At 71.9% G+C, this 57,671-nt stretch carries 46 protein-coding genes (1 of these 46 running past the window's edge); 20 read left to right on the plus strand and 26 right to left on the minus strand.

From position 1 onward, the window contains the following. The 8 genes from E1269_RS33795 to E1269_RS12830 form a co-directional block, all read right to left on the minus strand. A partial coding sequence (locus E1269_RS33795) for an HNH endonuclease signature motif containing protein (RefSeq protein WP_275264481.1) occupies positions 1-875 on the minus strand: 875 nt, incomplete at its 3' end. After that, positions 851-1,519 carry a DUF222 domain-containing protein gene (locus tag E1269_RS33800; protein ID WP_131895020.1) on the minus strand — a complete coding sequence of 223 codons (669 nt, stop codon included), beginning with the start codon at positions 1,517-1,519 and terminating at the stop codon, positions 851-853. The genes E1269_RS33795 and E1269_RS33800, both read right to left, overlap by 25 nt. A gap of 189 nt (positions 1,520-1,708) precedes the next feature. Beyond that, positions 1,709-2,899, minus strand: a complete 1,191-nt coding sequence (locus tag E1269_RS12805) for an amylo-alpha-1,6-glucosidase (protein ID WP_131895022.1) — start codon at positions 2,897-2,899, stop codon at positions 1,709-1,711. Continuing rightward, positions 2,896-4,305: a sulfatase family protein gene (locus E1269_RS12810; RefSeq protein ID WP_131895024.1), complete on the minus strand. Its 1,410-nt coding sequence runs from the start codon at positions 4,303-4,305 to the stop codon at positions 2,896-2,898. Before E1269_RS12810 ends, E1269_RS12805 begins: the two co-directional genes overlap by 4 nt. After that, on the minus strand, positions 4,298-5,803 hold the full coding sequence (locus tag E1269_RS12815) for a sulfatase family protein (RefSeq protein WP_131895026.1): 1,506 nt from the start codon (positions 5,801-5,803) through the stop codon (positions 4,298-4,300). The genes E1269_RS12810 and E1269_RS12815 overlap by 8 nt, the downstream gene beginning before the upstream one ends. Then, positions 5,800-7,356 carry a glycosyl hydrolase gene (locus tag E1269_RS12820; RefSeq protein ID WP_131895028.1) on the minus strand — a complete coding sequence of 519 codons (1,557 nt, stop codon included), beginning with the start codon at positions 7,354-7,356 and terminating at the stop codon, positions 5,800-5,802. Before E1269_RS12820 ends, E1269_RS12815 begins: the two co-directional genes overlap by 4 nt. A gap of 50 nt (positions 7,357-7,406) precedes the next feature. Next, complete coding sequence (locus E1269_RS12825; RefSeq protein ID WP_131895030.1) at positions 7,407-8,420, minus strand: LamG domain-containing protein; 1,014 nt, start codon at positions 8,418-8,420, stop codon at positions 7,407-7,409. A 12-nt stretch (positions 8,421-8,432) separates the two neighbouring features. Beyond that, a complete protein-coding gene (locus E1269_RS12830; RefSeq protein WP_131895032.1) occupies positions 8,433-9,365 on the minus strand; it encodes a hypothetical protein in 933 nt (310 codons plus the stop codon). A 375-nt stretch (positions 9,366-9,740) separates the two neighbouring features. Between E1269_RS12830 and E1269_RS12835 the strand changes: the two genes are divergently transcribed. From E1269_RS12835 to E1269_RS12845, 3 genes are read left to right on the plus strand one after another with little or no spacing between them, the layout of a single operon-like run. Further along, positions 9,741-10,757: an alpha-ketoacid dehydrogenase subunit beta gene (locus tag E1269_RS12835; RefSeq protein ID WP_203433463.1), complete on the plus strand. Its 1,017-nt coding sequence runs from the start codon at positions 9,741-9,743 to the stop codon at positions 10,755-10,757. After that, on the plus strand, positions 10,754-11,731 hold the full coding sequence (locus E1269_RS12840) for a thiamine pyrophosphate-dependent dehydrogenase E1 component subunit alpha (protein WP_131895034.1): 978 nt from the start codon (positions 10,754-10,756) through the stop codon (positions 11,729-11,731). Before E1269_RS12835 ends, E1269_RS12840 begins: the two co-directional genes overlap by 4 nt. Before the next feature lie 13 nt (positions 11,732-11,744). Next, entirely contained in the window at positions 11,745-11,987 is a 243-nt protein-coding gene (locus E1269_RS12845; protein WP_131895036.1) for a biotin/lipoyl-containing protein, read from the plus strand. Positions 11,988-11,993: 6 nt separating this feature from the next. Here E1269_RS12845 and E1269_RS12850 read toward each other — a convergent pair whose 3' ends face one another. Genes E1269_RS12850 through E1269_RS12865 form a run of 4 tightly spaced genes read right to left on the minus strand, consistent with a single transcriptional unit; the run spans position 11,994 to position 15,976 of the window. Continuing rightward, positions 11,994-13,016 carry a LacI family DNA-binding transcriptional regulator gene (locus tag E1269_RS12850; RefSeq protein WP_131895038.1) on the minus strand — a complete coding sequence of 341 codons (1,023 nt, stop codon included), beginning with the start codon at positions 13,014-13,016 and terminating at the stop codon, positions 11,994-11,996. 45 nt (positions 13,017-13,061) lie between these two features. Next, positions 13,062-14,027, minus strand: a complete 966-nt coding sequence (locus tag E1269_RS12855; RefSeq protein WP_131895040.1) for an MBL fold metallo-hydrolase — start codon at positions 14,025-14,027, stop codon at positions 13,062-13,064. A gap of 18 nt (positions 14,028-14,045) precedes the next feature. Then, a complete protein-coding gene (locus tag E1269_RS12860; protein ID WP_131895042.1) occupies positions 14,046-14,825 on the minus strand; it encodes a glucose 1-dehydrogenase in 780 nt (259 codons plus the stop codon). An 11-nt stretch (positions 14,826-14,836) separates the two neighbouring features. Continuing rightward, positions 14,837-15,976 carry a mandelate racemase/muconate lactonizing enzyme family protein gene (locus tag E1269_RS12865; protein WP_203433465.1) on the minus strand — a complete coding sequence of 380 codons (1,140 nt, stop codon included), beginning with the start codon at positions 15,974-15,976 and terminating at the stop codon, positions 14,837-14,839. Positions 15,977-16,166: 190 nt separating this feature from the next. Between E1269_RS12865 and E1269_RS12870 the strand changes: the two genes are divergently transcribed. The 8 genes from E1269_RS12870 to E1269_RS12905 all read left to right on the plus strand — a co-directional run bounded on the left by E1269_RS12870 (position 16,167) and on the right by E1269_RS12905 (position 25,393). After that, entirely contained in the window at positions 16,167-17,195 is a 1,029-nt protein-coding gene (locus E1269_RS12870; RefSeq protein WP_131895044.1) for a DUF4432 family protein, read from the plus strand. 22 nt (positions 17,196-17,217) lie between these two features. Then, complete coding sequence (locus E1269_RS12875; RefSeq protein ID WP_131895046.1) at positions 17,218-18,240, plus strand: substrate-binding domain-containing protein; 1,023 nt, start codon at positions 17,218-17,220, stop codon at positions 18,238-18,240. Next, the gene (locus E1269_RS12880) at positions 18,233-19,774 is read left to right on the plus strand and encodes a sugar ABC transporter ATP-binding protein (RefSeq protein WP_203433467.1); all 1,542 of its coding nucleotides are present in this window, start codon (positions 18,233-18,235) and stop codon (positions 19,772-19,774) included. The genes E1269_RS12875 and E1269_RS12880 overlap by 8 nt, the downstream gene beginning before the upstream one ends. After that, positions 19,771-20,832 (plus strand): ABC transporter permease, encoded by a 1,062-nt coding sequence (locus E1269_RS12885; protein WP_203433469.1) that lies wholly within the window; start codon positions 19,771-19,773, stop codon positions 20,830-20,832. Before E1269_RS12880 ends, E1269_RS12885 begins: the two co-directional genes overlap by 4 nt. 4 nt (positions 20,833-20,836) lie before the next feature. Further along, positions 20,837-21,997, plus strand: coding sequence for a mandelate racemase/muconate lactonizing enzyme family protein (locus E1269_RS12890; protein ID WP_131895048.1), 1,161 nt, complete (start codon positions 20,837-20,839; stop codon positions 21,995-21,997). Between the two features lie 27 nt (positions 21,998-22,024). Beyond that, positions 22,025-22,744, plus strand: coding sequence for an SDR family NAD(P)-dependent oxidoreductase (locus tag E1269_RS12895; protein WP_131895050.1), 720 nt, complete (start codon positions 22,025-22,027; stop codon positions 22,742-22,744). Then, complete coding sequence (locus tag E1269_RS12900; protein ID WP_131895052.1) at positions 22,732-24,891, plus strand: NPCBM/NEW2 domain-containing protein; 2,160 nt, start codon at positions 22,732-22,734, stop codon at positions 24,889-24,891. Before E1269_RS12895 ends, E1269_RS12900 begins: the two co-directional genes overlap by 13 nt. 313 nt (positions 24,892-25,204) lie before the next feature. Beyond that, positions 25,205-25,393 carry a hypothetical protein gene (locus E1269_RS12905; protein WP_131895054.1) on the plus strand — a complete coding sequence of 63 codons (189 nt, stop codon included), beginning with the start codon at positions 25,205-25,207 and terminating at the stop codon, positions 25,391-25,393. 5 nt (positions 25,394-25,398) lie between these two features. Here the strand turns inward: E1269_RS12905 and E1269_RS12910 are convergent, their stop codons facing one another. Genes E1269_RS12910 through E1269_RS12920 form a run of 3 tightly spaced genes read right to left on the minus strand, consistent with a single transcriptional unit; the run spans position 25,399 to position 27,706 of the window. Continuing rightward, a complete protein-coding gene (locus tag E1269_RS12910; protein WP_131895056.1) occupies positions 25,399-26,508 on the minus strand; it encodes an SPFH domain-containing protein in 1,110 nt (369 codons plus the stop codon). 32 nt (positions 26,509-26,540) lie between these two features. Next, complete coding sequence (locus E1269_RS12915; RefSeq protein WP_131895058.1) at positions 26,541-26,978, minus strand: NfeD family protein; 438 nt, start codon at positions 26,976-26,978, stop codon at positions 26,541-26,543. 35 nt (positions 26,979-27,013) lie between these two features. After that, positions 27,014-27,706 (minus strand): GntR family transcriptional regulator, encoded by a 693-nt coding sequence (locus E1269_RS12920; RefSeq protein WP_131895060.1) that lies wholly within the window; start codon positions 27,704-27,706, stop codon positions 27,014-27,016. Positions 27,707-28,023: 317 nt separating this feature from the next. Here E1269_RS12920 and E1269_RS12925 point away from each other — a divergent pair, with 317 nt between their 5' ends. Genes E1269_RS12925 through E1269_RS12950 form a run of 6 tightly spaced genes read left to right on the plus strand, consistent with a single transcriptional unit; the run spans position 28,024 to position 34,011 of the window. Continuing rightward, complete coding sequence (locus E1269_RS12925) at positions 28,024-28,665, plus strand: ABC transporter permease (RefSeq protein ID WP_203433471.1); 642 nt, start codon at positions 28,024-28,026, stop codon at positions 28,663-28,665. Then, complete coding sequence (locus E1269_RS12930) at positions 28,662-29,486, plus strand: ABC transporter ATP-binding protein (RefSeq protein WP_131895062.1); 825 nt, start codon at positions 28,662-28,664, stop codon at positions 29,484-29,486. Before E1269_RS12925 ends, E1269_RS12930 begins: the two co-directional genes overlap by 4 nt. Positions 29,487-29,497: 11 nt before the next feature. Next, entirely contained in the window at positions 29,498-30,538 is a 1,041-nt protein-coding gene (locus tag E1269_RS12935) for an ABC transporter substrate-binding protein (RefSeq protein WP_162606385.1), read from the plus strand. After that, complete coding sequence (locus E1269_RS12940; protein ID WP_338033572.1) at positions 30,535-31,425, plus strand: NAD(P)-dependent oxidoreductase; 891 nt, start codon at positions 30,535-30,537, stop codon at positions 31,423-31,425. The genes E1269_RS12935 and E1269_RS12940 overlap by 4 nt, the downstream gene beginning before the upstream one ends. Beyond that, entirely contained in the window at positions 31,422-32,582 is a 1,161-nt protein-coding gene (locus E1269_RS12945; RefSeq protein WP_131895068.1) for a mandelate racemase/muconate lactonizing enzyme family protein, read from the plus strand. Before E1269_RS12940 ends, E1269_RS12945 begins: the two co-directional genes overlap by 4 nt. Then, positions 32,572-34,011, plus strand: a complete 1,440-nt coding sequence (locus E1269_RS12950) for an aldehyde dehydrogenase family protein (protein ID WP_162606387.1) — start codon at positions 32,572-32,574, stop codon at positions 34,009-34,011. The genes E1269_RS12945 and E1269_RS12950 overlap by 11 nt, the downstream gene beginning before the upstream one ends. A gap of 214 nt (positions 34,012-34,225) precedes the next feature. Here the strand turns inward: E1269_RS12950 and E1269_RS12955 are convergent, their stop codons facing one another. From E1269_RS12955 to E1269_RS12990, 8 genes are all read right to left on the minus strand, one after another. Continuing rightward, positions 34,226-35,614, minus strand: coding sequence for a S41 family peptidase (locus E1269_RS12955; RefSeq protein ID WP_162606388.1), 1,389 nt, complete (start codon positions 35,612-35,614; stop codon positions 34,226-34,228). Positions 35,615-35,711: 97 nt separating this feature from the next. Then, entirely contained in the window at positions 35,712-36,401 is a 690-nt protein-coding gene (locus E1269_RS12960; RefSeq protein ID WP_131895078.1) for a response regulator, read from the minus strand. Next, positions 36,398-37,699 (minus strand): sensor histidine kinase, encoded by a 1,302-nt coding sequence (locus tag E1269_RS12965; protein WP_131895080.1) that lies wholly within the window; start codon positions 37,697-37,699, stop codon positions 36,398-36,400. Before E1269_RS12965 ends, E1269_RS12960 begins: the two co-directional genes overlap by 4 nt. Positions 37,700-37,773: 74 nt before the next feature. Beyond that, the gene (locus tag E1269_RS12970; RefSeq protein ID WP_162606389.1) at positions 37,774-38,916 is read right to left on the minus strand and encodes a glycoside hydrolase family 99-like domain-containing protein; all 1,143 of its coding nucleotides are present in this window, start codon (positions 38,914-38,916) and stop codon (positions 37,774-37,776) included. A gap of 60 nt (positions 38,917-38,976) precedes the next feature. Next, complete coding sequence (locus tag E1269_RS12975) at positions 38,977-39,765, minus strand: carbohydrate ABC transporter permease (protein ID WP_131895084.1); 789 nt, start codon at positions 39,763-39,765, stop codon at positions 38,977-38,979. A 3-nt stretch (positions 39,766-39,768) separates the two neighbouring features. Further along, positions 39,769-40,653 carry a carbohydrate ABC transporter permease gene (locus E1269_RS12980; protein ID WP_131895086.1) on the minus strand — a complete coding sequence of 295 codons (885 nt, stop codon included), beginning with the start codon at positions 40,651-40,653 and terminating at the stop codon, positions 39,769-39,771. Beyond that, complete coding sequence (locus E1269_RS12985) at positions 40,650-41,981, minus strand: ABC transporter substrate-binding protein (RefSeq protein ID WP_131895088.1); 1,332 nt, start codon at positions 41,979-41,981, stop codon at positions 40,650-40,652. Before E1269_RS12985 ends, E1269_RS12980 begins: the two co-directional genes overlap by 4 nt. Further along, positions 41,978-46,069 (minus strand): discoidin domain-containing protein, encoded by a 4,092-nt coding sequence (locus tag E1269_RS12990; RefSeq protein ID WP_131895090.1) that lies wholly within the window; start codon positions 46,067-46,069, stop codon positions 41,978-41,980. Before E1269_RS12990 ends, E1269_RS12985 begins: the two co-directional genes overlap by 4 nt. Positions 46,070-46,194: 125 nt before the next feature. Here E1269_RS12990 and E1269_RS12995 point away from each other — a divergent pair, with 125 nt between their 5' ends. Beyond that, on the plus strand, positions 46,195-47,073 hold the full coding sequence (locus tag E1269_RS12995) for a helix-turn-helix transcriptional regulator (RefSeq protein WP_131895092.1): 879 nt from the start codon (positions 46,195-46,197) through the stop codon (positions 47,071-47,073). 240 nt (positions 47,074-47,313) lie between these two features. Here the strand turns inward: E1269_RS12995 and E1269_RS13000 are convergent, their stop codons facing one another. From E1269_RS13000 to E1269_RS13010, 3 genes are read right to left on the minus strand one after another with little or no spacing between them, the layout of a single operon-like run. After that, positions 47,314-49,857 (minus strand): glycoside hydrolase family 172 protein, encoded by a 2,544-nt coding sequence (locus E1269_RS13000; RefSeq protein WP_131895094.1) that lies wholly within the window; start codon positions 49,855-49,857, stop codon positions 47,314-47,316. A 5-nt stretch (positions 49,858-49,862) separates the two neighbouring features. Beyond that, positions 49,863-53,576: an alpha-glucuronidase family glycosyl hydrolase gene (locus E1269_RS13005; protein WP_203433473.1), complete on the minus strand. Its 3,714-nt coding sequence runs from the start codon at positions 53,574-53,576 to the stop codon at positions 49,863-49,865. Between the two features lie 10 nt (positions 53,577-53,586). Then, entirely contained in the window at positions 53,587-56,235 is a 2,649-nt protein-coding gene (locus E1269_RS13010) for an outer membrane protein assembly factor BamB family protein (RefSeq protein WP_162606390.1), read from the minus strand. A gap of 214 nt (positions 56,236-56,449) precedes the next feature. Between E1269_RS13010 and E1269_RS13015 the strand changes: the two genes are divergently transcribed. Together E1269_RS13015 and E1269_RS13020 are read left to right on the plus strand one after the other, a co-directional pair. Next, complete coding sequence (locus E1269_RS13015; RefSeq protein ID WP_131895098.1) at positions 56,450-57,559, plus strand: Gfo/Idh/MocA family protein; 1,110 nt, start codon at positions 56,450-56,452, stop codon at positions 57,557-57,559. Between the two features lie 33 nt (positions 57,560-57,592). Continuing rightward, positions 57,593-57,671: the start of a glycoside hydrolase family 16 protein gene (locus E1269_RS13020; protein WP_131895100.1), read on the plus strand. The gene runs 944 nt beyond the window's last position; only the first 79 of its 1,023 coding nucleotides appear in the window; the start codon lies at positions 57,593-57,595; its stop codon lies off the right edge, out of view.

A 57,671-nucleotide genomic window follows, 5' to 3' on the forward strand; every position in this document is an offset into this window, starting at 1 on the left:
GGTTTGTCGTAGGTGTGGCCGGTGGGGCTGGTCCATCGGGTGGTGGCGGTGGGCAGTCGGGTGATCGCATAACCGGTGTGGTGTTTGAGTAGGTGGTGGTGGCGGCACAGGGGTTGGCAGTTGCAGGCGCTGGTGGGCCCGCCCGCACCGTGAGCGACGCGGTGGTCGATGTCACAGCCGATGGCGCTTCGGTGGCAGCCGGGGGTGCGGCAGGTCCGGTCCCGGAGGACGACGTGGTCGATAAGTGACTGCGTCGGTCGGTATCTCATGCGGCCGTGATCGAGGACCTGGCCGGTGGCGGGGTGGGTGCGGACCCATTGCCAGATCCCGGCGGCGGCGAGGTGGCCGGCGGTGTGTGCGGGGATGGGGCCGTAGCCGTCCAGGTGGCCCGGCTCGTCGGTGAGCCCGATCAGGGAACGCAGCGGGAAGGTGACGTGCACGGTGACCGGGCGGCCCTGCGCCGAGGCGAGCGGGATCGGTGCCGCACCCCCGCGACCCGCACCGGCGCCGGTGCCGGTGTCGGCGGCGTGGTCGCTGCCGGCGGGGGCGATGGTCTGGGTGTGCAGGGTTGTCCAGGCCAGCGCGGCCAGGGCGTCGGCGCGGCGCTGGGCTGCCGTGCGCGGCTGGTGCCCGGCCGCGATGTCGTGGCGTTTGAGGCCGTGGGCGGCGGCATCGAGCACGGTTTTGACCGCGATGGCGTCCTCGGCGGGCAGGTGCGCCTCCAGGTAGGCCATGGCGTCCGGGGCCGCGGTGATGGTGACATCGCGGCGCTCCCGCGCGGCCTGGCAGCGCTGCTGGGTGCTCACCGGGGCGAGCTCGTGCAGCAGTTGGGTGATCCTCCGGCGCAGCATCACCGAATCCAGGCCCGGCGCCACCGGCAGCACCGCGGCCTCGACCCGCCGGCGGACCTGCCGGTCCTCCCACCCAGCTCACCGGTGATCACTTTCGCGCGCCGCTCATCGATCACCCCGGCCGCCAGTGCCAGATGGGTGGCCGGGAAGTCGGTCACGAGTTGCACCGCATGCCCGACCAGGTTCTCCGCCTGCCGGGTGGTCGTGACCGTGCGGGCGGCCACCTCCACCGCGGTGATGGTGACCGGGTTCACCGACCGATACCCACACCGACCGGGCCGCAGCTGCGGGCGGGTACTCAGCTCGGCCAGCACCCGGGCCTGCCCGGCCTGCGCCCACGAGATCAGCCGCGCCCACCCAGCAGCGGCCTCCACCACGTCGTACGTGCAGGTCACCGACAGGTCCACCGCGGCCAGACGCACCGCCAGCTCCGGCCCCGGCGCCACCGCCTCGAACGATCCGTCCGCGGCCGGGTCGTCGCGCAGGCCGGCGTCGAGCAAGGCGGTCAGCTCGGCGCCAAGGAATCCGTCGGGAACCAGCCCATGCGCGGCCGGCAGGTCGTCGGGAAGCTCCCAGGGTTCGTAACTGACCCACACACCGGTCCGCGGGTCACGACCGACCAGCAAACCAGCGGACAAACCAGCAGCCAGACCCTCTTTCTCGAACATGTGAACCACCCTACCCCGACCCACCGACAAACGTCAGACCAGAGGCCTCACGGCGGGAACGCCCGTACGGGGCGCTTCAAGCGTCGCCAAACACCGTCATCGACCCCGAGCGTGCCGATCGACTGGCCCTCCAGCTGGCGTGGCCGTCATGGTGATGCCCGCGTCGTCATCGGCGATGACGGCCGATGGTCAGCCGGGCGCGCGCTCCACGTAGGCCTGGTACATCGTCGTGGCGAGGAAGTTCCAGTTGAGGAACCCGGCGCCCTGGATGCCGCGGCCCGTGTCGGGGTCGTAGTACTCGTGCAGCGTCCCGGTGTGCTCCAGGTCGTCGGCCAGCATCACGAGCGTGCCGGTCAGGATGCGTCGCGCCTGGGCGACGTAGCCGTAGTCCAGCAACCCGGCGAAGGCGATGTAGTTGGCGACCACCCAGACCGGCCCCTGCCAGTTCGACGGGTTGCCGCTGGCGGCCAGGTTGTACAGCGGCTCACGGGGCGACAGGGTGCGGATGCCGGCATCGCAGAAGAGATCGCTGGCATCGACCATCGCGGCCGCCTGCTCCGGAGTGGCCACACCGGACCACAACGCGTAGAAGCCGACCCACGACCGATAGCGCAGCGGAACGAACCAATCGGCGTTCTGCCTGGTCCCGGGCGGGGTGGTGGTCAGCGTGTCGGCGTGGCAGAAATCCGACATCACCGGGTCCCAGAGCAGGCGTCGCACCCGCGCCGCGAGCTCGGCCCGCCGCTCGGCGTAGTGGCGGGCACCGTCCAGGTCGCCGACGGCGGCGTGCAGCTCTGCGAGCGCTCCGTACTCGGCGACGAACAGGCAGTTGAGGTCGACGCCGGCGGTCGAGTCCCGCGGGCGACCGTAGACCCCGGGGTGGTTGTCCGCGCCGCTCCCCCGGTGGCTGCGCCAGCAGAAGAGGCCGGAGTCGTGCAGCTGGGTCTTCTGCCAGTGCGCGACGTGCCGCCGCAGCCCGGGCAGCGCCGGCCCGGCCCAGCCCGCCGGGTCCTCCGTCAGCAGGGCAAGCTGGGCCAGTACCGGCTTGGCCGAGTTCATCGGCGACTCGCGTGCCCGGTGATCGGGGCCGTCGGCGTCGTGGGCCCCGATGACGTACGGGATCGAGCCGTCGTCGCGCTGGTGGTCCAGGAAGTTCAGCACGCAGTCGCGCGCCAGCGTCGTGTCGCCCAGGTGCGGTGTCAGGGCGAGCAGCGTGAAGTAGGCATCCCAGTCCCACAACTGCCCGCGGTACACCGAGGCGGGGTCCACGTACGGTCGGGCCAGCACACCCTCGGGCGGGCGCGCCGTGCGCGGGCGCTCGCCGGCCAGGTACGTCTCGACGACCCGGTATGCGGCTTCGGTTCTCGCGTCGAGCCTCACCCCTGGCTCCGGTGCGGAGTGTCGCCGACCGCCGCCTGCTCGCGTGCCAGCACCGCCGTCAGCTCGTCCCGGACCTGCCGGTAGGACGGGTCGTTCCAGACGTTGGCCAGTTCATCCGGGTCGTCGGCCAGGTCGTAGAGCTCCCAGCACGGCGCCGGCGAGCTGGTGCCGGTGCCCGGCAGCGCCATGCCGTCGTTGTAGAAGTAGACGAGCTTGTAGCGATCGGTGCGCACGCCGTAGTGCGCCCAGACGCCGTGGGTCGGGTCGTCGTGCTGCCAGTACCGGTAGTAGACGGCGTCCCGGGGCGGGTTTGAGTCGCGTCCGGACACCAGCGGACGAAGGCTGACCCCCTGCATGCGCGCCGGCGCGTCGACGCCGGCCCAGTCGAGGAACGTCTGCGCGAAGTCGACGTTCGCGACCAGGTCCTGGCAGACCGATCCCGGCCGAATCTCCCGCGGGTAGCGGATCAGCAGCGGCATCCGCAGGGAGTGCTCGTAGATGAACCGCTTGTCGAACCAGCCGTGGTCGCCGAGGAAGAACCCCTGGTCGGAGGTGTAGACGACGATCGTGTCGTCGGCGAGGCCGGCCTGGTCGAGGTGATCGAGCACGCGCCCCACGCTCTCGTCGATCGCGGCGACGCAGCGCAGGTAGTCGGTGATGAACCGCTGGTACTCCCACGACCTGCGGCCCGCGTCGTCGAGCCCGGGCGGGACGTCCTCCTTGAGGTCGCGCGGCTTGAGGTGCTCTCCGACGCGCATCCGCGCGGCTTGCGCCGCACCGCACCGGGTGGCGTAGTCGTCCCGGAACGTCGCCGGCTCCACGAAGACCTCGCCCTGGTAGAGGTCGCGGTGCCGCTCGGCCGGCAGCCACGACCGGTGCGGCGCCTTGTGGTGCAGCAGCAGGCAGAACGGGCGATCGCGATCGACCGAGCCCAGCCAGTCCACGCTCAGGTCGGTCAGGATGTCGGTCACGTACCCATCGTGCTGCTCGTCGCCGCGGGGCGTGCGGAGCACGGGATCGTAGTACTGGCCCTGGCCGTAGAGCACCCGCCACTCGTCGAACCCCTGCGGGTCGTGGCCGGAGCCCTCGCCGAGATGCCACTTCCCGAACAGCGCCGTCTGGTAGCCGGCGTCACGCATCAGCGCCGGGAACGTCGGCTGCGCCGAGTCGAACGGGCTCGCCATCGCCATCACGCCGTTGACGTGGTTGTGGGTGCCGGTGAGGATGACCGCCCGGCTCGGCGCGCAGATCGCGTTCGTGCAGAAGCAGTTGTCGAACCGCATCCCCTCCTCGGCGACGCGATCCAGCTGGGGCGTGTGGTTCAGGGCGCTGCCGTAGGCGCTGATCGCGTGTGCCGCGTGGTCGTCGGACATGATGAAGACGATGTTCGGCCTGTTCTCAAGCAACGGCGATCCGTTCGTACTTGCTCGCCTCGCGGCGGATCTCGGCGTTGAGGAAGCGGTGGCTGACCTCGGCCCGCAGCTCGGCGTGCGACGGGTCGTCGAACAGGTTGCGCAGCTCGCCCGGGTCGCGCTGAAGATCGAAGAGCTCGCCGGCGGGCTGGTCGCGATAGAGGGTCATCTTGTAGCGCTCGTCGACGTACGTGCGGATGTGCACGGCCGTCGGCTGGTGGCGGTTCTCCACCAGCACGTGCTCGCGTGCTGGCTCCCGCGTGCCGCACCAGACGTCGAGCTGATCGACCCCCTGCATGTCGCCCGGCACCGGGAGCCCTGCCGCCCGCAGGAACGTGGGCGCGAGGTCGATCAGGCTCTGTAGGGCCGTCACCTGGCTACCGGCGGGGATCCGGCCGGGATAGCGGGCCAGCATGGGGATCCGGATGAGGTCCTCGTAGTGGAACGGGCCCTTGGCGGTCAGCCCGTGCTGGCCGAGGAAGTGGCCGTGGTCGGTGGTGAAGACGACCAGCGTCTCCCCCGCCAGTCCCTGACGCTCCAGATGGTCGAGCAGGCGGCCGATCCCGGCGTCGACCAGGCTGATCATGCCGTAGTAGACCGCCAGGTCCCGGCGCAGCCGGTCCGGCTCCACGCGATGGCCGACGAAGCCGTGGTTGGCGTGCTCGGTCTCCTGCCAGGCCGAGAAGTCCGGGTCGTCCTCCTGAGTCAGGCCGAACCATTCCGGCATCGCCTCGAGCTCGCCGTCGGCGAGGGTGCCCGGCTGGACGTCGTCCGGGCTGTACATCGACGCCCACGGCTCGGGGACGAGGTATGGCGGGTGAGGATCTTGGAAGCTCGCCCAGGTGAAGAACGGCCGGCCCGCGCCCACCGCGCTGTCCATCGCGGCGATCGTGCGCTCGGCCACGAAGTGCGTGTAGTGGCTCTCCTCCGGCAGGTCCCAGACGTGCTCGCGCGGTGTGTAGTGGGATCCGCCGCGGAAGAACTCGCGCCAGTTCGCCAACCCGTGGCTCTCCATCCACAGCGCGTAGTGCTGGCCGGCCCACCGCTCGTCGGCGTGGTTGCGGGCGAGCTCGATGTGGTCGAAGCCGTAGTACGGACCGTGGAACCCGGCCCAGAACGCCAGGTCACGCAGCAGCTCGGCGCGTTCGAGCGACGGCTGGTCCGGCGTCGCCGCCAGCGGCTCGAAGTGGGCCTTGCCGATGAGCGACGTCGCATACCCGGCTGCCCCGAGCAGGTGGCCGACCGTGCGCGACTCGCGGTCGAGGCTGGTGCCGATCGTCCAGCAGCCGTGTGCGGACGGGTACCTGCCGGTGATCAGGGATGACCGCGACGGCGAGCACAGCGGGTTGGGGCAGTAGGCGCGGTCGAACCTGGCTCCCTCGTTCGCGATCCGGTCGAGGTGAGGCGTCCTCAGCACCGGGGTGTGGTGCCCGAGGGCCCGGTGGTGGTGCTGGTCGGTCGTGATCAGCAGGATGTTGGGAGTATCGGTCACGTGGTGCTCCGTGGACGCAGGACCGCCTTGACGTCACCGCGTACGTACAGTGGGTCGCCGGTCAGGGTCAACGACACCGAGCCTCGGTACGGAGTGATGGTGCGGGTCACGCCCATCGTGTCGGTCACCTGGATCGGCTTGTTGGTCATCAGCCTGACCGGCGTGTCGGCGTCCGGCGCCCACATGGTCCGCACGGTCGTCGTGCCGTCGCCGAAGCGGTGACTGCGCACACCGTCCGGAGCCCGCTCCGGACCTTCGTAGGACAGCCCGGACAGCTGCGCGGTCATGACGCCGTAGGCGACGTAGGACGGCTTCGGCGTGTAGTCGCCCCGCGGGTCGCCAGGGCGCCGGAGCAGGCCGAACGGGCCGCTGTTGTGGTCCATGAAGTTGTACCAGTAGAACCGCTCCACTCCCGCGGAGAACGCCAGGACGTACGACCGTGGCAGGTACTGCGCCTGCGCCCGTTCGGTCGTGTGCTCGGACTTGTCGTTCGTCGGCCAGCCGAGCTCGCTGAACCAGATCGGCGCGTCGGCCGCGCCGTTCTCATCCATCAGGCGGCGGACGTCGGCGATGTCGTCGGGCAGCGTCTCCGGCGTGCAGCAGGCCCGGTAGGGATGCAGAGAGACGACGTCGAGCGCGTCGGCGCCGCCGGCGCGAAGGTATTCCTCCAGCCACGGCAGGCCGTCGGCGAAGTCCTGCGTCTTCGCCAGCAGCTCGGGCGCGACGACATTGACGTCAGGCCGCACCTCCTGGACGGCTTCGTACACCGCTTGGGCGAGGTCGGCGTGATAGTCCGGACGGGCGTCGGCCGGGCCGTCGCCGCGGTCGCCGAACTTCAGGCTGTTGGGTTCGTTGTAGACGCCGACCTGGCCGATCTGGTCGCCGTAGTGGGCCAAGACCTCCTGGACGAACCTGGCGAAGGCCTGCCGTCCCTCTTCGGTGTAGGGGGTGGCACCGCCGTCGTGGTTCGGGTTGTACAGGCCGAAGTTGATCAGCGGCTCGACGGAGTGCTCGGCGAGCGCCTCCATGTACTCCTCGAACCGGCCGTCCTCGACGCCGAAGTCGTAGCCTCCCGGTGACGTCTCGATGAGCTGCCACTGCTGTGCGTCCCGGACCGTCTGCACCCCGATGTTCGTCAGCAGCGGGACGATGATCCCGGGATCCCAGCCATGGGCGAAGTGGGTCTGCACCCCGAACCGAACGGGGTCGGTCGCGGATCGGCTGGCGGGCGCCAACACCGCGAACGACGTCTCGACGGCCTCGGCGGCCTCGGTGTCCGCCGCCTCCACCCGCAGCTCGAAGTAGCCGGGGACGTCGACCTCCACCCGCAGGTGCGCGTGACCGTCGACCGTGGGCGTGGTGCCGGTCGCGACCTCCTGTCCCCAGTAGTCGTGTGCGGTCCAGGACACCTGCGGCGCTGCTGTCGACACGTCGAAGCTCGGCACGGCGTCCGAGGCGAAGACGTTGCCGGGCGTCGTGTGCCCGATGGTCACCGTGACCGGTTCCGCGGCCGCTCCGGGCGCCGCCATCGCGGTGGTGGCCAGCGCTAGCACGAGGGCAAACTGGCTCCGGGCGCGCGTCGAGGACCTCGTCGTCCGCTGCATCAGTTGTACGTCCGGACCCAGTCGTGCTCGGCCACCTTCGGGAAGTCCAGGCCGGGACCGCCCGGCGGGTTGCCCTGGGTGCTGAGGATGAGGTGACGCGCCTGCGTGATCAGCGGCGAGTCGGCGGGCAGCTCCTTCGTCCACGTCGGCCGCCCGTCGAAGTAGAAGGTCAGCAGGCCCACTGGGCTGCCGTCGACCTGGACGATCTCGCGCCGGACGGCGTAGGTGTGCATGGCGTCGGTGAGCATGCCATCGCCCAGCGGCTCGGTCTCGCAGTCGTCGATCGTGCCTGCCGGGTCCTCGGTCTGGTCCGCTCGCCCGGTCCGGCAGTTGTCGACCGCGGTGTGCTCGGCCGGCGTCGGCGATTCCGGTGGCGGCGGGGACTCCCACAGGTGCAGGGCCATGTGCATCTCGTCGGCCCAGAAGAACTCCTGGATGTCGATCTCCGGGTTCGGGTTCGTCTCGTGGCTGGGCGGGCGGCTAGTCATCCATACCGCGCTGAACACGTTCTGGTCCCACGCGTTGTGGCTCGCGACGTTGGCGGCGAAGCCCTGCGTGCGGACCTCGACGCAGCTGGCCCGGCGCTCGGTCGCGCCCGGGACGTCGAACGTCGACTCGACTCCGCCGGCCGGGTAGTCGAGGCTGCCGTCGCCGTCGACGTCCTCGGGCTCGTCGACGATGCTCAGGCTCAGGGTGCCGTCGTCCATGCTCACCATGTCGGTTCGGTAGTACAGCTCACCCGATCGCCTGCCCGGGGTGCCGGTGGTCAGCGACGTGTCGTAGTAGTCGTACAGGCGCCACTTCGAGCCGAGGCGGCGGTCGAACTCGTCGCTGGCCTTGGGCACCAGCCGCAGCCCGCTGTTGCACAGCGTGGGTACGTCGTGCCACCCCGGCGACGCGCTCACCTCGTTGTCGTCGGGCTCCGAGACACCGAGGGCGGCGTTCGCCGTCACCGCCGCGCTCGCCACGACCACCGAGAGGGCGCCTCTGCGGAGTCCTTCACGTCCGACCATGATTGACCTCCATCAGGCGTAGGTACGGACCCAGGCGTGCAACGCCACCTTCGGGAACGGCGGACCGGGGTCGCCGGGTGGGTTGCCCTGGGTGCTGAGAATGACGTGCCGGTCGTCGGTGACGAACGGGCTGTCAGCCGGGAACTGCCTGGTCCACGTGGCGATCCCGTCCACGTACACGGTCAGCAGGCCGGCCGCCTCACCGTCGATGACCGCGATCTCGCGCCGCAGCCCGTACGTATGCTGGGACGCGGTCAGGTCACCCAGCCCCAGCGAGGCGGAGTGACAGTCGTCGATGCCCTCGCCGACGGGTGAGGTGTCGGGCTTGCCGGTGTGACAGCGGTCCGGGTCCGTGCGCGTGGGGGTCTCGTCGTCCGCTGAGTCGAGCTCCCAGGTGTGCAAGGCGCTGTAGACCTGGTCCGTCTGGATGAACTCCTGGATGTCGATCTCCGGGTTCGGGTTCAGCTCGTACCGGGAGGGCCGGTCGTGGAGCCAGACCGCGCTGAAGACGTTCTGGTCCCACGTACCCGGCCGCGCCACGTTCGCGGCGAAGCCCTTGGTGCGGACCTCCACGCAGCTGGCCTGTCCCGGGCTCGCGCCGATCACGTCGAAGGTGGACTCGACCGCGCCGGCCGGATAGCCGTTGACACCGTCGTCGGGGTCGTCCGCCCGGACGTAGAGCCGGAGGACCCCGCCCGAGACCTCCACCATCTCCGGCAGGTATGCGAGCTCGGCCGAACGATCGCCGTTCGCGACGTCGTAGACCCGCCAACGCCCGTCGAGCGGCTCGTCGAACTCGTCGCTGGCCGAGTCCACCTTGCTCAGACCGCTGGCACAGCTCGGCGCCGGAGTCCACGACTCGGCCTCGTTCTCGTAGTCAGGCTGCCCCGGACCCGCCACCAGGGCGCCGATGAGGCCCGTAAGGACCAGTGCGACCGTACGCATCGGCCTCGACTCCTCACGATCGGGACTCTTGAGTTTACTCGTGTTGTACACGCGTCTTAGCGCTGTGAAGTGCAAAAACAACGTGTTTTCGATCCCGCATCGGCGAATCTGTTTACTCGTGTCACCGCGTGAGCCATACGGAATCAGACCGACCGGAGGATGTCAAGGGGTACCGCGATCGCCGATCGGTGTGAGATCACCGCGTTGGAGGTGTGCGACCGCCGCGGCGGTGGTGGCGCCACCCTCACTTCGAGCGCCGTAGCGTACGACCTAGCTGTTCTGGAATCGTTCCCGAAATCTGGAACAACCCTTGATATGGCACCATGTGCGCACTAGTTTGCTGGAATCGATTCCAGAACTCGGCTGGAGTGTGATGTGACCAAGCTCAGGATGAACCAGGCCGTCTCCGCGGCATTGGCGGATGCGATGCGTGAGGACCCCGCCGTCGTCGTGATCGGCGAGGATGTCGCCGTTCCGGGCGGGGTGTTCAAGGCCACCGACGGGCTGCTCGCCGAGTTCGGCGTCGGCCGGGTGCGCGACACCCCGATCTCGGAGATGGGCTTTCTCGGCGCCGCCGTCGGTGCCGCCGCGACGGGGCTACGACCGGTCGTGGAGATCATGTTCGGAGAGTTCCTCGGCGTGGCCCTCGACCAGCTGGTGACCGAGGCGGCGAAGCTCCGGTACCTCTCCGCCGGCCAATACGGCGTGCCGCTGACGGTCCGCGCATCCGTGGGCGCCGGGCTGGGGTTCGGCGCGCAGCACTCCCAGTGCCTCGAGACGTGGTTCTACGCCACGCCGGGGCTGAAGGTCGCCGTGGCCTCCGGCCCGCAGACGGCCTACGGGTTGCTGCGGGCCGCCGTCCGTGACGACGACCCCGTCGTCGTGCTCGAGCCGCGCCGGCTCTACGGCGGACGGGCCGAGGTCGTCACCGGTGACGACGGCATCATCGCGTTGGGCAGCGCCGAGGTCCGGACCGCCGGCGACGACGTCACGCTGGTCGCCCTCGGCGGGACGGTGCCGGTGGCGCAGGAGGCGGCCGACGGCGCCGGCTGGGGCGCCGAGGTGGTCGATCTGCGCACGCTGGTGCCGTGGGACGTGGCCACGGTGCTGGACTCCGTGCGCCGCACCGGCCGGCTGGTCGTCGTCGAGGAAGGACCGTTCAGCGGCGGCTGGGGCACCGAGATCGCCGCCCGCGTCGCCTCGGAGCTGTTCGGTGAGCTGCGCGCGCCCGTGCACCGGGTCACCTCGCCCGATGTCCCCGTCCCCTACGCCAAACCGCTCGAGACCCGCTACGTGCCGACCGTCGAGTACGTGCGCGAGCAGGTGGGAGAGCTGATCGAGACCGGCCGGACGCCGCGACCCTGGTGGTCGCGGGAAGGAGCGCACCGATGAGCACCAGCCTCGACCGCCGCGTCGCGCTGCGCGACCCCACCGCCCGGCTGGAACGGATGATGGAGATCCGCGAGTTCGAGGGTCGCGTCAAGGACCTGTTCTTCGAGGGCGTCGTGTCCGGCACCACACACCTGTGCGAAGGACAGGAGGCGGTCTCTGTCGGGCTGGCTGCGACGCTGCGGCCCACCGACCACGTCACCTGCACCTACCGCGGCCACGGTGTGGCGCTGGCGCTGGGCTGCGAGCCGTCGGCCGTGCTCGGCGAGATCATGGGCCGCACCGTCGGCCTGGTCGGCGGTGTCGGCGGCTCGATGCACCTGAGCGAGCGCGCCGTAGGGCTGATGCCGACCTTCGCGATCGTCGGCGGCGGCATCCCGGTCGCGGTGGGCGCCGGGCTGAGCTGCCAGGTGCTCGGCGGCGACGACGTCGCCGTAGCGGTCTTCGGCGACGGCGCCACGAACATCGGCGCGTTCCACGAGTCGCTGAACCTGGCCGCGGTCTGGAAGCTGCCGGTCGTGTTCGTCGTCGAGAACAACCTCTACGGCGAGTACTCCCCCATCGCCAGCACCACCGCCGTCACCGACCTGGCCGTGCGCGCCGGCAGCTACGCGATGCCCGCCGAGACCGTCGACGGCCAGGTGGTCGACGACGTCGCGGCGGCGGTCCGGCGGGCGGTCGAGCGGGCCCGCGGCGGCGACGGGCCGACCCTGCTGGAGATGAAGACCTACCGGTACTCCGGTCACTCACGCGCCGACACCGGCCCCTACCGGCCCGACGGCGAGCTCGAGGCCTGGCAGGGCCGCGACCCCATCGCGCTCTACGCCGACGCGTTGGTCGCAGCCGGTACCGTCACCGCCGGCGAGGTCGACGCGTTGCGGTCCGCGGTCACGGAGCGGATCGACGAGGTGGTCGCCGAGGTGCGGCAGGCACCGGAACCGGACCCGTCGGCGATGTTCGGCCACATCCACGCCTGACCAGGAGGCACGAATGCGCGTGACGGTCAAGCTTCCCCGGCTGGGCGAGACGGTCGACGAAGCCGTCGTCCTGGAGTGGTACAAGCAGGTCGGCGACGAGGTGGCCGAGAACGAGCCGCTGCTCGCGGTCGACACCGCGAAGGTGCAGAGCGACGTGCCGGCACCGGTGCGCGGTCAGTTGACCGAGCAGCTGGTGGCGCCCGACGACGAGGTCACCACCGGCACGCCGATCGCCGTCATCGTCGTACGCGAGTAGGAGCGCTCAGCGTGGCGGGCCGCAACTGCGGCCGGGTGCGAACATCGACGGCAGCACCGCGTGGTGCGGCTGGTCGCCGCGCAGCCGCCCCAGCAGCAGCTCGGCCGCCCGCTGCCCGATGCGGAACGGGTCGCGGACGATGGTGGCGATGGGCGGGTCGTACAGCTCCGACAGCGGCACCTCGTCGCAGCTGACCAACGAGATGTCCGACGGCACCGACAGCCCTCGGGCCCGCAGCTCGCGCAGCACCCCGATGAGAATCTGGTTGCCGCCGGCGACCAGGGCGGTAGGCGGGTCGGCACCGTCGAGCAGCTCGGCCGTGGCAGCGGCGCCGTGCGCGGCCGTGAACGATCCCGGCCGCACCACCGCGCCCACCTCCGGGTGCTCGGCGCACACCGCACGCAGTGCGGCCTCGCGCTCGCGGCTGGGCCGCAGGTCGATCGAGCCAGTGATCATCCCGATGCGCCGGTGACCCAGCTCGATCAGCGAGGCCGCGGCCGCGCGCATCCCCGACTGGTGGTCGGACAGCACCGCGCTGGCCGCGACCGCCGGCGGCAGGTCGCGGTCGATCAGCACGATCGGGGTCTCCAGGCCGGCCAGCGCCTCGAGCGTCTCGGTGTGGTTCTCGCTGGCCAGGCTCAGCAGCAGGCCGTCGACACGACGCTGCTGGAACAGCCGGATGTGCCGAGCGTCGAGCACCGGCTGGTTCTGCGAGTTCGCCAGCAGCATCGAGTAGCCCTCGCGCTGCAGGCTGACCTCGGCGCCGAGGGCGATCTGGGCGAAAAGCGGGTTGGAGATGTCGCCGACGACGAACCCGACGGTGAGCGTGGCGCCGCGGCGCATGCTCTGCGCCAGCCAGTCCGGTTCGTAGCCGAGCTGCTCCACCGCCTCGAGTACTCGCTTGCGCATCCGGGCGCTGACGTCAGGGTGGCTGGTGAGCACCCGCGACACCGAGGAAACGGAGACCCCGGCACGGTCGGCCACCTGGCGGATCCCGGCGCGCTGCGACCGTCCCAGTCCAACTGTCATGCATCGCCTCCGAGAGCCCGCGCCGCAGTGATGATGCCCACGAGACTAGTCGCGCCACCGGACCTTGACCGGCCGCCCCGGATCGGGCACCAGCTCGATGAGCCCATAGGCCGCAAGCCGCTCGAGATGCCCGCTGAGCGGGAAGAACAGCGCTGCCGCCGCCTCCTGCGGCCAGCCGCCGAGCTCGGGGCTGAGCTTCTCGGTCAGCTCGCGGACCGTCACCGCACCGCCGGCGCCCCGCAGCTCCGCGCGCAGCGTCTGCTCGGTCCGGTCGACGAACGCCTGGCTCTCGGCCAGGAACTCGGCGACGGCCGGCCCGCGCTGGATCGCGTAGTGGCTGGTCAGCAATGTCTGGGGCGCGAGGGTGCGCATCGCGCGGATGGTGCTGACGTACGTGTCGACGTAGCGGTAGGTGGGTGGGAACGCCGGCTCGCCCTCGGCGGTGACCACGGCGTTCCCGAGGACGGCGTCACCGACCACCAGGGTGCCGCTGCGCGGGTCGTGGACGCTGATGCTCCCCCACGAGTGCCCCGGGGTGTGCAGGACCGTGACTCGCCAGCCGTCGCCCAGGTCGACGACCTCGCCGCCCTGCAGGCCGACGTCAACGGGGGTCGTGCCGGTGGCCGCGCGGATGGCGGCCTTGGTGTCGTCGGTCTCGTCGTGGCCGTGGTCGGCGCTGAACTCGCCGTACCGCCCGGTGATCATCAGCTCGATGTCCTCGATCATCGGCCGGTCCAGCTCGTGACAGACGAACGCCGCCGCGGGCGCGTACTCGCGCAGCGCGGCGTTGCCGGCCATGTGGTCGTAGTCGGAGTGGGTGGTGAGCACGTAGCGCAGCCGGTCCGGGCCGACGCCGGCGTGCTGCAGGTACGGGATGACGTGCGAGCGCGCCGTCTCGTCCGTGGCGGTGTCGACGAGCAGCGACCCGCGACTGCCGGCGAACAGGTAGACGGCGTTGACTCGCGGCCCGAACGGCGTCTCGATGCGGTGGAGACCTGGGGCGACTTCCATCTGCGACCTCCGCTGGTGTCAAGTGTGGAACTTGGCGCCGAGCCCGCCGTCGACCGCGACGTCGGCGCCGGTCATGAAGCTGGCCTCGTCGGAGGCGACGAACGCGACGACGTTGGCGATCTCGGCGGGCGTGGCGATGCGGCCCATCGGATGGACGCCGAGGACCTCCCGCTCGACCCGCTGCGGGTCGTCCTGCTGCTCGAAGTACTCCTGCACGAGCTGCGTGCGAACGTACCCGGGCGAGACGGCGTTCACCCTGATGCCGCGCGGCCCCTCGTCCAGTGCGAGGCTGCGGGTCAGCCCGAGCACCCCGGACTTGGCCGCGGCGTACGGGAACATGCCGTGGGTGGTCATCCGCGCGTGCAGCGAGGCGATGTTCACGATGCTGCCCCGGCCGGCCGCGCGCATCGCCGGCAGCATGGTCCGGGTGACCAGCCAGACCCCTTTGAGGTCGACGGCGAACACCCGCTCCCAGTCGCTCTCGTCCATCTCGGCGGCGTCGAAGTAGGCGCTGATGCCGGCGTTGTTGACCAGGACGTCCGCCGGCCCGTGCGCCGTGGCGAGCGCCGCCACCGCGGCCTCGACCTCGGCCCGGTCGGTGATGTCGCAGTGGCGGTAGGCCAGCTGGTCCGGCCCGGTGTCGGTCTCGCGCAGGACGGCGTCGGCGTGCTTGTCGTCGACGTCCAGGAAACCGACGCGCGCGCCCTCGGCCAGCAGCTTGGCCACGATCGCCGCGCCGATGCCCTGCGCGCCGCCGGTGACCACGGCGGTCCGGCCGGCCAAGCGCGGTGCGGTCATGCGTGTCCTCCTCAGGTGTCCAGGCGGTGACTGTCGATGTAGTCGTGGTTGAGGACCCAGCCGAGTCCCGGCCCGGTGGGCAGCGGCAGCTCGCCGCCGTCCAGCTCCGGCCGGTTGGCGATCAGGTTCCACCAGAACGGGTCACGGTCGGGGTGGAAGCACTCGACATAAGTGCCGTGCGGCTGGCTGGCCAGCAGGTGCGCGGCGACCTGGGGTTCCTCGTGGTGACCCATCTGCACACCGTAGGCATGCGCGATCGCAGCCACCCGCCGCCACACCGTCGGTCCGCCGGACCACGAGGCGTCGAAGTTGCACACGTCGATGGCGCCGGCCTCCATGAGGTCGCGGCAGCCGCCGGCCGACAGCTCGCTCTGCCCGGCGCACACCGGGACGCCGCCGCGCATGCGCACGTCGCGCAGGCCCCGCCGGTCGTTGCTCCAGCCGACCGGTTCCTCGAACCAGCGCACGCCCAGGTCGGCGATGCGCCGGCACAACTCCAGCGCGTCGGCGACGTCGTAGCCCTGGTTGGCGTCGATGGCCAGGATGAAGTCGTCGCCAGCGGCGGCGCGGGCAGCGCGCACCCGCTCGGCGTCCTCGGCCGGGGCTCGGCCGCCGACCTTGAGCTTGCAGCCGGCGATGCCCATGCGCTTGTACTCGAGCATCTCCTCGCCGAGGGCCTCGGGCGTGCTGCCGTAGTAGCCGCCGATGCAGATCATCGGCAGCCGGTCGCGGTAACCGCCCCACAGCCGCCACAAGGGCTGGCCCAGCGCCTTGCCCACGGCGTCCCAGACGGCCGCGTCGACCCCGGCCAGCGCGACGAGGCCCAGCCGGCGGTCGCGCAGGATGTCGTAGGTGACCGGGTAGCCGGCGGCCCAGCACCGCTCGGTGGCGAAGGCGTCCAGCCCGACGAGGGCCGGCGCGAGCTCGTCGCGCACGATACCGGCGATCGCCTGGAGACTCTTGTCCTCGTCACCGGCGTAGGCTTCGCCGACGATGCCCTGGTCGGTGATCACCCTGGTGATCAGGGTGGCCCGGTGGGTCATGCGGTAGTAGCTGCCGCGGTACTCGCGGGCCAGCGGCGCCATGACCGGAATCGTCTCGATCGCCCGGATCGTCAGGGGCTCCAGCCCGGCCGCTTCGCTCAAGTCCACTTCACCACCATCCTGGCAGATTCTGGGAACGTTTCCGGAAACGTCGCCATCTTGCGCCACCCCGGCGTTCCACGTCAAGACATTCCGGATAGCACCAGGTCTTGACGGGCGTGGGTGACGACTTCTACCTTCAAGAATCGTTTCCAGTCCATGAAGCAACCGACGGACTCGTTCGGTGGAGCGTGAGCGCATGACCAACAGCGGCCGAGACGGTGGCCGGGGCATCAACGGCAGCGTGATCCGGCTGGCCGGCCGCGGCGCCGAGCTTGTCGTGCATCCGGACCGCGGCGGCGAGATCACCCGGGTCGGCCGCCCAGGCGGCGCGAACGCGCTGTTCCACGACGGCGCGCGCACCCCGTTGCGGGCCAGCGGCTCCACCAGCTACGGCTCCAGCGAGGCCGACTGGCTCTCGGAGTACCGCGGCGGCTGGCAGGAGCTGTTCCCCAACGCCGGCGCCCCCTGCGAGGTCCTCGGCGTCCCCCTGCCGTTCCACGGCGAGGTCTCGTCGGCCCGATGGACCGTCACCGAGGTCTCCGCGACCTCGGTGGTCATGAGCACCCCGGCGCGGCTGCCGTTCGTGCTCGAACGGCGGATCGACGTGCACCCGGACGACCCCGTGGTGCGCCTCACCGAGACCGTGCGCAACGAGTCCGACCTGGAACTGCCGTACCTGTGGGGTCACCACCCCGCGTTCGACGCGGTGCCCGGCAGCCGGATCGACCTTCCCGGCGCCACCGTCCACGTGCCCGGCGACTACGACCCGCCCGACAACGACCTGCGGCCGGACACCACCGCGCCGTGGCCATTCGTCCCAGGCAAGGACGGCACCGAGGTCGACCTGCGACTGGTCCCCGGCGGGCCGCGCGAGCGGGTCACGTACCTCACCGACGTCACCGCGGGGTGGGCGGCACTGCGCGAGCCCACCGGGCTGGGCATCGCACTGGCGTGGGACCTGGCCGCCTTCCCCCATTTGTGGTGCTGGACCGAGATCGGCGGAACGGACTTCCCGTGGTTCGGCCGCTCGCGGATCATCGCGCTCGAGCCGGCGACGTCCTGGCCCAACGACGGTCTCCGCAGCGCGGTGGAGCGGGGCCGTGCCCGGTACCTGGCCGGCCGCGCCACGGCGTCCAGCTGGCTCACACTCACGCTGTTCGACGCCGACGAGCGGCCGGTCACCGGTGTGCACCAGGACGGCCGGATCGAGCGCCACACCGATTGACATCGTCACGAGGGAGAGACCCATGACCACACGACAGGCACTGCTCGTGGCCCTGGCCGCCGGTTCGGTCGCGCTGACGGCGGCGTGCACGAGTGCGAGCGAAGCGAACGGCGGCGACGACGCGACCGGCGAGCAGGTGTCGGCCGACGACCTCGTCCTTGCCTATCTGCCCAAGCGGATGGACCAGGGCTACTTCCAGTCCGAGGCCGCCGGCGTGGAGGCCAAGTCCGCCGAGCTCGGCGTCGAGACGCTGATCCTGGACGCCAGGTTCGACGCGAACACCATGTCGTCGCAGCTGGACACGGCGATCAACCAGGGCGCCAAGGGGGTCATCCTCATCACCGTCGACCAGCAGATGGGCCCGTCGCTGATGACCCGGGCCGAGCAGGCCGGCGTCACCGTCCTCGCGCTGGACGACCCGATCGAGGACGCGTCCGGGCAGCCGGTGCCGTTCCTCGGCTACGACTTCGAGCAGATCGGCGCCGACGTCGGCGCGCAGCTGGCGACGCTGGCCACCGAGCGCGGCTGGCCGGTCGCGGACCTGCGGGTCGCCGCCCTCACCTTCGACGAGGTCACCAGCTGCACCACCCGCACCGACGCCACCAAGCAGGCGCTGCTCGACGGCCTGGACGGGCTCCAGGAGCAGCAGATCCTCGAGACCAACTACGCCGGCGCCAACACCGACGGTGCCCTGCAGGCGATGCAGGGGCTGCTCACGTCGAACCCGGGCGTCCAGCACTGGCTGGTGTACTCCTGCAACGAAGAGGGCGTGGTCGGCGCGGTCCGCGCGCTGGAGGCGGCCGGCGTCGACGCCACCTCCTGCGGCGTGGGCATCGGCGACGGCGCCCTGGCCGGCATCGAGATGCTCAAGCCGGAGGAGAACGCCTACTGCGGCAACCTGTTCATCGACGGCGAGGCGAACGGCGCGCTGGCGGTGCAGCAGCTCTACGACGCCCTGGTGAACGGCGAGGAGCTGCCGGCGCAGACGCTGTCGCCGGGCGTCGTCGTGACCCGCGAGAACGCCGCCGAGGTCTTCGGTGGCTGACGCAGGCTCGGTGGTCGCCGCGCCGGCGGTGGAGTTCCGGGAGCTGAGCAAGCGCTTCCCGGGCGTGCTCGCCCTGGACCGGGTGTCGTGGACGCTGGCCCCGGGCGAGATCCACGCGCTGCTCGGCGAGAACGGGGCGGGCAAGTCCACGCTGCTGCGCATCCTCGCCGGCGACCACCGGCCCGACGGCGGCGAACTGGTGCTGCCAGGCACCGGCGTCGACGTCCGCACGCCGGCCGACGCCCACGACGCCCGGGTGCGGGTCATCTACCAGGAACCGAACCTGCTGATGGACCGCAGCGTCGCCGAGAACGTGCTGATCGGCGCGCTGCCGGCACGCCGGCACCTGGTGGACCGGCGGCGCCTGCACGAGCTGGCGGCCGAGCAGGCCCGGCGGCTCGGCGTCGACATCGACGTCACCACGCGGGTCCGTCGCCTCGGCCCGGCCGCACGGCAGCTGGTCGAGATCATGAAGGCGCTCGCGTCCGACGTGCGGGTCCTCGCCCTGGACGAGCCGACGTCGTCGCTGTCCGGCCGCGAGACCGAGCGGCTGTTCGCGATCTTGCGGACTCTGCGCTCCGACGGCGTCGGCATCGTCTACGTGTCGCACCGGCTGGAGGAGGTCCGTGAGATCGCCGACCGGGCGACGGTGATGCGCGACGGCCGGGTAGTCGGCACCGTCTCCGTCGCCAGCACCACCGACGCCGAGCTGATCCGGATGATGATCGGCCGCCAGATCTCCACCGTCTTCGCCACCCCGGACACGCACGGCGACGGACGCGGCGACCGCGGCACGCCGCGGCTGGCCGTCACCGAGCTGCGGACCGGCTCGGTCGGGCCGGTGAGCCTCACCGTGCGTGCCGGCGAGGTGGTCGGGATCGCCGGGCTGGTCGGTTCCGGGCGCAGCAAGCTGGTCCGGGCGCTTGCCGGCGCCGAGCCACTGACCGGAGGCGAGGTCCGGGTGGACGGCCGGCCGGTGCGGTCCCGCGGCCCGTCCGGCGCGATCGCCGCCGGGATCGCGGTCTGCCCCGAGGACCGCCGCGCGCTGGCGCTGGTCCCGGACCGCAGCGTGCGCGAGAACATCCTGCTCGGACACCGCACGGTCCGCCCACGGCTGGGGTTCCTGCGGGTGCGCCGCCGCGAGGTCGACCGGGTCGAGCGCTACCTGCGGCTGCTGGACATCCGTCCGGCCGACCCCGAGGCGCGGGTGCGCACTCTGTCCGGCGGCAACCAGCAGAAGGTGGTGCTGGCCAGGTGGCTGGCGCGCGAACCGTCGGTGCTGATCCTGGACGAGCCCACCCGCGGCATCGACGTCGGCGCGAAGAGCGAGATCTACGCGCTGATCCGGCGGCTGACCGCCGACGGCCTGGCCGTCCTCGTGGTGTCGTCGGAGCTGGTCGAGGTGATCGGTCTGGCCGACCGGGTGTACGTCATGCGCGGCGGCCGGGTCGCCGGCGAGGTGCCGCGCGCGGAAGCGACCGAGGAGAGCCTGCTGACGCTCGCCCTCGGCACGAACCAGAGGAGCCGCCCGTGATCCCAGCCGCCCGGCATCTCCTGCGGCCCACCCGCATCGGCGTCATGCTGGCGCTGGCCGCGCTCGTCGTGTCGCTCAGCATCGCCTCGCCGTACTTCCTGACCACCAACAACGTGCTGAACATCGGGGTCGCGGTGGCGCTGGTCGGCGTCGTCGCCGCCGGCAGCACGCTGGTGATGATCGCCGGTGGCCTGGACGTGTCGGTCGGCTCGACCGTGGCCCTGGCCGGGGTCAGCGCGGCCAGCGTGCTGTCGTCGACGTCCAGCGTCGCGCTCGCGATCGCCGCGGGCGTCGTCGTCGGCGGGCTGGCCGGCCTGTTCAACGGTCTGATCATCACCAAGCTGAACATCAACCCGCTGATCGCCACGCTCGGGACCTTGTCGGTGTACCGGGGCCTGACGTTCATCGTCAGCGACGGCGTGGCCATCGGTGTCACCGAGGCTCCGTTCCTCGACATCGGCTCCGGCCGCCTCGCCGGCATCCCGAACCCGCTGGTGATCCTGCTGGTCGTGTTCGCCGTCCTCGCCGTCGTGCTGCACGCCACCGACATCGGCCGCAACGTGTACGCGATCGGCGGCAACGCCGAGGCAGCACGGCTGGCCGGCATCCGGGTCGACCGCTACCGCACCGGGCTGTACACGCTGAACGGGCTCCTCGCCGGGCTGGCCGGCGTGGTGCTGACCGCCCGGCTCGGTTCCGCGCAGCCGCTGGCCGGTGCCGGCCTGGAGCTCGACGCGATCGCCGCGGTCGTGCTCGGCGGCGTCGCGCTGGCCGGCGGCATCGGCACGATCGGCGGGACGGTGCTCGGCGTGCTGGTCCTCGGGGTGCTCAACAACGGCCTGACGATCCTGGCGATCGACTCCTTCTACCAGTACGTGGCCCGTGGCGGCGTGCTGCTGGTCGCGGTGGCGCTGGACCAGGCCGGGCAGGCGCGGCGGGAGCGGGCCAGGGCGCGGTCGACGCCACCGGCCTCGGCCCGCGCGCCCTCCTCGACCGATCCACCCGGCGACGACGGCGACGCGGACCGCACGCGCGCTCCCCATCTGACGGGAGGATGAGCGGATGGACGGCGCGGACCCCGACGCTCGGCTGGCGGAGCTGACCTGGCTGACGGTCACGATCGGGCTGCCCCGGCCGCTGCGGGTGGGGTCGCTGGTCATCGACGCACGGCAGTACTGCTGCGTGCGCGCGACGCTCGCCGGCGGCGCGGTCGGCGAGGCGTTCGTGATGACCCGCGGGCTGGACGTCGCGGGGACGCTGAGCACGGTGCTCGCACCACAGCTGTCCCGGCTGCCGACCGGCGGCGGTGACGACGAGGCCGCGCTGCGGGTGCTGCTGCGCAACAGCGGCTGGGACGGGCCCATCTCGCGAGCGGCCGCCGCCGTCTTCCTGGCCGCCCTGGACGCCCGGGCCCGCGGGCGCGGGGTACCGGCCTGGCAGCTGGTCGGGTCGCCGGCGGGGGGACCGCCGCCGCGGATCGTGGCGGCCATCGGCTACACCCCGGTTGGGGTCGACCCGGCCGAGGCCGAGCTGGCCGAGGCCGCCGCGGCCGTCGAGGCCGGCGCCGACGCCGTCAAGTTGATGGGCGGCTTCGGCCCGCCGTGGGTGGACCTGGACCGGCTGCGCCGGGTCCGGGCCGCGGTGGGCGACGGGTGCGCCGTCGCCCTCGACGTCAACGGCAACTGGTCGCGCGACGCGGCCGTCGAGCTCCTCCCCCGGCTGTCCGACCTCGGCGTGGACTTCGTCGAGGAGCCCTGGCCGTTCGAGCTCGGCCTGGCCGGGCCGTGGGCGAACGGCACCGCGCCCGCCCTGGCCGTCGGCGAGGTCGTCGCGTCCACTGTCGAGCTCGAGGCGCTCGCCGCCACCGGCCAGGTGCGGTACCTGCGCCCGGACGTCACGGTGCTCGGCGGGCCCGGCCGGTTCCTCGCCGTGCTGCCCGCCGTGTGGGCCGCCGGCAGCGAGCTCATGCCGCACTTCTGGCCAGAGGTGCACCGGCACCTGATCCGCGCCTACCCCGGCCCGAGCTGGGTCGAGGCCACCGTGGCCGGCAGCGGCGGGTTCGCCCTGGACTCGTTCGTCGACGGCGCCCTGGACGTGGGGCCGGAGCTGGCCGCCACGCCGACGAGGCCGGGCTTCGGCTACACGCTGGACTGGGACCGGCTGCGCGCCACCGCCGACGGGCCCGCCACCACCGTCACCCTCACCCAGGCCGCCGGGAGCTGACCCGGCCGGCCGCGACGAAGGAGAGCGATGCGCACACTCGTGGTCACCGGCGGCGCCAAGGGCATCGGGTTCGGCGTGGCCGAGCGGTTCGCCGGCGAAGGCTGGCACGTCGTCGTCGCCGACTCCGACCCACAGGCGAGCGCCGACGCCGCCGAGAAGCTCGGCGCCGAAGCGGCCGTCGTCGACGTCACCGACCGGGCCGGCCTGGTGGACGCCTGCCGGGCCGCAGCCCTGCGCACCGGCGGCATCGACGCCCTGGTCACGTCGGCCGGGATCACCCGGATCGGCCCATCCGCCGAGCTCGCCGAGGACGACTGGCGCGCCGTCGTCGACGTCGACCTCACCGGGACGTTCCTGTCCTGCCAGGCCGCCGCGCCGCACCTGCGCGACGGGTCCGCCGTCGTCACGATCGCCTCCACCGCGGCGTTCCGCGGCATGCCCGGCCGCGCGGCCTACTGCGCCGCGAAGGCCGGGGTCGTCGCGCTGACCCGCTGCCTGGCAGCCGAGTGGGCGCCGCGGGTGCGGGTCAACTCCGTCGCGCCGGGATGGGTGGACACCCCGTTCCTGCGCGACGCGGCCCGCCGCGGCCACGTCGACCTTGACGAACTGGCGGCACGACCACCGATGAAGAGACTGTCCGACGTGACCGACGTCGTCGGCGCGGTCCGTTTTCTCGTGTCCGACGAGGCCGGCTTCGTGACCGGCCAGACCCTCACTGTCGACGGAGGTTGGGTATGGGCCAGCTGACCACGATCCTGCGCGCGGCCGCGGCCGCGGTCCTGCTTCTCCCGGTGGCGGCGGTCTCGGCGCCCGGTGCGGCCGCCGGGTCCGGAGCCGCCGAGCACGTGCGCCCGATCGACTGGGAGCGTTTCGACGCGCCAGCGCCGGACGACGAGAACGCGACGATGGTCCGTTCGGCGCTGCGCAACGCCACCCGCTACGCGCTGACCACGTGGTGGCAGGAGCGCTACGGCGGCCAGACCGGTCGCTACCTCGAGCTGGGCGGCGTCGCCGAGCAGCACGTGCGCCAGCCCGCCGCGCAGGCCTATGCGATCGCCGTCGCGCTGCGGACCGGCGGCTACGACCCCGAGGCGACCGGCGTCAGCGCCGAGCAGGCCCGCGCGGTCGCCGTCCGGCTGGCCGCCTCCATCGCCTACCGGCACCGCGCCACCTCTGCCGGCGGCTGGGGCGACGTGTGGCAGTCGGCGCTGTGGGCCTACTACGCCGGCAATGCGGCCTGGCTGCTGTGGGACCACCTGGCAGAGGGCGACCGCGAGCACGTCGCGTCGATGCTCGAGTTCGAGGCGGACCGGTTCCTGGAGTACGACGTGCCGTACTTCCGCGACCGCGACGGCACGGTGGTGTTCCCCGGCGACAGCAAGGCCGAGGAGAACGCCTGGAACGCCAACCTGCTGCAGCTGGTGACCGCGATGATGCCGCGGCACCGGCACCACGCGCAGTGGATGACGAAGAACGTGGAGCTGATGCTGTCCGCGTTCGCCCGCCCCTCGGACCTGAGCGACAACCGGGAGCTGCACGGCCGGCCGGTCGCGGACTGGCTCGGCGGGTCGAACATCGCCGAGGACGGCACGCTGGTGAACCACGGCTTCGTCCACCCCGACTACATGGCCACGGTCGCCATGAACGCCTCCGGCCCGATGACCTACGGACTGGCCGGGATGCGCACCCCGGAGGCTTCGCGATTCAACGCCGACGTGGTGTACGCGGCCCTGACCGCGGTGTCGTTCCCGAGCCCGCCGTACCGGGCACCGGGCGGCACCATCTACGTCCCCGACGCCGCCGGCGAACCGGGGCCGGGCGTGTACTACCCGCAGGGCAACGACTGGGGCACGCACCGGCGCGCCCACCTCGTCGTCGCCGACGCCGCCGCGCACCTGTTCGGCTTCGACGGCGACACCGCCGCCGCGGCGTGGGAGCGCCAGCACGTGGGCACCCTGCTGGAGATGCAGGCCCGCGGCACGGACGGACGCACCTACCAGGCGCCGGGCGAGGACACCTACGCCGGCCGCGAGTCGTGGGTGTCGGTGGAGATCGCCCGCGCGCAGCTGGCGCACTGGCTCGCCGCCCAGGACGCGGTGCGCTGGACCGACCAGGCGTACCCGGTCCTCGAGGTGGCCGCCGAAGGGCCCGACCTGCTGCCCGCCGGCGACACCGCGACCGTGACGGCGACGCTGCGACCAGAGCTGACCGACGCCTCGGCGGCGCGCGTCGAGCTGTCCGTGTCGGCCGGCGACGGCGTGACGGCGACCCCGACCGGCCCGAGCGCCTGGGCCGTCGTCGGCGCCGCCGGCGTCACGACGACGGTGCGGCTGGCCGCGGCTCCGGACGCCGCCGGGACGACGACGGTGACGCTGCGGGCCCGGTACCGGCTCCTCGGCGCCTGGCACGAGACCGTGACGACGCTCGCCGTCCCGGTCGTGCCACCACCGCCGACGGCCGACACCTGGCTGTCGGACCTGCCGTGGGTGTCGGCGACCGTCGGGTACGGCCAGGCGCCGCTGCGCGACACCAACTACTACGGCGACCCGATCGCCGTCGGCGGCACGGCGCACGAGAAGGGCCTGTGGACCCACGCGCCCGCGGCGCTCACCTACCACCTGGGCGGCCGGTGCGCCGAGCTGACCGCCGTCGTCGGGATCGACGACGCCATGCACGAGCTCGGCCCCGACCGCGGCTCGGTCGGCTACCGCGTTCTCGTGGACGGCGAGCTGGTGCACGACACCGGCCGCATCACCGGCTCGACGCCGCCGGTCCCGATCGCGGTCGACGTCACCGGCGCTCGCCTCCTGCGGCTGGAGGTGACCGACGCCGGCGACGGCAAGAGCTACGACCACGCCGTCTGGGGCAGCGCCCGCGTGACCTGCGGGCCCTGACCCTCTTCCGGCCCCGCCGTGCCTCTTGATCATCAACGATCGCTGACATCAGTAGGACTGTGTGTGCTCCACCACGCCTACACGCCTGGTGAGGCGCGAGAACTCCTGGTGATGTCGCGGATCGCTGATGATCACGGGGCGCAGCAGGAGATCTCCTTGCGAGGGCGAGGTGACCGGTGAGTCGTCGCCGTCGAGCTGCGCCCACGGCACGACGAGGCGATGATGACGTCGCGTTGCTCGCGACGACGCGCCGATGTGTCCTACGATGCGGTCCCCACCCGATGCGAGCCGGCAACGACGACGAGGTGACCAGATGTCCGACCATCACGTCCTGGCGCCACTGCGGCGCTGGCTCATCGACTCAGGTGCGCCGCAACGGCTCGCCGTCAGCCTGCTGCTCGCGGTCATGATGATCGCCACCGCCCTCGTGCTGCTGAACAGCACCGGCGAGAGCGACCGATCCGAGATCATCGAGATCGAGAACGCACGGCCCAGCGGCTGAGCGCGTCAGCCGCCGGAGTTCGGGCTCAGCCTCGTGTCGGTTCCGCTCTCCGCCGCCGCGGCCTCGGCCTTGGCGTCCTGAACGGCCGCCTCCGCCTGCCGGGCCACCTGGTCGGCGGCCGCTTCGGCGTCGGCGGACAGCGGCTCACCCGGCGTCAGCTCACGCCCGGTGGGCGTCTCGTCGAGCTCCGGACGCCGCTCGTCGGGAGCCCGGTCGGCGGCCGGCCGCGCGGGGGGCGCGCCTGTCCGGGCGTGGTCGCCGAAGGCGCTGGTGACCGAGCGGATCGCCTCGGTGAGCTCGCCGGGGATGACCCAGAAGGTGTTGTTGCCGCCGTCGGCGAGGTGCGGCAACGTCTCCAGGTACTTGTACGCGAGCACCTTCGGGTCGGCGTCGTTGTCGTGCACCGCCTGGAAGACCCGCTCGACGGCGCGGGCCTCGCCGTCGGCGCGCAGGATCATCGCCTGTTGGTTGCCCTGCGCCTCCAGGATCTCCTGCTGGCGGGTTCCCTCCGCGGTCAGGATCTTGGACTGGCGCTCACCCTCGGCGTGCAGGATCACCGCACGCTTGTCGCGCTCGGCCCGCATCTGCTTCTCCATCGCCTCCTTGATCGTGGAGGGCGGGTCGATCGCCTTGATCTCGACCCGGTTCACCCGGATGCCCCACTTCCCCGTCGCCTCGTCGAGCACCGTGCGCAGTTGAGCGTTGATCACCTCGCGAGAGGTGAGCGTCTTCTCCAGGTCCATGCTGCCGATGACGTTGCGCAGCGTCGTGACCGTGAGCTGGTCGATGGCCTGCAGGTAGTTGGCCACCTCGTAGGCAGCCGCGCGCGGGTCGGTGATCTGGTAGTAGAGCACCGTGTCGATGTTGACGACCAGGTTGTCCTCGGTGATCACCGGCTGTGGCTGGGACGAGAACACGTGCTCGCGCACGTCCAGCTTGGTGTTGATCCGGTCGACCATCGGGATGATGAAGTTGAGTCCCGGCTGGAGGGTGGTCCGGTAGCGCCCGAACCGTTCGACGTTGTAGCGGCGGGCCTGTGGGACCACCCGGACCGTCGACGCGACCGCGAACACCACGACCGCCGCGATGACGACGATGAGCACCAGCAGTTCCATGTCTCCTCCGTCTTCGATTCGGTGGCCGTGCGTCAGGGCAGGAGCTCCCGCGGGTAGACGATGGCCGTGGCGCCCTCGATCTCCATGACGTCCACGACGGCCCCTGCCGGGATCACGTGGTCGTCGTCGAGGGCGCGCGCCGACCACGTCTCGCCGGACAGCTTGATGAGACCGCGCTGGGCGGTGACCTCCTCGAGGACCACCGCCTTCTTCCCGACCAGCGCGTCGCTGCCCTCGCTCGTCAGCGGTGGATGACTCATGTGCTGACGCGCGACCGGGCGGACGATCAGCAGCCCGGCCGCCCCGGCGACGGCGAACGCCGCGATCTGGAGCAACCAGCCGCCGCCGACACCGGCGACGACGCCCGCCACGAGCGCCGCCCCGGCGAGCAGGCCGAACGCGAACGTGAGCGTGAAGAACTCCACGGCGCCCAGCGCCATGGCGATCAGCAGCCAGACGATCCACGGCATCGAAGCGACCTCCTGTTCAGGAAGGTCCCTTCAATCTAGCTCGCCGGACGCCGATCCAGAACGGCCCGGCGCCTGTCGTCGTCGGCCGACAGGTCGCGTAGGAGCCGCGAGACGTGTGATCGGCCGGCGGCCTCGGCCAGCACGGGGTCGCCGGACTCCAGCGCGTCGACGATGCGGCGATGCTCGGTGACCGCGAGCGGCATGCCGCCGGGCGAGCGGTGGGTCGTGTACATCGCGAGCCGGATCTGATGCTGGAGGAGCTCGAGCTGGGCGGTGAGCCGGGTGTTGCCCGCGAGCTCGCGGACCCGGGCGTGGAATCGCATGTCCAGGTCGTAGTGCAGCTCGACGTCGCCCGCCTCGACCGCGGCCGTGTGCTCCGCCACCAGCTCACGCAGACCGGCCACGTCGTCGGCGCCCATCCGCTGGCTCGCGAGCCGGCAGGCGAGCCCTTCGAGTGCCTCCCGGACCTCGTAGATCTCGAGCAGCGACTCGGCGTCCAGGTCGGCGACGACGGCGCCCTTGTGCGGCTCGAAGTGGGCCAGGCCCTCGTAGGCGATGCGGGCGATCGCCTCGCGTGCCGGGCTTCGGCTCACCCCCAACCGCTCCGCCACGTTGGGCACCGACAGCCGCGTCCCTGGCGCGAGCTCGTGCTCGAGGATCGCCTTGCGCAGTGTGAGGTACGCGCGTTCGGCGAGTCCTTGCTCGCGGGCACTCGTCTCCGTGGTCATCGAACCTCCACATTGATTACATGTAACCGTAGCGTCTCGACCCTGACTTGAGCCATTCGATCCGGAGCAAGCCTTGAAATTACATGCAATCCTTCGTAACGTCGCGGACACAACGTCGACCGAAAGGGCGCGTAGATGACTTCGACCACCGTCACTCGCTCCGCCCCTCGACGCCGCCGGCCAGCGACCGGAACCGTCAGCGGCACCACCCGGAGGGTCGTACTCGGCGTGCTCGGCGCCGTGATCGCCGTCGGGATCTGGTACCTGGTCGCCGTCTCGGGCATCGTCTCCGGGCGCGGCGTCCCCGTCCCGACGAGGTGCTGTCGGCCGGCCGGGTGCTGTTCACCGAGCAGGATCTGCTGTTCGACGTCCGGGTGAGCATGACCCGGGTCTGCATCGGCGTCGCCGTCGGCTCGCTGCTGGCGCTTCCCGTCGGCTTCCTGCTCGCCTGGTATCCCACCCTGCGCGCCATGGCCGAGCCGCTGGTCAACTTCTTCCGGGCGCTGCCGCCGATCGCCCTCGTGCCACTGGTCATCGTCTACTTCGGCATCGGCGAGGACGCCCGGATCTCGATCCTCGTCTACGCGTCGTTCTTCGCGGCGGTGATCGTGCTCTTCGAGGGCATCTCCAGCATCGACCCGCTGCTGGTCCGGGCGACCCGGGTGCTCGGTGCCAACCCCTGGGAGGTCTTCATCCGCACCGTCGTGCCGGCGTCGGTGCCGCACCTGTTCACCGCCGTTCGCGTGGCGCTCGGGGTCTCCTGGGCCACGGTGGTCGCCGCCGAACTGGTCGCCGCCCAGCGCGGCCTGGGCGCGGCCATCCAGGACGCCGCGACGTTCTACCGGATCCCCGACATGTACGTCGGCATCGCGATGATCGGTGCCACCGCGCTGCTCATGGACCTCGTTCTCAAGCTCATCCAGTCCCGGCTCACCACCTGGCAGGAGAAGACGCGATGACCCTCACCGCAGCGGCGAACCGCCGGACGGCGTCGGACCGCATCGTCTTCGACGAGATCGGCAAACACTACGTCCGGGCCGGCGACCAGCTCCAGGTACTCGACAGGTGCTCGTTCACCGTCGAGCCCGGGGAGTTCGTGTCCGTGATCGGACCGTCGGGCTGCGGCAAGACCACGCTGCTCAACATGGCGGCCGGGTTCACCGCGCCCGACGACGGCTCCGTGCGCGTCGGCGACGACGTCGTGACCAGGCCGCATCCGTCGAGAGGCGTCGTGTTCCAGCAGTACGCGATCTTCCCGTGGCTCACCGTGGCCAGGAACATCGAGTTCGGCCTGACGCTGCGGGCCAACCGCCGCCCGCGCGGCGAGCGCAAGGACGTGGTGCGCCGCTACCTCGAGCTCATGGGCCTGGAGCCCTTCGCGTCGGCGTACCCGAAGGAGCTGTCCGGCGGCATGCGGCAGCGGGTCGCCATCGCCCGCGCGTACGCCACCGACCCGCAGGTCCTGCTGATGGACGAGCCGTTCGCCGCACTCGACGCGCAGACCCGCGAGCGCATGCAGGAGCTGCTGCACGAGACGCAGCTCACCGAGCGGCGCACGGTCCTGTTCATCACGCACAGCGTCGAGGAGGCGATCTTCCTCTCCAACCGCGTGGTCGTGCTGTCCGCTCGCCCGACCGGCGTGCGCGAGGTGGTGGACATCGGCATACCGGCGCCCCGGTCGCCCGAGACGCGGCTGTCGCCTCGCTTCGTCGACCTGCGGCGGCGTCTGGAAGGCCTGTTGCGCTCGGCGTCGACGGACGAGGCGGGGGCGAGACGATGAGGATGCCTGCGATGGGGAGGGTACGTTCGGCGATCGTCGCCGCGGCGGCGGCACTGACCGGCGCGGCGCTGCTGGCGTCGTGCGCCCTGGAGGACAGCGGCGCCACGGTGAGCCGCGACGGGCTGACCGTCGTCAGGGTCGGCTACCTGCACACCGTCGCGGTCGACTCGCACCTGTGGCTCGGCGGCGAGGAGGAGATCTTCGAAGAGCACGGGGTGCAGCTGGAGCCGGTCGCCTTCGACACCGGCACGGCGCTGAGCCAGGCACTGTCCGGTGGCTCGGTCGACGTCGCGATCATGGGCGCTGTCCTGTCGAACTTCCCGGCTCAGGGCGCCGGCACCGTCTTCCTCGCCAACGACGTCGAGTTCGACACCGCGCAGCTGTGGGTCGACCCGGCCTCGGGTATCAGCTCGGTCGAGGACCTCGCCGGCCAGCAGGTCATCACGGCCACCGGTACCACGGCGCATGTGTTCCTCCACAACGCACTGGAAACGGAGGGCGTGGACCCGGCCGACGTCAAGGTCATCAACTCCGACATGCCGGCCGCGGTCACGGCGTTCGTCTCCGGTCAGGTGCCGGCCGTCGTACTGTGGGTGCCGTTCGACGAGACGGTGAAGAGCGAGCTTCCCGGTGCCGAGCTCATCAGCTCGGCGAAGGACTACTACCCGGAGTCGTCCATCATCGGCGGCTGGGTTGCCAACAACGACTTCCACGAGTCCGAGCGGGACACCCTCGTCAAGATCGCCGCCGCCTGGCTCGACGTGAACCACCGGCTCGTCGAGGACCCGCAGGCGGCGATGACCACCGTGCACGAGGCCGCGTACGCCGACAGCCAGGACCTGGACGACACGTTGCGCCAGTTCGAGTTCGCACGGCTGTACCCGAACGACCAATGGGCGGGGATGTACGAGTCCGGCGAGCTCGAGGCCAGCATCGGCGGCGTCGAGCAGATCTTCGTCGAGCTCGGCGGCATCGACGAGTTCGTCGAGCCGAGCGAGTTCGTCGACACCGGGATCTTCATGGACGCGTACGCCGAGTGGAAGGACCAGTGAGGGAAACCGTGATGACGCAGAAGATCCGAGTCCTCGGCCTGGGGACCATGGGTGGGCGCAGTGCCGCGGCGGCGGTCGCCGCGGGGTACGACGTCCGCGGGTTCGACCCGTCGCCCGCGGCCCGCGAGGCGGCCGCCGCGGCCGGTGTCCGAGCCAGCGACGACGCCGCGTCGGTCGTCGCCGACGCCGACCTCGTGCTGGTCTCCGTGCCCAGACCCGAGCACGTGCGCGCACTCGCCACGGAGGTGCTGGTCAAGGCGCCGGCGGGCGCGATCGTCGTGGACCTGTCCACCATCGACCCGGCGACGGCGCGGGCCGCCGCCGGCCAGCTGGCCGAGAGCGGCGTCACCTACGTCGACGCGCCGGTCCTCGGCCGCCCGGCCACCTGCGGCTCGTGGACGCTGGTGTGCGGCGGACCGGCCGCGGCCATCGACACCGTCCGGACGCACCTCACCGCCACCGTCGCCGCGAAGGTGATCCACGTGGGCGAGACCGGCGCCGGCTCGGTCGTGAAGATCGCCAACAACCTGATGTTCGGCGCCATCAACGCCATCACGGCCGAGGCGATCACCCTGTGCCAACGCAGCGGCGTCGACGCCCGGACGTTCGTCGACACCGTGGCCGAGTCCGGCGCCGCGACGGTGTCGAACCTGTTCAGGGAGATCGCGCCGAAGATGGTGACCGGCGACGACGACCCGGCCTTCGCCCTGGAGCTGCTCGCCAAGGACAACCAGCTGGCGCTCGACCTCGCCGAGGCCTCCGGCGCGCCCGCGCCGCTCGCACGCGCCGTCGTCGACGTCAACGAGATCGGGCTCGGCCAGGGCCTGGGGCCACGCGACAGCGGCGCGGTGGTGAAGGTGTACGCCGAGCTGGGTGGCGCCCGTTGAGTGCTGGCGCGGTCCTGCCGATCGAACGGCTGCGGGTCACCATCCTGTCCGCGCCGATCACCGGCGCGGTCGCCATGGCGTTCGGGCAGCTCACGGACCGGCGGGTCTGCCTGGTCGAGGTCGAGGCGGGCGGGGTCACCGGGCTCGGCGAGAGCTGGATCAACTACCCGTCGTGGGCGCACGCCGAGCGGCTGAGCACCTACCGCGACGGCGTCGCCCCACTGATCCTCGGGGCCGACGCCACCGATCCGGCCACGGTGCAGCGCCACCTCGCAGCGCGGCTGCTGCCGATCGGGCGCCAGGCCGGCGCTGCCGGGCCGATCTGGCAGGCCATCAGCGGCGTCGACATCGCACTGTGGGACCTGGCCGGCAAGATCGCCGGTGAGCCGGTGCACCGGCTGCTCGGCGGCACCGCCACAGCGGCCCGGGTGCCCGCCTACGCCAGTGGCATCGGCCCCACCGACGTCGAGGCGCTGTGCGACGCGGCCCTGGCCGGCGGCTACCTCGCGGTGAAGACGAAGCTCGGCTTCGGCACCGCGCGCGACGAGCGGACGCTGTCGGTCACCCGAGCCCGCGTCGGGGACGAGGTCGAGCTGTTCGCAGACGCCAACCAGGCCTGGGACGTGGCGACGGCCATCGAGGCCATGCCCATGCTCGCCGCGCACGGGGTGCGCTGGATCGAGGAGCCGCTGTCCGGCGACCGGGTCGACGACCTGCAGAAGCTGGCCGCCGACAGCGCGCTGCCCCTCGCGACCGGCGAGAACATCTACGGCCTCGCCGCGTTCGAGGCGTGCATGGACTCCTCCGCTGTCGCGCTCATCCAGCCCGACCTCGCCAAGTCCGGCGGGTTCACCGTCGGCCGTGCCGTCGCCGAGTACGCCGCCGGGTCGGGCCTGCGGGTGGCACCGCACTGCTACTCCAGCGCCGTCGGAGTTGCGGCCAGCGCCCACCTGGCGGCCGCCTACGACCACGTGGACTGGGTCGAGGCGGACGTCCGGCCCAACCCGCTGCGCACCGACCTGCTGACGGCCCCACTGGGCTGGGCCGGCGGCGCGTTGGACGTGTCCGATGCGCCCGGTCTGGGCATCGAGCTGGACTCGGACGCCGTCGCCCGGTACCGCATCCACGAGGAGGAACGAACCATCCATGACCGCTGAGCCCCGCACTTTCATCCCCACCTCCGCCGCGCCGACCGGAGCGCGGATCGCCGGCGCCGGCGTCGACGGCGACCCGCACGACCTGCCCGACCCGGCCACCGGCGAGACGCTCGCGACCGTCGGCTGGGTCGATCCGGCGACGGCGGAGGACGCCGCCCGTGCCGCGCACGAGGCGCTGCCCGGCTGGGGCGCGACCCCGGTCCGGGAACGCGCCGCCGCCCTCCGCGCGATCGCCGCCGACCTGCGCGCCGACACCACCGCGTTCGCCGCCGTCATCAGCGCGGAGTCCGGGAAGCGGCTGAGCGAGGCGACCGCCGAGGTCGGCTTCTCGGCCCAATATCTCGACTGGTTCGCCGACGCTGCCACGATGCCGCGCGACGAGGGCGTCGTCACACCTCAGCGGCGATTCGCGGTGACCCGTCGGCCGGTCGGCGTGGTCGCCGCGGTGAGCCCGTGGAACTTCCCGCTGTCCATCCCGGCACGCAAGGTGGCGCCGGCATTGGCCGCGGGGTGCACCGTCGTCCAGAAGGCGTCGGAGCTCACCCCACTCACCAGCCTGGCCTTCACCGAGATCTGCGAACGCCACCTGCCCGCCGGCGCGGTCAACGTCGTCGTGGGCGACGGCGAGAAGCTCACCACCGCTCTGGTGGACTGCGAGCAGGTGGCCGCGGTGACGTTCACCGGCTCCACCGCCGTCGGCGCGTCCGTCGCCGCCCGTGCCATGCGGTCGATGACCCGCGTGACGATGGAGCTGGGCGGGAAGGGCCCGTTCATCGTCACCGACCACGCCGACCTCGACGTGGCGCTGGAGGCGCTCCTGGTGGCGAAGTTCCGCAACAACGGAGCGTCGTGCATCGCGGCCAACAACGTGTTCGTGCACCAGGCCGTCTACGACGAGTTCGTCGCCGCTCTCCGGTCCCGGATCGAGTCCCTGGTGTGCGGCGCGCCCTCGGACCACGCCGTCGACGTCGGCCCGATGCTGCGCCCCGCACACGTGGAGAGGCTGGAACGACTGGTGGCCGAGGCCGAGGCCACCGGCTGCGCGGTGTCGCGCGCGCCGCTCACCACCACGCGAGGCTTCTTCGTGGCGCCGACGCTCGTCGAGGCCAGCGCCGAGCTGCGGCTGTGGCACGAGGAGATCTTCGGTCCGGTGTGCGCGGTGCGCCCCTACACCAGCGAGGACGACATCGTCACCGAGATCAACGAGTGGCGCTCCGGGCTCGGCGGCTACGTGATGTCCGCCGACGCCGAGCACGCCGCCCAGCTGGCCGGACGGCTCGAGATCGGGATCGTCGGCGTCAACAACGGCGCGCCCAACACCCCGGAGGTGCCCTTCGGCGGGTTCGGCCGCGCCGGGCTCGGCCGCGAGGGCGGGCTGAGCGGTCTCCTGGAGTTCACCGAGGAGCAGACGGTGTCATTCGCCCGCTGACGGACCCGTCGGCGTCGCTGCGGCTTGTACACTGCGGGGACCTCACGCGACGACTCGGTGCGGGTCTTCGTGACCCGGGGCATCGTGGTCTACGTGGCCGCCGCGCTCCTGGTCTACGAGGTGGCCGGCCGGGACCTCACCTGAACGGCACCCCGGCGGATCGGGGGATTCACGCCGGGGTGCCGCTACGTTGCCCCGGCGAGCCCGGACGGGCTCACCGGGGCAACGCGCCCTCCTCGCCGTGCAGGAGGTCGATCGCGGTGTCCAGGGCCCGGTCCTCACCGGCGGAGAGGTCTTCCGCGGTCGGCGGCGAGACGTAGTGGTCGGGTGCCACGCCGATCTCGTTGATGATCTCACCGTCGGGACCGACCCCGCGGTCGCGCGGCAGCAACATCTGGCTGCCGTCGTCGAGGACGTAGGGAACGGACTGGCCGGAGACGACACCCGCGGTCCGGCTGCCGACGAGGACGCCGAGGTCCAGGTCCTGGACCGCGGCGGCGAAGGCGTCGCAGGCCGAAGGGCACTGGCCCGAGGTGAGCAGGGCCAGCGGCAGCCCGAGCAGCTCGATGCTGTCGTCGGTCATCTTGGGGGTGCACTTGGCGTAGTCAGCGTCGCAGACGTAGCCGTAGGGCGTGTCGTGCACGAAGGCGCCGAGCAGCCGGGCGACCTCGGCGACCGATCCGCCCGAGTTCTGCCGGACGTCGAGGACGATCCCCTCGAGCGGGCCGTCCTCTTCCAGCTCGGCGATCTCCTGCAGCATCTCCTCGGTCCCGCCGTCGGTGAATGCGCGCAGGGTGACGAGGGCGATGTCGTCGGCCACCCGGGTGACCGTGACGTCGTCGCCGGGGCCCGGGCGCGACTGCGCCGGCGTCAGGGTGACGGTCCACGTCTCACCGGTCGACGGGCGCTCCAGCGCCAGCTCCACCGGCTCCGCGGACGGCGCGTTCAGCCAGTCGATGACACCCTCGACCGGTTTGCCGTTGATGTGTGTCGGGAGGCCGTTGACCGAGGTGATGATGTCGCCGGGTAGCAGGTCCTGGTCGGCCGCGGGTGCGCCCTGCACGGACCGGATGAACACCTCCGGGTACGCAGACGGGTTCGCGACCGTGATCCCCAGGCTGTACGACGTGGTCGGCTCCGCGGGCGGGGCCCAGCGAGTGTGGTTGTCGTGCATGCCCTCGACCATGGCGAGGATGCTCGCCGAGGCCAACGCCTCGTGCAGCTCGGCGTCGTCGGGCAGCTCGGCGAGCACCTCCTCGTAGACGTCGCTGAACCGGTCCCAGTCCTCGTCCCGCTTGCCGGTGAGGGCGGGCATCGTCGCCGTTGCGAGGTCGAGCCCTCTGCTGTCCAGCTCCGCAGCGAGCCCGGAGAACGCGTCGGCCAGCAGGGTGCGGGTGTTCAGATCATCACCGTCCACGTGGTTGTCGATGATGCAGTTGTAGGCCTGCTCGAGCGTCGCGATCGAGGTCGGCACCGACGACGAGGCCGACTCCGTCGGTTGCCCGGGCGACAACTTGGTGCACGACGGACGGTCGTGCCCGCTGGCGGTGTCGGACGCCGAGACGCTGGCACCGCCCAGCGTGAACGCCGATGTGGCCAGCACGGATGCGATGACTGCGGGTACAACGAACCGTTTGTTCTTCATAGTTGACATGGTGCCGATGCGGGTGCCCGCGCCGGGAGCGGCGAAGGGCGAGGCCTCACCGCCGGTGTGGATGACCGACCGTGTCGTCCAGATGGCTGACACCGCCGTCGGTGCCGAGCGTGATGAGGTGCTGTGCGAACGCGACGGCGACCGCGGCCGTGCGGTCGGCCACGTCGAGCTTGGCGAAGATCCGGGCGAAGTAGGTCTTGACCGTGGCTTCGGAGACGGCGAGTGCGCTGGCGATGCGCCGGTTGGTGGCGCCCTGGGCGGCGAGGGTGAGAACCTGTCGCTCGCGGGTCGACAGGGGTTCGGGCCGGGTCGCGTGCTGGTGACGGACGAGCTTCGTGGCGACGGACGGTGCGAGCACCGCGTGGCCCTTCGCGGCGGAGCGGATCGCCTCGAGGAGCTGCAGGCGTGGGGTGTCCTTGAGCAGGTAGCCGATCGCGCCGGCGGCCGTGGCCTTGATGATGTCGGCGTCGGCGTCGTAGGTCGTCAGCACCAGGACGCGTGGCGGCGGTGTCAGGGCGGTGATCTGGCCGATCGCCGTGATGCCGTCGCCGCCCGGCATGCGCAGGTCCATGAGCACGACATCGGGGCGCAGCGCGATGGCCAGCCGCGCGGCGGTGGCGCCGTCACCGGCCTGCCCCACGACGTCGAGGTCGTCGTGGGGCTCGAGCATCGCGGTGATCCCGTCGCGGATGATCGCGTGGTCGTCGGCGACGAGGATGCGGATCGGTCCGGTCATTGGTTCTCCCCCGCTGTTGTCGTGGCCTTCCCCGTGGGCAGGGCGACCGTGACGGTCGTCCCGCTGCCGGGTGCGCTGGTGACGAGCAAGGTGCCGCCGGCCGCGGCGGCCCGTTGTCGCATGACGGTGACGCCGAACCCGCCCGAGATGTGCCCGTCGGGGCGTGGCGGGTCGTCCGGGTCGAAACCGCAGCCGTCGTCGCTCACCACGACCCGCAGCTCGTCGGTGGTGTACTCGACGGCGACGGTCACCGCGCCGGCGGCGGCATGCTTGGCGACGTTGGTCAGCGCCTCCTGCACGACCCGCAACGCGACGACCTCGGCCTGTGGGTGACTCTGACCTGCCAGGCCGGCCACGGAGCGGCGCACGGGCACTCCGGTCATCTCACTCCACCGCACGCAGACCGTCGCCACGGCCTCGGCGAAGCTCGCGTCGTCGAGCGTCTCCGGACGCAGCGCTTCGACCGCCCGCCGGGTGTCGGCCAGGCAGAGGCCGGCCGTCTCCCTCGCCCGTGCCAGCAGGCGCTTCACGTCGCGGCCGGGCGTGGCGCCCTCGGCACCACGGGCGCTGTCCAGGTGTTCGGCGGCGGCGTCGAGCTGGAGCACCACCCCGGCGAGCCCTTGCGCGAGCGTGTCGTGCAGCTCGTGCGCGAGCCGCTGCCGCTCCTCGGCACGGCCGGCCAGCCGAGCGGTGTCGGCAAGCTCGGCGCGGGTGGCCGACAGCTGGTCCACCAGTTCCTGCCGGCGACGGTTCTGCCGGCGCAGAGCGCGTACCGCCCACGCCGTGAACAGGCCCGTCAGCAGCGGGAGCAGCACCGTCTCGAGGATGAAGTTCAGCGTCCCCGGCTGGACGACCACGTGGTAGCGGTGCTTCCAGCCCAGACCGCGCGCCACATCGTGCAGCAGCGGCGAGACCAGGAAGCGTCCGCCGACGGCCACCACGGCCACCGCCGCCGCTGCCGGCGGTGGCAGACGCACGAACGCCAGCGGCAACAGACCGAACAGGACCAGCGAGAAGGTCGGGAACACGGCCGTCACCACACTCACCGCCGCGCCGACGGCGAGGAAGTAGCCCACGACCGCGCCCCGCCGATCGTTCAGCAGCCCGCGACGCCGCATCGCGATGTCCGCGGCGGCCAACGCGACCGTGGCGACCCCCACGACCAGCCGATCCGACCCAGCGGGGAACGCCGCGACCGTTCCCACCAGCGCCACGCCGAGCAGGACCAGGTGCAGGTTGTGCAGCGCCCACGCCCAGCGATCGTGGTCCCACCGGCCAGGGCGGGTCAGCGTGGGCATGTCGACGAGTGTCGCCTGTGTTCCTGTGAACTTGCCAAGAAAACGGTAAGCGACGACCGTGACATGTGTCGTCGTCAACGCGGGAAGGCGGCCGACAGCGCCTCCAGCAGGGCGGTCCCCCGGTCGGTGTCGGGAAGCAGGTACGACCCCTCGGTCCACTCGTTCCAGGCGTTCACCGTCACGATCGGCGGCGCGTCCGGTTGCACCGCGAGCAACTGCGCGGCGTCCGCGGCAGCCTTCGCGACCGACGCCGCCGAGCACTCGAACACCGGGGTCCAGCCGTAGCCGGGGTTGTACTCCCACGGTCCGTCCGGCGAGGTACGGGGCGAGCTGTCCCAGCCGACGGAGAGGTTGGGGATGAACGGCAGCGACAGCTCGTGAGGGTAGGCGCGGTACTGGTCGAACACCTCCTCCCGGACGCGGTCCCAGTCGCCCACTGGGAAGGAGTGCGCGGAGAGGTCGACATGGTGGAGCCAGGTGTAGGAGCTGGTGGACGCCACCGGCAGCGCCTGGAGGAGCTGCCGTGGCCGGTCGAGGGTCACGTGGTTGGGCAGGACGCCGGTCCCCCACACCACCACGTCGACGTGCACCCCCGGGAGGCCGGCGCGGCGGGCCTTGCGGTCTAAGGAGCGCAGTGCGTCGGCGGCTGCGTCCGGGCCGCCCATGGACTCCACGAAGGTGCCGAGCTCGTAGACGGAGAAGAAGGGCCGCCCAGCGACGGTGTGGTAGTCCGGCCGGCTGAAGTAGGCCGCCACGATGTGGTCGGTCATCGCCTCGAAGGCGTCCCGGGCGATGGCACCGGGGCGGAGCAGGCGCGGCCGGCTGCGCGAGGTGGGCGCGGGCAGCGGGTAGAGGTCCAGCAGGTCGTGGTTGGCCCACATGAGGGCGAACCGAAAGGGGGAGCCGCCCGTTTCCCGGCCGAGGAACCCCTCGTCGAGCGCGCGCTGGAGGTACGGCCCGTCGTCGTACCAGTAGTAGTCGAAGATGAAGCCGTCGATGCCGTGGTCATGGGCGAGGCGCACCTCCGACTCCATGACGACGGGGTCGCTCTCGTCCCGGCAGCCGAGCGCGGGAACACGAGGCTGGCGATGACCCGGGAACCGGGGAACCGCCCGGTTCACCAGCTCCCATTCGGTGAAGCCGGGAGAGATCCACTCGGCATCGCGCTCGTCGGCGTGCCAATGCGGGAAGTAGTAGGCCAGCACATCAGGTCTCACGTGGTTCCTCACTTCTGGTCGTTCCGGGTCGGCGTTCGGTCAGCTCGGGCGTCGGTTCCGTCATTTGATGGCGCCCGCGAGGAAGCCGGCCCGCACCTGGCGCTGGAACACGAGATAGAGCGCGACGATCGGCAGGCTGATGAGCAGGTTGGCGGCGAAGACCTTCGGCAGGTCGATGTGCCGCTCGCTCTGGAAGTAGGTGGGGATCTGCGTCACCACCTGAGCGCTGTGGTCCTGCAGGAACAGCAGCGGCAGGAAGTACTCGTTCCACGCGGCCAGGAAGGTGAAGATGATGATGACGGCCATGATCGGCCTGGCCAGCGGGACGACGATGCGCGCGAAGATCTGCACGGCGCCGGCACCGTCGAGCCGGGCGGCCTCGTGGATCTCGTCCGGGATCCCCATCAGGTAGTTGCGCGCGACGAGCACGCCGAACGGGACGGTCAGCGCGCTGAGCGGGAGAATCACCGCGATCGGCGTGTCGAACAGGCCGAGCCGCTGGATGGTCACGAACAGCGGCACGGTGAGCGCCATGCCGGGCAGCGCCAGGCCGGCGATGATCGCGATCTGGCTGGTCCGCGCGAACGTCGCGCGGAGCACGACCATGCCGTAGGCGGCGGCCATCGCCACCGTCGTGACGACGACCACGGTCGTGGCGGCGATGACGATGCTGTTGAGGAAGAACCGCAAGAACGGCGTGCCGGCGACCACCTCGACGTAGTTGCGCCACCCCTCGCCTTCCAGGGACTCCTTGACCACGAGCAGCAGGGGCAGCGTCAGGACCACCAGGAGGACGACGACGAGGAGCTGGCTGACGACCCGGCCGGCCCTCGACTGGTGACGGAACATCGCTCAGACCTCCCGGAGTCGCGAGAGTCGGACCTGCAGGACCGCGAACACGAGCGCGATCGCCACGAGGACGAGGGACAGCGCGGCGCCGTAGCCGGCGTGGAAGCGCAGGATCGTCTGTTCGTAGATGTGCAGGGTGAGCAGTTCCGTCGACGTTCCCGGCCCACCGGCCGTCGTGAGCACGACCAGGTCGAACGTCTTCAGGGAGCTGATCGCGGTCAGCACGATGAGGACCAGGTGCGCGCCGCGGAGGTTCGGCAGCACGACCGCAGTGAACGTTCGCCGGTTGGACGCGCCGTCGATCTGTGCCGCCTCCAGGGTCGCCGGGTCCACCTGGGAGATCGCGGCGTCGTAGATGACGAAGCTGTAGCCGGTGTACTGCCAGACGGTGATGGCGACCAGCGTGGCCAGCGCGAACGTCGAGTCGGCCAGCCAGGGCCTGGCGAGCCCGTCCATGCCGACCGCCCTGAGCACGTCGTTCAACGCGCCTTCCTGGTCGAGCAGGTATCGGGCCGTCGTCCCGATGATCGCCGGTGAGAGGACCACAGGCACGAAGATCAGCACGCGCAGCAGGTTCCGGCCGCGCGCCTGTGTGCGTACCAGGACAGCCACGCCGAGACCGGCACCGAGCTGCAGAACCGTGACCGCTACGGCGTAGACGGCGGTGTTCCGCATGGCCGCGAGGAACACGTCGTCCTCGATGATCGCCGTGTAGTTGTCCAGGCCGATCGAGCGCCACGTGGGCGCGATCCCGTTCCAGTCGGTCGTACTGATGACGCCGTTGTAGACGATGCCGACATGGACGATCCCCACGACCAGGATCAGCGCCGGGAGCAGCCAGAGCAGGCCGGCCAGGCGGGCTCGCCGGTCAGAGCGGCGGACGGTCAACGGTCGATGCCTGCGGACACCTGCTCGACCTCGGACAGCGCGTCCTCGATCGATCCCGGGTCGGCGATGATGGTCGAGAGCGCCTGACCCAGCGCCGCCTCCAGGTCCGGGTACGAGATCTGCCGCGGCCCGACCAGCTCCGCGAGGCCCGCCTGCTGTGCCTCGATGTTCTCGACCTGGTCGGAGACCACGACGTCGCCGGTGCTGATCGCGACGTCGGTGTTCGCCGGGAAGTTGGCCAGCGCGGCCTGGACGTCCTGGCCGCCGCCGTGGGTCAGGAACTCGACCAGGTCGTACGCCTCGTCCGGATGCGCGCTCTGCGCCGAGATCGCCCAGCCGTTGTCGGGGCCCCCGAACAGTGCTGTCGGTTCCTTGCCGCTCTGCGGGGCCGGGAACGGCGCGGAGTAGAACGGGCCGGACGGTTCGCCCGAGATGCCCTCGGCGGACAGCGCCAGCCCTTCGGTCGTCATGGTGCCCGCGGTGTTCCAGGTCCCGAGCGCGATGAACGCGGCACCGCCGCCGACGAACTCGTTGAACGCGTCCGGGTACTCGGCACGCGACGCGGCGCCGTCGGCGACGATCCCGTTCTGGAAGAGGGACGCGAACTCGGTCGCGGCCGTCACGAACTCCGGAGCGTCCCACGCGGTGTCGCCGGCGATGGCGTCGTACACGAGTCCCGGCTCGTCGGAGTTGATGACGGACAGGAAGAGGTCGATGTTGGCCCACGCGTCCTTGGCGCCGTGTGCCAGGCACTGCCGGCCGCTGGCGACGACCGCGGCGCAGGTCGTCTCCCACGCCTCGAACGTCGTGGGCACTTCGACGCCGACCTCGTCGAGGACCGACTGGTTGTAGTAGACGAGTCCCGCCGCGCTCATGATCCCGGGCAGGGCGGCCTGCTTGTCGTCGAAGGCCAGCTGCTCGAGGCCGGCGGCGTAGAAGCTGTCGCGCCACTGTGCGCCCAGGCTCTCCTCCAGGTGCGGTACCAGGTCGACCGCCAACGGCTCGTAGTTCGCCAGCATCCCGCCGGGCTGCACCTGGAAGACGTCCGGGCCGTCGCTGCCGGTGAGCGCGGGGCGCAGGGCCTGGAGGTAGTCGTTGTAGGCGTACGGGCGGAACTCCACCGTGACGCCGGGGTGCTCCTCCTCGAACGCCGCGACGGTCTCCTCCGCGGCGGCGATGTTCCAGCCGACCATCGTCAACCGCACGCCCTGCGAGGCGTCGTCGCCGCCGGAGCCGCCGTCGGACCCGCTTCCACAGGCGGCGAGGCTCAGCACGATCGTGGCGGCGACGGGTACGACGAACCGTCGCTGGACGCGGCGCGTTCTCATGGCTTGGGCTCCTTTGCTGAAACGTCCTGGACCGGCAGCAGCTCGACGTGGTCGACGTGGAAGGTACCGGTGCTGTCGCCTTCCTCGGGGTCGAGCCGGAGCTGGCGCAGCACACCGGTCCACCCACCGACCGTGCTCAGGTCCAGCTCGTAGTCCACGTAGCCGGTCTCACCGGGCACCAGCGGGATGCGGATGCTCTTGGACTCGCTGAAGTTCGGTTCGGCCTCCGTGGTGAAGTACAGGGTGCCGTGCATCGCGCTGGTGTCGACGGCCATCCGGATCGACACCGTCGTCAGCTCGGTGAGGTCGAGCCAGAGTCCGGGCGCGGAGTAGAACTGCGGGTCGGGACCGACGATCGTGCCGCCCACTCCCCCGTCGCGCCACCCGAACCCGTCGATGTTGCCGGCCTGGCCCCAGCCTTCGGCGGACTCGTCGAAGGTCCAGGTGCGCTTGGTGTTGACCGACGTCAGCACGAACGGCTCGACGCGGACGGTGTCCAGGCGCAGCTCCTGGCCCGGCTCCGCGCCGACGAGCTCGACGGCGAGGCTCTCCAGCAGCCCCCGCCACTCGGGCACCGTGTCCATGCTGACCTGGTAGGTCGTGAACGCCTCGTCGTGCGCGGTGATGTCGAAGGGGACGGCGTGTTCCGTGCCCTCCGGGTCGTCGGTCGTGGTGAACCGGACGACACCCTGAGCAGCCGACGAGTCGTTGCGCAGCCGCAGCGTCACGGTGTCGGCGTTGGTGATGTCGGCTCGCAGGTCCGGCGGGGACCGGAGCTCGTCGTCGACGCCGTCGAGCGGAACGCCGATCGAGCCGTCGGGCCCGCTGGTCGCTCCCGGCGCCGTCCACCCGTCGAGGTCGTCGCCAGCGAAGTGTGCGGCGTAGACGGCGTGGTCCGGCGCGAGCCGCACGTGCCCGAGGTCCAGCCGGCCCTCGTCCGCCGAGACCTCGATCCCGATCTGGCGAATCGTCCCCGACCAGCCCGGCGCGTCCGTCAGGTCGACGACGTAGGCGGTGTAGCCGCTGTCGGCCGCGATGCGGAACGGACGCCGCCCGGTCACGGTCCGCCCGTCCGGCGTGGTCGCCACGTAGCGCAGGTGCGCCTCGCGCGCCGTCGTCCGGTTCTGGAGCTCGACCAGGACGGACCGGAGCTCCCCTGCGTCGATCTCGAGGTCGGCGGCTGACAGCAGCGCGGCGCCGGCTCCGTCGACGACGCCCCCGATCGTGCCGCCCGCCGCCCATTCGGGCCCGCCCAGCGGACCCTCCCCGGTCCATCCGTCCGTGCTCTCGGCGAACTCCCACGAGGTGCCCGACGGCGACACCGCGGGGTCGCGGCCCGACCGGACCCTGATCTCGGCCAGCTCCGGCGCCGCGCCGGTCGTCCCAGTGACGACCAGCTGAACGGCGTCGGCGCGGGTTGTGCCGAGCTCGATGGTCGTGGCCGCGTCCAGCTCGCCGCCCCGGTGCACGGTGCGCCAGCCGCGGGCGTCGTGCAGGCGTACCTCGAACGAGGTCACCGTGGCGTCGGCGGTCCTGGGCACGACGTCGATGCGGTCGAACGGCACGGTCCGGCCGAAGGACAGCTCGACGTGGTCGCCGGCCTCCTGGGTGCCGCGCCAGTACGTTCCCACGCTGCCGTCGTTGACCTGTCCGGCGTTGGTTGCGAACCACTGTGCGGGGGCGAACGAGGAGGCCGTGGCGTACGCGGCGTCGGCGAGGTTCGACGTATCGAGGTCGCCGCCGCGGCCGGCGGCCCCGACGCCGTACTCGAAGTAGTCGTGGTAGTAGGTGCCGCTCTGCGCCTTGAACACCACCATGATCTCGTGCTGGCCATCGGGCAGGCCACGCACCTCGAAGACGGTCCGCCGCGGATCGCTCCGCTCGCTGTACAGGTTGACGACGCCTTGCGACAGCCCGTCGACGAACACCTCCGCCTCCGTGCCCTGCGGGCCGGCCGGAGCCACCCAGCGCACGGCGTTGCCTTCGAAGCCGGTCCGGATGAAGCTGCGGAAGAAGGCGTCGGGCCGGCCGCCGGGGTTGTAGAGGTAGCTGTGCGTGCCGCCCGAGCTCTCCGGGTCCGCGACCGTCACCCAGCTGCTCGCCTCCGGGGTCACGTGCGCCTCGTAGTCAGTCGTCGGGTCGTCGTCCTCGATCCGGTACCACCCCGACGCCTGCTCCGGCAGCGGTTCCACCGCGGGCGGGCCCGTCGGCTCCCCCGCGGCGGGGTGGTCGCCGGTGTCATAGAGGTAGCTGAACCGGCCGTCCGGCGCGGCGTCCCCGGAGACGTACGCGTCCACGATGTCGTCGCTTTGCTGGTTGTCCCACCACTTGAAGCCCAGGCGCAGCGGCTCGCCGGAACCGCCCAGCTCGGCCCGCGGCACGGCCACCATCAGCTCGTCCTTCCCGGTGGTGAACGAGAGCGACTCCCGGACCGTCTGCCAGCCGTCGGCGACGGTGAACCGCTCGAGCCGCGCGTCTTCCTCGCCGTGCCAGCGGACCCGCAGGTCGTAGCCGGACCAGCCGGTGGCCCCGTCGGAGTCGGCGTCGAGGTAGAGCGTCATCCAGCCCTCGTCGGAAGCGTCGGTCAGCTCGTCGTGTGTCCGCACGTAGAAGTAGACGTTGTCGCTGTCCCTGGCCACCTTCGCCGAGACGATGTCGTTGCGGCCGGTCCGGTTCACATACGTGCGCGCGTCGACACCCGGGTGGTCGCGGTGCGCGGTGTCGCCCTGGTAGTCCGCGTACTCCGGTGACACGTCCCGCCACTGGGCGAACCCGCCGCGCAGGTCGATGGTGTGTTCGCCGCCGGTGTCGGCGGGCGGCTCCACGCCCTTGTAGCGGCGGATGTTGTCGACCAGCTGCAGGTAGTAGTTGTCGCCGTAGCCGCCGGTCATCGGCGCGAGGTCACGGCTCCAGCGGGTGTTCACGACGTCGTAGAACACGAGCGGATCGCTGGGCCGCGCCGCCCAGTTGCCGGCGATCCACTCGTTCCACTCGAGCACGAGGATCGTCTCGGGGTCCGCCTCGATGGCGTGGTCCCACTGCTCCTGGAAGTTGAACCCGTGGTTCTCCGCGCCCGGCGACTCGTCCTCCGCGCCGTCGTGGAAGCTGCGGCTGCGTGACGGCGGGTCGTCCAGGCCGTACCACGCGGTGTAGCTGAAGATCGACGAACTGCCGGAGTTCTGCGCCGGGGAGACCGCCATCTGTTCGAGGTTGCCCTCGGCGTCGTGGTTGCCCCGCTGCGGGCGGTCGAAGCTGATCCAGTCCCAGCCGTCGGCGGGCTGCTGCGGCTCGTTCGGCCACTGGGCGTAGCGGAACGTGAAGAACTCCTGGACGGCCCGAGACGGGTCGACGCCCATGATCAGCGGCTTGCCGTCCCAGTGGAACCACGTGCTCGGATACCGGTGCGGCGCGTCGTCGGCGTAGAACGTCCGGTAGATCTCGTCCATGTTCCGCGACGACTCGGTGTGCGTCATGAAGACGACCTGCGGCGCCCGCACGCCCTGCGACTGCAGCTCGACGATCGTGCGCATGAGCAGGATCGCCTGCGGCTTGTAGACCTCCCAGTTCGACGCGTCGAGCACCAGGTAGTCCACCTGCGCGGCGGCAAGCAGCTGCAGGTCACGGCGGACCACCCACGCGTCGTCGCTGCGGAAGTAGCCGTAGAGCGGTTCGCCCCAGTAGGCGAAGTGACCCGGCCCAGGAAAGGCGCCGCTGTCCGGCGTCTGCCACGCGAGCGGGTCCTCGGCCAGGGTGGCGTTGTTGTCGAAGACGTTCTTGTACTCCCGCATGTCGTTCGACCCGTGCCAGAGCACGTAGAACACGCCGACGGTGCGGTCCTCGCGCGGCGGCGGCGCCTCGGTGTGGTCGGCCAGCTCGCGGCCCAGCGCGTCGGTGGCCACCAGCGGGCCGCCCGGCGCCATGACGTTCGCGACGGTCTCGGCCGGGCCGGCGCTCGGCTCGCTGGCGACCGGGGCGGCCGCGGATCCCGGCCCGGACAGGGCGAGCACCATAGCCGCCGCGGCGGTGCCCATCGCCAGCAGCCGGCGCAGGCGGGAGCGCAAGCGCATCGAGCGTTCGTCCGTGGTCACCGTGACTCCCTTGTCCGGCAGGGTTGTCGGATCGACTTGCACGTATTTCGCAATACTGTCCCTGCGTGACTGTAAGAGCTAGCATGATCTCGTCTTGAAGTAGCACGAAACAATCAGGAGCCCGCGTGATCACACGGTATCGACGACGCGAAACGCTTCCGGTTGCAGGGCCGGCCATCGCCGCGGAGCTCATGGACGGCCTCGGCGAGGTCGGCCCGCACAGCCACGAGTTCATCGAGATCGTGCTGGTCGAGAGCGGCCGGGCCGACCACGAGACACGCTCGGTCAGACGGGCGGTGCACCGGGGCTACTGTGCGGTGCTTCGGCCCGGCGAGTGGCACAGCTGGCGCGACTGCGAGCAGCTGCGCGTCTGGAACATCTACCTCGGTACCGAGGTGCTCCAGTCAGCGCTGAGCTGGCTGCGCGACACCCCCGAGTGCAGCAGCCTGATCAGCCCGCCCGCTCCCGGGCGCGTCACCGAGCGCGTCCTGGCCGACCCCGCGCTCACGAACGTCATCGGGTGGCTGACCGCGATGCCGCCCCGGCAGCCCGCCGACGGCATCTCGCCGTCGGCCCGCCGCGCCGGCCTGCTGACCGCGGCCCTCGGCGAGATCGCGGCGGCGCCTGAGCTCGACGAGCCGGCCGCGGGCCTGCGGCCGGCACCGCACCTGCCGGCGACCATCGCGAGCACGCTGCGGCTGCTGGAGCACGATGTCGCGCACCCGTGGACCCTGGGCGAGCTCGCCGAGCACACCCACCTGTCGCCGTCACACCTGTCCCGGCTGTTCTCGCAGGCCACCGGCATGGCGCCCATTGCCTACCTCGCCCGGCTGCGCGCCGAACACGTCGCCGCCGACCTCATCAACGGCGACGACCCGATCGCCGAGATCGGACGCCGCTACGGCTGGCCCGACCCGAACTACCTCAGCCGGCGGTTCCGCCAGGTCTTCGGCGTCTCCCCGCGGGCGTTCCGGCACCGTTACAGCCAGGCGACCCCGTCGTGACGGCTAAGGTGTTCTCGGCGTCGTCGTAGGTGCCGTGACCGTTCTCGGCGATGCACCGGAGCTTGTCGCGGGCCTCCTCGGAGACGTCGAGGCCGACCACGTCGATGCGCACGTCGACGCCGTCGCCGGCCAGCTCGGTGGCGACCTGGCAGGGGTCCGGATCGCGTCTACGGCGCCGGCCGTGCCGGCGAGGCCGTCGCCCACCTCCTCGACTCACCGCCGCGGAAGTAACAGCTCCGATCAAGCGGTCGAGAGCACGTCGTACCGGGCGGCGTGCCAGGCCGGACCGCCGGGCGCGGGCTCGAGGCGCACCTCCAGCTCGCTCCGACCCCGGGTCAGCGCCGGCGGCAGGGCGAACGTGTCCTCCGCCCAGCGTTGGTGCGGGTTGCCGTTCGGCGCGAGCCACCGCCCGGCCCACCTGCCGTCGACGTACACGTCGGCGCTCTGGTACGAGACAGCACGGTCGAAGCGGCGGCGCAGCTCGACCAGGGCGTGGTGGCGGTCGGTGTGGACGGTGAAGTGCACCGGGTCGGTGGTGGCGCGGCCGTGGTCGGTCACCTCGACGTCGTCGTCGTCGCCCTCGAAGACCGCGGTGAGGGTCGTGACGGCGCCCGGCTCGCCCGCCGCGCCGGTGTAGCCGTGCGCCGCCTCGCTGGCCGGGTCGCCGACGTCGACGGAGTCGGTGACCGTCGCCGCCGGCAGTTCGCGGCCGTACCAGAACGCCGTCGACCCGTAGCTGCCCGGCCACTCGTTGGCGCCGCCGTGCTCGATGCCGAAGCGCAGCGCGGCCGAGAACGGGACCGCGTCGCCGATCATCAGGCGGTACGCCGAGTCGCACAGCCAGGCGCAGCCGAGCTCCTGCACCTCGGCGGCGGTGTTGCCGGTGAACGGGTTCGAGAACGGCCCGGTCGCGAAGTACCACGCGCCTTCGTAAAAGTCCTCGGTGCCGGTGCCGTGCAGCTGCGGGCTGGCGGCCCCGTCGACGTGCACGCGCTCATCGCCCTCGAGGTAGCCGCGCGAGTTGATCGAGCCGGGCAGCTGCTCGCCCAGCATCGTGTGCGAGACGCCGACGAACCGCCCCTGCCCCCTGGTGTCGAGGAAGCGCCAGTCGCGGTGCTCGACGGTCGCGCCGGCCAGCGCGGTCGCCCGGAAGGTTCCCAGGTCGCCGCGCGGGCCGAGCCCGATCGCCGTCCGGGCGTTCCGGTGCCAGCGCACGGCGCCGTCGACCAGCTCGACGTCGAGGTCGGAGGTGTTGACCAGCTCGACGCGGGCGGACCGCACGAACGGCATCGGCCACCACGACCGGTACCAGCCGTCCGGCGCGGTGTCGACGGCGAAGAACAGCGACCGGACGGGGTACTCGCCGAGGCCGGTGCCGAAGAACTCGCCCAGCGGCGCGTCCACGGTGGTCGCGCCGTCGACGCTGACCCGTACCCGCAGGTCACGCAGGAGTGCGTCGGAGGTGGCGATCGGCTCGGGCTCGCCGGTGGGCGGGTACGGGTTCCACTGCGCGCCGGCCCACAGCTGGCCCTCGATCGCGTAGCCGTGCGCGGCCTCGGACTCCGCCGCCTCCGGGCCGATGTCGACGACGTCGGTGCGCACCCACTCGTCGCCCACCCGGGAGTCGACCCAGTAGTGGAACTCCTCGAAGCTGCCGAAGATCGAGTCGACCGCGTCGGTATGAACGGTGACGCTCGACCGGCCCGCGGTGAGCGCGGCCGGCAGCTCGAGGGTGGCGTCGGTCCACCGCGGCGCGTTGGTGGACGGCAGGTGCGGCCACGAGCCGGCCGGCACGCCGTCGACGCTCACGTCGGCGACCTGGGTGGCCGCCCAGAACGTGTTGACCCGCCGGGTGAGCCGGACGCCGGTGTTGCGCGCGTCGATCGCGACGGTGAACTGGCTGTGGCCGGGCTTGCGGAAGCCGCGGCCGTCGTCGCGGACGGTCGGCGACCGGTCCGGGCCGACGATCTGGGGTATCCGCAGCGCCAGCTCGTCGATGACGCCCGGCCCGCGCAGCCGGCCCAGCTCGATCGAGCCGCCGGCGGGCAGGGTGGCGCTGTGCGATGCGGTCAGCGGGTGCTCCGCCGGTGGCTTCGGGTCCGCGGTGCCGGCGCGTCGCAGCATCGCGATAACGTCCTCGGCCCGGTCGGCGGGGTCGAAGGTGCGCACCCCCTCCGCGTCGGCGAACGCCCGGTAGGTGACGTGGTAGAACTGCGCGTTCTCGGTCGTGGTGATCCGCATCGACTCGCGGAACGGCATCGGCACCCGTACCGAGACGCCGCCGGAGCTCTGGTCGCGGTTGGCCACCAGCGGGTACACGAACGGCGCGCCCAGCTCACCGTCCACCACGTCCTGTGCCGGTGCGTCGACGACGACCCGACCGTCCAGCTCGATGACCAACCGGCCCAGCGAGGTGACGTTGCCCGGGTCGGCGAGGTCGCGGGTGAACCAGATGCTCTGCACCTCTCCGGCGCCGCTCGCCTCGGCGATGACGCAACCATCGGCCGTGGTGCGCAGACACGAGCCGGCGACGGCGTCGGCGTTGCCGCCGGTCCGGTCGTAGCTGGAGAACTGCAGCGTCCGCACCCCGGTGGGCAGGACGGGGAGCAGATCCAGCCGGCGGTAGACGTCCCAGCCGATCGGGCCCTTGGCGGTGGACGCGCTCGCGGGCTCCGCGCCGGCCGTGGGCTCGGCGTCGGCCGTGACGTCGCCCGTCACCCCCGTCAGGCCCGTCACGGTGAGCGCGACCAGAGCACCAGCGGTGACCAAGGATTTCGCACGCATCGGGCTCACCTTTCCCGCGCCGGCCGGCGCATGATCAGGGCGTTGAGGTGCCAGTGCTGACCCGGCAGGCTGCTCAGCTCCAGGTCCGCCTCACGGCCGGCGGCGCCGCCGTCGAGGTCGAAGCGGAGCCAGGCGAACGCGCCGCCGGCCAGGACGGGACTCTCGGCGAGGAGCTCACCACCGGAGCGGATCGAGGTCGGCTGCGCGAGCACGGTGTCGCCGACCAGGACGAACACCTCGTGGAGGCCGGCCGGAACCGCCAGGCGCAGTGTGCGCGTCTGCGCGTCGTTGCAGAAGTCGCGGCGCAGCGGGTCGAGCACGCCGCCACGGTCCCGCGACTGTGGCGGGCCACTGACCCACCCGCAGCCGCGGGCGGCGTCCCAGGCGTCCTCCGGTGCCAGCCGCCGGTAGGTCCCGACGACGGGGCTCGCGGCGGCGCCGGCGTCCAGGGCGAGCACGACCTCGTCGCCGCCGGGCACCGCGAGCAGCTCGACCTCGTGCCGGCCGCCGCCGACGGAGTGCGGCCCGGCGGTCACCTCCACCTGCAGCGTGACCGGCGGTGTGGGGTCCGGCGGGGGTAGGACGGCGGCCCGCAGCGTGGCCGTCTCCCCGGCCGCGACGGTGGCGACGGCGTCGGTACCGCTCCACCCCGCGGGCACGCCGACGTGGACGGTGGTCGCGATCGCGGTGTCCGGCGTCGTGTTGGTGACGGTGACGGCGACCTCGCCGCCGGTGCCGCCCACCAGCAGCCGCGGCGCGTCCAGCGCGGTGACCGCGATGGCCGGCGGCTCGGCGTCGGGATCCACGAGCGCGAACGCCACCAGGTGCCAGGCGCCGGTGGTCGGCGCCTGCTGGGGCAGCTCCCAGTGGTAGTCGACGCTGGACAGCTCCAGGTCCACGTCGCGCCCATCCGCCCCGCCGTCCAGCCCGAACCGCAGCCACGTGTAGCTGCCGCCGGGCAGGTTCTCCTCCGACGCGGCCAGCAGCTCACCGCCGGACCGCACGAACGTCGGGTAGACCGGCGCCCACCAGCGGTCGCCCACCAGCAGGTACGCGTCGTGCGGCCCCGGCGGCACGCTGACCCGCAGCGTACGGGGGACGATGTCGTAGATGATCTCGCGCCGCAGGTCGTCCAGCGCGTTGCCGCGGTCCAGGGCGCGCGGTGTCCCGCCGACCCAGCCGAAGCCCCGCTCGGGGTCCCAGGCGTCGGTGGGCGCGAGCCGCCGGTAGCCGAACTGGACCGGGTACAGGGCGGAGTCCGGTCCGGCGTCGAGCGCGAGGACGCACCGCTGGCCGGCCGGCGCCACCAGGACGTCGGTCGGCGTGGTGCCGAGCACCGGGACGCCGGCACCGGCGACGTCGGGCGCGACGACGGCGCCGCCCGGGGCCAGCGGCGGGGTCAGCGGCAGGTCGACCGTCCGCACCTCGCCCGGTGACAGCGTGAGGTCCTGGCCGGTGCCGCTCCAGCCGTCCGGCAGGTCCAGCCCGACGGTGACCGACCGCGGCTCGGCGGTGGCGTTGCCGGCCCGCAGCGCCAGCGTGTTCGGCCAGCCGCCCAGCAGGAGGAGCGACGGCGGCTCCAGGATGATGGACCCGCCGGGGAGCGCCGCCTGCACCCACCGGTGGTGCTCCGAGCGGATGCCGGTGAGCCCGAACAGGTAGTCCACGCAGGTGTCGCGCCACAGCGTCGCGTGCGCCAGCTGCCCGTCGAGAAACTCCAGGACCTCCTCGTGCCGCCGCCGGTCGATCCGGCCGGCCAGGCGCTGCCAGTCGCGGCGCGTCCGGGCCACGTCCGCCACGCCGCGGACGTAGGCGTCGTAGATGTGCTGGAGCAGGGTGCTTCCCGAGCGCAGCCGGTGGTCGTACGGCAGCCGGTGGAACACCAGCAGCAGCTCCTCGGGGCAGGTGGCCACCGAGTCGAAGATGTCGGAGTTCGGCGGGTGGTAGACCTGGGTGGCGCCGGTGCCGGTGGCGACGGTTCGGTCGGTGCCGATCTCGGTCGCGGTGGCGTTGTGGAACGGCGGCGTCGGATGGTTGCGGCCGGTGAAGCCGCCCATCAGCGGCGCGGTGTACGACTCGTAGACCCCGCGCGACTCCAGCAGCATCGCGGTGACGACCTCGACCATCCGGCGCTCGGACCCGAACGTCATCCGGACCCACTCCTCGGCGATCTCCGCCGCGCTCAGCTCTGGGTTCCAGGCCAGCCGGCCGTAGCCGTGAGTGTTGGCGGCGGCCAGATGGTTGCCGGCCCAGGTGACGTCGTCGCCGAGGTTCATCACGCCGGCCAGCCCGGCGTGTGCCGATCCGTACGCCCGGCCGCTCGCGACGGCGGCGACGGTGGTGCCCGGCCCGTCGGCGTGGGTGTCGAAGTCGAGGATCTCCTTCCAGCCCGGCACCAGGTAGCACAGGTGCCGGCCCTGGCCCGTGTACTCCTGCAGGACCTGCAGCTCCATGACGAGGTTCGTGTTCGGCATCGCGCCGAACAGCGGATGCGCCGGTTCGCGGACCTGGAAGTCGATCGGCCCGAACTTGACCTGCACGATCGCGTTGTCGGCGAACTCACCGTCCAGCGGCCGGAACACGTTGTACGCCGCGGTCACGAACTCGCCGCCGCCCTCGTGCCCGACGAAGGCGCGCCACATGACGATGCCGCCGTGCGGCTCCAGCGCCGCGGCCAGCATGTTCGCGCCGTCGGCGTGAGTGCGCCCGTACGCGATCGGACCCGGCTGGCCTTCGGAGTCGGCCTTCACCAGGAAGCCGCCGAAGTCGGGGATCGCGGCGTAGATCTCGTCGGCCTTGGCCCGCCACCACGCCCGGACGTCCTCGTCCAGCGGGTCCGCCGTGGGCAGGCCGCCGACCGCGCGCGGGCTGAAGAAGTTCGCGCACAGGTAGAGCCGGATGCCCCAGGCCCGGAACACGGCCGCGAGCGGGACCAGGTTGCCGATCATCTCGGTGGTGATGAACTCGTGCTCGGCGTTCACGATGTTCACGACCGAGCCGTTCATGCCGATCGACGCCAGCGCCCGGGCGTAGTCGGTGTAGCGCGGCCGGAGCGCCGGCAGCTCCTCCCAGTGGAAGACCGACCGCCCGGCCGAGCCCCACTGCACCACCCGGTCCAGGTAGTCCCAGTGGTTGGCCAGCCGCAGCGGGTTGACCGGCCCTTCGCACACGTCCAGGCCGTCCAGAGGCTGCCTCGTCTGCAGCAGCCGCAGCAGGTGGAACGCTCCGTACAGCACGCCGGCCGGGCCGCCGCCGGCCACCAGGACCACCTCGTGACCGTGCACCACGGCTCCGCGCAGCAGGTAGCCCTCGGCGCCGACGGCGTCCAGGTCGCCGGCGGGCACGTGCGCGGCCACGATCGGTGACGCCCCGGTACCCAGCACGACCGCGCCGTCGCGCGCCGGTGCCGGAGCCTCCTCGACCGGCCGGCCCAGCAGCCCGGACAGTCCGCGCACCAGCTCGCCGGCCGCGGAGGCCAGCGGCTCGGCGTCGCCGTCCCGCACGACGTGCGTCAACCGGCGCCGGTAGGCCGCGAGCAGGTCGCCCGGCTCGACCGGGCGGTACCGCAGCCACAGCTCGTAGCCGTCCTCGTCCGGCGGCGCACCCGCCGATCCGGCTGGCTCCCAGGCCGTGGCCGGCGCGACCGCCGACACGTAGGCGCCCGCGGTCGCGACGCCGCCGGTGGCCAGGAACCGCCGCCGGGTCCAACTGTGCTCCATGGCGGTCTCCTCAGTCGTCGGCGACGAAGCAGTAAAGGTGGCCGTCCCACGCGCCGGTCAGCACGAGGTTCCCGGTGACCGCCGGCGAGCTGGCCACCCACGAGCCCAGCTCGAATCGCCACCGCACGGTGCCGTCGGCCGCGTCCAGGGCGTACAGGTGCCCGTCGTTGGCGCCGACGTACAGCGTCGAGCCCGACACCGCCGGCGACGACAGCAGCGCGGCCCCCAGCGCGCTGCGCCACCGCTCCGCCCCGGTGGCCAGGTCGAGAGCCGCGACCACGCCGCTGGGCAGGGAGGCGTACACCCTCGTCCCTGCCACCGCCGGCGCGGTGCCGTCCAGGTCGGCGAAGGCCAGCACGTCGGCCGGTCCGAGGTAGCGCCACAGCTCCGCGCCGGTGCGGGCGTCGAAGGCCTCGACGGCGTTCGGCCCCTTGGACACCGCGTCGCGGAACGTGGCCAGCACGACCCCGTCGGCGTACACGAGCGGGCCCTGGCCGAACTCCACCGGCCGGTCGCCCGGCGGGACGGTGAGCGCGGCCGACCAGGCGTGCGTCCCGGTGGCCAGGTCGATCGCCCACGGCGCGTTCAGGCCGGGGTTGACGTAGATCCGGCCGTCGCCGACCGCGACCGCCTTGTTGTCGTTGACCAGGAAGAGGAACCCCCGCGTGTACCGCCACCGCACGGCGCCGGTGGCGACGTCGTGCGCGACGATCCAGCTCGACCCCATGCCGTCGGCGACCCGGTAGGTGCGGTAGGCGTGCAGCACCATGCCGGCGGCGACGGCCAGTGAGCTGTACGCGCACACGTACGCCAGCGGGTCGCCGGCGGCCGCGTCGTGCTCCCACAGCGGCGTGCCGGTCGCGGCGTCCAGGGCGCGCAGGCGGCCGCCGACCGACGTCGTGAACACCCGGCCGTCGTCGGCCGCGAGCGTCGCCTCCACCAGGCTGTCCGCGGGCGTACGCCAGCGGCGTTCGCCCGTGGCCAGGTCCACGGCGACGACACCGCAGTGCTCGGCGCCGTCCTCGTCGCGGACTCCGATGTAGGCGGTGTCCCCGGACACCACCGGCGACCCGGTCAGGATGGTGCCGCCGGTGCCGTGGCTCCAGGCCAGCCGCAGCGGCGGCGCCACCTCGTCGATCGCGTGGCCGCCGCGGGCCGGGCCACCGTGGAACATCGGCCACGGCGCACCGGGCGCCGGCTGCTGGACTCCGCCGGCCGCGACGACGGTGAACTCCCCGCTTCGCTGCCAGCGCCGGCCGGTGTGATCGCGCACCTCAGCCGTCCACCGGTGTGTGCCGGGCTCGAGCGCGCGGAAGTTCTCACGTGCCGTCCAGGTCCACGGTCCGGCCGGCCGCAGCGGACGCCAGCGCTGCTCGCCGTCCAGCCGGTACCGGGCACCCTGGATGACGCTGGTGGTGTCGTACGCGCTGATCTGCACGGTTCCGGCGCCCTGCGGGACGCGCGCACCCGGAGCCGGATGGACCAGGGTGAGCGCGCAGTCCACGCCGAACATGCGGTACGGCGCGCGGGCCGGGCCGTCGCCGACGTCGACCACCCGGAAGCCCAGCGGCGTCTGGTCCAGGCTGTAGTAGGACGACGTGCTGTTGACGTGCTTCGCGCCCGGGACGCTGCGGTCGTCGACCCGGTTCACGTGGGCGTGGCCGGAGAGCACGAGCGTCGTGTCGTACCCGCCCAGAAGGTCGAGGTAGGACTGCGCGACCGGCTCCGAGTCCGGGTAGTAGCGGCGGACCCAGTCGTCGAACTCCACGAACGGCGCGTGGAACATCACCACGACCTGCTTGCCGCCCCCGTTGCGGGCCAGGTCCCGCTCCAGCCAGGCCAGCTGGTCGGGCTGCCCGGCGCCGAGCATGTTGTCGAGCACCACGAAGTGCTGGCCGCCGTAGCCGAACGAGTACCACTCCGGGCCCAGCGACTGCCGGTACTGCTCGACGTTGCCGCCGTACGTCCACGGCGCCGTCCACCAGGCCAGCGGGTACTCGTGGTTGCCCAGGACCGGCCACACCGGCACCTGGCTGTCGCGGGTGCCGTCGCGGAAAGCGTCGAACTCCGTCGGCAGGCCCCACTCGGTGACGTCGCCGCTCACGCACAGGAACCGCGGCGCGTCGTCGGCGCCGGCGGCGTTGGCGACGATGCGGTTGAACTGGCCGATCTGCCCCCGCCACCGGCCCAGCGGGTCGCGGTCGAACGGGAAGCTCCCGGGCGTCGGGCGCACGTGCGGGTCGGACACGGCGAGGAACCGGAACGCCTGGTCGTCGGAATCGCGGTCCCGGCGCAGCGCGAGGTCCACCCGGATCTGCTCGCCGGCGCCGACCGAGACATGGCGGTAGAACCGCGGGATCATGTCCGCGTCCGGCGCGGCCGCCCAGCCGCTGGGGACGGTGACGAAGACGACGAGCCCGTCCCGCCGGGTGGTGTCGACGGTGAGCTCGAACCTCCCGGTCGCGTCCGTGACAGCGACGTCCTGCCCGTCGGACACGGTCACGCCGGCCAGCCGGCGCTCGCCCGGGTCGAGCAGGTCGTTGCCGTTGCGGTCGTCGAAGACGTGGCCCCACACCACGGCCTGGTTCGGCGCCAGGTCGGCCGTGCGCTCCGTCGCGGTCGCGTGCCCCGACATCACTCCGCCGAGGGTCGCGGACACGCCCGCGAGGCTCGTCGCCTGGAGAAAACGTCGCCTGTCCATGCCAGCGTCCATCAGGATTCCCTTCGAAGGGGAGGCGGCATGTGGACTAGTATGGCAGTATTCATGCCACATCGCCTAGGGGGTGTGACCCGTGGATGTGGGTTCGCGTGCGGCCGCAGCCGGCGGCACAACCCTCACGCCCCCTGTCGCCGCAGCCTGTGAGGCCACTGCCATGACCTTCGTCCAGGAACCGTCCCAACCCCTTCGTGTCGCCGTCGTGGGGACGGGCCAGATCGCCCGCTTCGCCCACCTGCCCGCCGTGCGGAGCGTGGGCGCGCAGCTGGAGCTGGTGGCCGCCGTCGACGTCGACGAGAGCGTGGCCAAGGAGTTCGCGACGAGCTTCGGCGCGGGTGCAGCCTTCACCGACGTGGCGACGATGCTCGACGCCGTCCGGCCGGACCTGGTTCTCGTCTGCACTCCCCCGGCGTGGCACGCCGAGGTCGTCGTCGCGACGGTGCGGGCTGGAGCGTGGGCGTTCTGCGAGAAGCCGCCAACGGCATCGCTGGCCGAGCTGGACCGCATCGCCGCGGCCGAAGCCGCGGGCGGCGGCCGGGCGGAGTTCGTCTTCCAGTGGCGCACCGGCTCCGCCGCCGAACACGTGCGCCGACTGATCGCCGACGGGACACTCGGCCGGGCACTGGTGGCCATGGTGTCGACGACGTGGTATCGCGACGCGGCCTACTACGAGGCGCCGTGGCGGGGTCGCTGGGAGACCGAGATCGGCGGCGCCACCGCCGGGCAGGGCATCCACGCCATTGATCTGCTGCTGTCGCTGCTCGGGCCGTGGCGGACGGTCACCGCGGTGGCCGACACTCTGGAGCGCGCCATCGAGGTCGAGGACACCTCGATGGCCATCGTCCGGTTCGAGTCCGGCGCGCTGGCCAGCCTGGTCACGAGCGTGCTGTGCCCGCGGGAGGACAGCGCCGTGCGGATCGACCTGCAGGACGCCACCGTCGAGCTGCGCCAGCACAGTGGCGACGGCAGCGGCTGGACGGTGGTCCCCCGCCCCGGCCTCGGCGACGACCGGCTGGCCGCGGCCGGCCCGGTACCGCACGACGTCCCCGCCAGCCACGGCAGCCAGCTGCGCCGGCTGGTCGACGACCTGCGCGCCGGGCGCGCGCCGGCCACCGGGGTGGGACAGGTCCGCCCGACGGTGGAACTGCTCGCCGCGCTGTACAAATCCGCCGCCAGCGGCCGCCCCGTCCGGGCTGGGGAGATCGGGCCGGACGACCCGTACTACGCCTCCATGCACGGCGGCCGCGGCACCGTCAGCACCGGATGACCGAGGACCCCACCGCACAGAAGGGTGACCACCATGAACGCCGACCAGACCCCGCCGAGCCGGCGCACCAGTCGCCGGCGGTTCCTGCAGACCGCCGGCGCCGGGCTCGTGC

The sequence above is a fragment of the Jiangella asiatica genome, assembly GCF_004349065.1.
GTDB lineage: Bacteria > Actinomycetota > Actinomycetes > Jiangellales > Jiangellaceae > Jiangella > Jiangella asiatica.

What these genes read in the sequence shown, in the direction of transcription:
- E1269_RS33800 (WP_131895020.1), bottom strand. Translation starts at nt 1,519, where the DNA reads ATGTTCGAGAAAGAGGGTCTGGCTGCTGGTTTGTCCGCTGGTTTGCTG.
- E1269_RS12825 (WP_131895030.1), bottom strand. Translation starts at nt 8,420, where the DNA reads ATGGTCGGACGTGAAGGACTCCGCAGAGGCGCCCTCTCGGTGGTCGTG.
- E1269_RS12830 (WP_131895032.1), bottom strand. Translation starts at nt 9,365, where the DNA reads ATGCGTACGGTCGCACTGGTCCTTACGGGCCTCATCGGCGCCCTGGTG.
- E1269_RS12840 (WP_131895034.1), top strand. Translation starts at nt 10,754, where the DNA reads ATGAGCACCAGCCTCGACCGCCGCGTCGCGCTGCGCGACCCCACCGCC.
- E1269_RS12845 (WP_131895036.1), top strand. Translation starts at nt 11,745, where the DNA reads ATGCGCGTGACGGTCAAGCTTCCCCGGCTGGGCGAGACGGTCGACGAA.
- E1269_RS12850 (WP_131895038.1), bottom strand. Translation starts at nt 13,016, where the DNA reads ATGACAGTTGGACTGGGACGGTCGCAGCGCGCCGGGATCCGCCAGGTG.
- E1269_RS12855 (WP_131895040.1), bottom strand. Translation starts at nt 14,027, where the DNA reads ATGGAAGTCGCCCCAGGTCTCCACCGCATCGAGACGCCGTTCGGGCCG.
- E1269_RS12860 (WP_131895042.1), bottom strand. Translation starts at nt 14,825, where the DNA reads ATGACCGCACCGCGCTTGGCCGGCCGGACCGCCGTGGTCACCGGCGGC.
- E1269_RS12870 (WP_131895044.1), top strand. Translation starts at nt 16,167, where the DNA reads ATGACCAACAGCGGCCGAGACGGTGGCCGGGGCATCAACGGCAGCGTG.
- E1269_RS12875 (WP_131895046.1), top strand. Translation starts at nt 17,218, where the DNA reads ATGACCACACGACAGGCACTGCTCGTGGCCCTGGCCGCCGGTTCGGTC.
- E1269_RS12890 (WP_131895048.1), top strand. Translation starts at nt 20,837, where the DNA reads ATGGACGGCGCGGACCCCGACGCTCGGCTGGCGGAGCTGACCTGGCTG.
- E1269_RS12895 (WP_131895050.1), top strand. Translation starts at nt 22,025, where the DNA reads ATGCGCACACTCGTGGTCACCGGCGGCGCCAAGGGCATCGGGTTCGGC.
- E1269_RS12900 (WP_131895052.1), top strand. Translation starts at nt 22,732, where the DNA reads ATGGGCCAGCTGACCACGATCCTGCGCGCGGCCGCGGCCGCGGTCCTG.
- E1269_RS12905 (WP_131895054.1), top strand. Translation starts at nt 25,205, where the DNA reads ATGTCCGACCATCACGTCCTGGCGCCACTGCGGCGCTGGCTCATCGAC.
- E1269_RS12910 (WP_131895056.1), bottom strand. Translation starts at nt 26,508, where the DNA reads ATGGAACTGCTGGTGCTCATCGTCGTCATCGCGGCGGTCGTGGTGTTC.
- E1269_RS12915 (WP_131895058.1), bottom strand. Translation starts at nt 26,978, where the DNA reads ATGCCGTGGATCGTCTGGCTGCTGATCGCCATGGCGCTGGGCGCCGTG.
- E1269_RS12920 (WP_131895060.1), bottom strand. Translation starts at nt 27,706, where the DNA reads ATGACCACGGAGACGAGTGCCCGCGAGCAAGGACTCGCCGAACGCGCG.
- E1269_RS12930 (WP_131895062.1), top strand. Translation starts at nt 28,662, where the DNA reads ATGACCCTCACCGCAGCGGCGAACCGCCGGACGGCGTCGGACCGCATC.
- E1269_RS12935 (WP_162606385.1), top strand. Translation starts at nt 29,498, where the DNA reads ATGGGGAGGGTACGTTCGGCGATCGTCGCCGCGGCGGCGGCACTGACC.
- E1269_RS12950 (WP_162606387.1), top strand. Translation starts at nt 32,572, where the DNA reads ATGACCGCTGAGCCCCGCACTTTCATCCCCACCTCCGCCGCGCCGACC.
- E1269_RS12960 (WP_131895078.1), bottom strand. Translation starts at nt 36,401, where the DNA reads ATGACCGGACCGATCCGCATCCTCGTCGCCGACGACCACGCGATCATC.
- E1269_RS12965 (WP_131895080.1), bottom strand. Translation starts at nt 37,699, where the DNA reads ATGCCCACGCTGACCCGCCCTGGCCGGTGGGACCACGATCGCTGGGCG.
- E1269_RS12975 (WP_131895084.1), bottom strand. Translation starts at nt 39,765, where the DNA reads ATGTTCCGTCACCAGTCGAGGGCCGGCCGGGTCGTCAGCCAGCTCCTC.
- E1269_RS12985 (WP_131895088.1), bottom strand. Translation starts at nt 41,981, where the DNA reads ATGAGAACGCGCCGCGTCCAGCGACGGTTCGTCGTACCCGTCGCCGCC.
- E1269_RS13000 (WP_131895094.1), bottom strand. Translation starts at nt 49,857, where the DNA reads ATGCGTGCGAAATCCTTGGTCACCGCTGGTGCTCTGGTCGCGCTCACC.
- E1269_RS13005 (WP_203433473.1), bottom strand. Translation starts at nt 53,576, where the DNA reads ATGGAGCACAGTTGGACCCGGCGGCGGTTCCTGGCCACCGGCGGCGTC.
- E1269_RS13015 (WP_131895098.1), top strand. Translation starts at nt 56,450, where the DNA reads ATGACCTTCGTCCAGGAACCGTCCCAACCCCTTCGTGTCGCCGTCGTG.